At 63.0% G+C, this 56,848-nt stretch carries 52 protein-coding genes and 2 tRNA genes (2 of these 54 cut by a window edge); 16 read left to right on the forward strand and 38 right to left on the reverse strand.

The window, feature by feature from the left end; translation table 11 throughout:
* Positions 1–942 carry the 5' end (the start) of a hypothetical protein gene (locus Q8L25_RS23945; protein ID WP_308921789.1) on the reverse strand. The gene continues 1,359 nt to the left of window position 1, outside the view, so only the first 942 of its 2,301 coding nucleotides appear in the window; it begins with the start codon at positions 940–942; the stop codon falls past the left edge of the window.
* A gap of 320 nt (positions 943–1,262) precedes the next feature.
* On the opposite strand from Q8L25_RS23945, the gene Q8L25_RS23950 reads away from it, so the two are divergent.
* The 3 genes from Q8L25_RS23950 to Q8L25_RS23960 all read left to right on the forward strand — a co-directional run bounded on the left by Q8L25_RS23950 (position 1,263) and on the right by Q8L25_RS23960 (position 3,530).
* The gene (locus Q8L25_RS23950; protein ID WP_308921790.1) at positions 1,263–1,511 is read left to right on the forward strand and encodes a hypothetical protein; all 249 of its coding nucleotides are present in this window, start codon (positions 1,263–1,265) and stop codon (positions 1,509–1,511) included.
* Between the two features lie 173 nt (positions 1,512–1,684).
* On the forward strand, positions 1,685–2,386 hold the full coding sequence (locus Q8L25_RS23955) for a YXWGXW repeat-containing protein (protein ID WP_308921791.1): 702 nt from the start codon (positions 1,685–1,687) through the stop codon (positions 2,384–2,386).
* Between the two features lie 115 nt (positions 2,387–2,501).
* Positions 2,502–3,530 carry a transporter gene (locus Q8L25_RS23960; RefSeq protein WP_308921792.1) on the forward strand — a complete coding sequence of 343 codons (1,029 nt, stop codon included), beginning with the start codon at positions 2,502–2,504 and terminating at the stop codon, positions 3,528–3,530.
* Between the two features lie 165 nt (positions 3,531–3,695).
* On the opposite strand, the gene rnk is transcribed toward Q8L25_RS23960, so the two are convergent.
* Entirely contained in the window at positions 3,696–4,103 is a 408-nt protein-coding gene (gene rnk / locus Q8L25_RS23965; RefSeq protein WP_308921793.1) for a nucleoside diphosphate kinase regulator, read from the reverse strand.
* A 526-nt stretch (positions 4,104–4,629) separates the two neighbouring features.
* Here rnk and Q8L25_RS23970 point away from each other — a divergent pair.
* Positions 4,630–6,522 carry an EAL domain-containing protein gene (locus Q8L25_RS23970; protein WP_308921794.1) on the forward strand — a complete coding sequence of 631 codons (1,893 nt, stop codon included), beginning with the start codon at positions 4,630–4,632 and terminating at the stop codon, positions 6,520–6,522.
* 53 nt (positions 6,523–6,575) lie between these two features.
* Here Q8L25_RS23970 and Q8L25_RS23975 read toward each other — a convergent pair whose 3' ends face one another.
* Positions 6,576–8,264 (reverse strand): peptide chain release factor 3, encoded by a 1,689-nt coding sequence (locus Q8L25_RS23975; RefSeq protein WP_308925788.1) that lies wholly within the window; start codon positions 8,262–8,264, stop codon positions 6,576–6,578.
* A 397-nt stretch (positions 8,265–8,661) separates the two neighbouring features.
* Here Q8L25_RS23975 and Q8L25_RS23980 point away from each other — a divergent pair, with 397 nt between their 5' ends.
* Complete coding sequence (locus Q8L25_RS23980; RefSeq protein ID WP_308921795.1) at positions 8,662–9,471, forward strand: Crp/Fnr family transcriptional regulator; 810 nt, start codon at positions 8,662–8,664, stop codon at positions 9,469–9,471.
* Between the two features lie 83 nt (positions 9,472–9,554).
* Here Q8L25_RS23980 and Q8L25_RS23985 read toward each other — a convergent pair whose 3' ends face one another.
* The 12 genes from Q8L25_RS23985 to Q8L25_RS24040 all read right to left on the reverse strand — a co-directional run bounded on the left by Q8L25_RS23985 (position 9,555) and on the right by Q8L25_RS24040 (position 20,292).
* The gene (locus tag Q8L25_RS23985; RefSeq protein WP_308921796.1) at positions 9,555–10,958 is read right to left on the reverse strand and encodes a CHASE3 domain-containing protein; all 1,404 of its coding nucleotides are present in this window, start codon (positions 10,956–10,958) and stop codon (positions 9,555–9,557) included.
* Between the two features lie 145 nt (positions 10,959–11,103).
* Entirely contained in the window at positions 11,104–11,736 is a 633-nt protein-coding gene (locus Q8L25_RS23990) for a response regulator transcription factor (RefSeq protein ID WP_065309215.1), read from the reverse strand.
* Positions 11,737–11,923: 187 nt separating this feature from the next.
* A complete protein-coding gene (locus tag Q8L25_RS23995; protein WP_308921797.1) occupies positions 11,924–12,352 on the reverse strand; it encodes a MerR family transcriptional regulator in 429 nt (142 codons plus the stop codon).
* 10 nt (positions 12,353–12,362) lie between these two features.
* A complete protein-coding gene (locus Q8L25_RS24000) occupies positions 12,363–12,710 on the reverse strand; it encodes an integration host factor subunit alpha (RefSeq protein WP_010399205.1) in 348 nt (115 codons plus the stop codon).
* Between the two features lie 188 nt (positions 12,711–12,898).
* The gene (gene pheT / locus Q8L25_RS24005; protein ID WP_308921798.1) at positions 12,899–15,325 is read right to left on the reverse strand and encodes a phenylalanine--tRNA ligase subunit beta; all 2,427 of its coding nucleotides are present in this window, start codon (positions 15,323–15,325) and stop codon (positions 12,899–12,901) included.
* Between the two features lie 79 nt (positions 15,326–15,404).
* Positions 15,405–16,421, reverse strand: coding sequence for a phenylalanine--tRNA ligase subunit alpha (pheS, locus tag Q8L25_RS24010; protein ID WP_308921799.1), 1,017 nt, complete (start codon positions 16,419–16,421; stop codon positions 15,405–15,407).
* Between the two features lie 148 nt (positions 16,422–16,569).
* The gene (rplT, locus tag Q8L25_RS24015; RefSeq protein WP_010399214.1) at positions 16,570–16,929 is read right to left on the reverse strand and encodes a 50S ribosomal protein L20; all 360 of its coding nucleotides are present in this window, start codon (positions 16,927–16,929) and stop codon (positions 16,570–16,572) included.
* 26 nt (positions 16,930–16,955) lie between these two features.
* Entirely contained in the window at positions 16,956–17,153 is a 198-nt protein-coding gene (rpmI, locus tag Q8L25_RS24020) for a 50S ribosomal protein L35 (RefSeq protein WP_038493025.1), read from the reverse strand.
* A gap of 227 nt (positions 17,154–17,380) precedes the next feature.
* On the reverse strand, positions 17,381–17,851 hold the full coding sequence (infC, locus tag Q8L25_RS24025; RefSeq protein WP_065309219.1) for a translation initiation factor IF-3: 471 nt from the start codon (positions 17,849–17,851) through the stop codon (positions 17,381–17,383).
* 102 nt (positions 17,852–17,953) lie between these two features.
* On the reverse strand, positions 17,954–19,861 hold the full coding sequence (thrS, locus tag Q8L25_RS24030) for a threonine--tRNA ligase (RefSeq protein WP_308921800.1): 1,908 nt from the start codon (positions 19,859–19,861) through the stop codon (positions 17,954–17,956).
* Positions 19,862–20,073: 212 nt separating this feature from the next.
* A tRNA-Val gene (locus Q8L25_RS24035) sits at positions 20,074–20,150 on the reverse strand.
* Between the two features lie 65 nt (positions 20,151–20,215).
* A tRNA-Val gene (locus Q8L25_RS24040) sits at positions 20,216–20,292 on the reverse strand.
* 134 nt (positions 20,293–20,426) lie between these two features.
* Here Q8L25_RS24040 and Q8L25_RS24045 point away from each other — a divergent pair.
* Positions 20,427–20,909, forward strand: a complete 483-nt coding sequence (locus Q8L25_RS24045) for a hypothetical protein (protein WP_308921801.1) — start codon at positions 20,427–20,429, stop codon at positions 20,907–20,909.
* On the opposite strand, the gene Q8L25_RS24050 is transcribed toward Q8L25_RS24045, so the two are convergent.
* Positions 20,906–22,015, reverse strand: coding sequence for an acyltransferase (locus Q8L25_RS24050; protein WP_308921802.1), 1,110 nt, complete (start codon positions 22,013–22,015; stop codon positions 20,906–20,908). The genes Q8L25_RS24045 and Q8L25_RS24050 overlap by 4 nt on opposite strands.
* A 127-nt stretch (positions 22,016–22,142) precedes the next feature.
* Here Q8L25_RS24050 and Q8L25_RS24055 point away from each other — a divergent pair, with 127 nt between their 5' ends.
* Entirely contained in the window at positions 22,143–23,102 is a 960-nt protein-coding gene (locus Q8L25_RS24055) for a succinylglutamate desuccinylase/aspartoacylase family protein (RefSeq protein ID WP_308921803.1), read from the forward strand.
* Here Q8L25_RS24055 and Q8L25_RS24060 read toward each other — a convergent pair whose 3' ends face one another.
* Positions 23,103–23,444, reverse strand: a complete 342-nt coding sequence (locus tag Q8L25_RS24060) for an SMR family transporter (RefSeq protein WP_308921804.1) — start codon at positions 23,442–23,444, stop codon at positions 23,103–23,105.
* Between the two features lie 30 nt (positions 23,445–23,474).
* The gene (sugE, locus tag Q8L25_RS24065) at positions 23,475–23,795 is read right to left on the reverse strand and encodes a quaternary ammonium compound efflux SMR transporter SugE (RefSeq protein ID WP_308921805.1); all 321 of its coding nucleotides are present in this window, start codon (positions 23,793–23,795) and stop codon (positions 23,475–23,477) included.
* A gap of 180 nt (positions 23,796–23,975) precedes the next feature.
* Between sugE and Q8L25_RS24070 the strand changes: the two genes are divergently transcribed.
* From Q8L25_RS24070 to Q8L25_RS24080, 3 genes are all read left to right on the forward strand, one after another.
* Entirely contained in the window at positions 23,976–24,335 is a 360-nt protein-coding gene (locus tag Q8L25_RS24070) for a DUF1304 domain-containing protein (RefSeq protein WP_308921806.1), read from the forward strand.
* A gap of 85 nt (positions 24,336–24,420) precedes the next feature.
* Positions 24,421–24,717, forward strand: coding sequence for a helix-turn-helix transcriptional regulator (locus Q8L25_RS24075; RefSeq protein ID WP_308921807.1), 297 nt, complete (start codon positions 24,421–24,423; stop codon positions 24,715–24,717).
* Between the two features lie 50 nt (positions 24,718–24,767).
* Positions 24,768–25,823 carry an alkene reductase gene (locus Q8L25_RS24080; protein WP_308921808.1) on the forward strand — a complete coding sequence of 352 codons (1,056 nt, stop codon included), beginning with the start codon at positions 24,768–24,770 and terminating at the stop codon, positions 25,821–25,823.
* Positions 25,824–25,841: 18 nt separating this feature from the next.
* On the opposite strand, the gene Q8L25_RS24085 is transcribed toward Q8L25_RS24080, so the two are convergent.
* The 7 genes from Q8L25_RS24085 to Q8L25_RS24115 form a co-directional block, all read right to left on the reverse strand.
* Positions 25,842–26,075, reverse strand: a complete 234-nt coding sequence (locus Q8L25_RS24085; protein ID WP_308921809.1) for a hypothetical protein — start codon at positions 26,073–26,075, stop codon at positions 25,842–25,844.
* An 11-nt stretch (positions 26,076–26,086) separates the two neighbouring features.
* A complete protein-coding gene (locus tag Q8L25_RS24090) occupies positions 26,087–27,475 on the reverse strand; it encodes an acetate kinase (protein WP_308921810.1) in 1,389 nt (462 codons plus the stop codon).
* 50 nt (positions 27,476–27,525) lie between these two features.
* Entirely contained in the window at positions 27,526–28,029 is a 504-nt protein-coding gene (locus tag Q8L25_RS24095) for a hypothetical protein (protein ID WP_308921811.1), read from the reverse strand.
* A gap of 39 nt (positions 28,030–28,068) precedes the next feature.
* Positions 28,069–28,806, reverse strand: a complete 738-nt coding sequence (locus tag Q8L25_RS24100; RefSeq protein ID WP_308921812.1) for a C39 family peptidase — start codon at positions 28,804–28,806, stop codon at positions 28,069–28,071.
* A 2-nt stretch (positions 28,807–28,808) separates the two neighbouring features.
* Positions 28,809–29,237 carry a hypothetical protein gene (locus Q8L25_RS24105; RefSeq protein ID WP_308921813.1) on the reverse strand — a complete coding sequence of 143 codons (429 nt, stop codon included), beginning with the start codon at positions 29,235–29,237 and terminating at the stop codon, positions 28,809–28,811.
* 69 nt (positions 29,238–29,306) lie between these two features.
* The gene (locus Q8L25_RS24110) at positions 29,307–30,884 is read right to left on the reverse strand and encodes a hypothetical protein (protein ID WP_308921814.1); all 1,578 of its coding nucleotides are present in this window, start codon (positions 30,882–30,884) and stop codon (positions 29,307–29,309) included.
* Between the two features lie 376 nt (positions 30,885–31,260).
* A complete protein-coding gene (locus Q8L25_RS24115; RefSeq protein ID WP_308921815.1) occupies positions 31,261–32,610 on the reverse strand; it encodes a sigma-54 dependent transcriptional regulator in 1,350 nt (449 codons plus the stop codon).
* A gap of 262 nt (positions 32,611–32,872) precedes the next feature.
* Here Q8L25_RS24115 and Q8L25_RS24120 point away from each other — a divergent pair, with 262 nt between their 5' ends.
* The gene (locus tag Q8L25_RS24120; RefSeq protein WP_308921816.1) at positions 32,873–33,481 is read left to right on the forward strand and encodes a 1-acyl-sn-glycerol-3-phosphate acyltransferase; all 609 of its coding nucleotides are present in this window, start codon (positions 32,873–32,875) and stop codon (positions 33,479–33,481) included.
* A gap of 129 nt (positions 33,482–33,610) precedes the next feature.
* Here the strand turns inward: Q8L25_RS24120 and Q8L25_RS24125 are convergent, their stop codons facing one another.
* The 9 genes from Q8L25_RS24125 to Q8L25_RS24165 form a co-directional block, all read right to left on the reverse strand.
* The gene (locus tag Q8L25_RS24125; protein ID WP_308921817.1) at positions 33,611–34,171 is read right to left on the reverse strand and encodes a HupE/UreJ family protein; all 561 of its coding nucleotides are present in this window, start codon (positions 34,169–34,171) and stop codon (positions 33,611–33,613) included.
* Positions 34,168–34,806, reverse strand: coding sequence for an urease accessory protein UreG (ureG, locus tag Q8L25_RS24130; RefSeq protein WP_308921818.1), 639 nt, complete (start codon positions 34,804–34,806; stop codon positions 34,168–34,170). Before ureG ends, Q8L25_RS24125 begins: the two co-directional genes overlap by 4 nt.
* 22 nt (positions 34,807–34,828) lie before the next feature.
* Positions 34,829–35,509: an urease accessory protein UreF gene (locus Q8L25_RS24135; RefSeq protein WP_308921819.1), complete on the reverse strand. Its 681-nt coding sequence runs from the start codon at positions 35,507–35,509 to the stop codon at positions 34,829–34,831.
* Positions 35,509–36,021, reverse strand: a complete 513-nt coding sequence (gene ureE, locus Q8L25_RS24140) for an urease accessory protein UreE (RefSeq protein WP_308921820.1) — start codon at positions 36,019–36,021, stop codon at positions 35,509–35,511. Before ureE ends, Q8L25_RS24135 begins: the two co-directional genes overlap by 1 nt.
* 18 nt (positions 36,022–36,039) lie before the next feature.
* Positions 36,040–37,740, reverse strand: coding sequence for an urease subunit alpha (gene ureC, locus Q8L25_RS24145; RefSeq protein WP_308921821.1), 1,701 nt, complete (start codon positions 37,738–37,740; stop codon positions 36,040–36,042).
* A gap of 1 nt (position 37,741) precedes the next feature.
* Entirely contained in the window at positions 37,742–38,071 is a 330-nt protein-coding gene (locus tag Q8L25_RS24150) for an urease subunit beta (RefSeq protein WP_308921822.1), read from the reverse strand.
* Between the two features lie 29 nt (positions 38,072–38,100).
* On the reverse strand, positions 38,101–38,403 hold the full coding sequence (locus Q8L25_RS24155) for an urease subunit gamma (protein ID WP_308921823.1): 303 nt from the start codon (positions 38,401–38,403) through the stop codon (positions 38,101–38,103).
* Between the two features lie 17 nt (positions 38,404–38,420).
* Positions 38,421–39,290 (reverse strand): urease accessory protein UreD, encoded by an 870-nt coding sequence (locus Q8L25_RS24160; RefSeq protein WP_308921824.1) that lies wholly within the window; start codon positions 39,288–39,290, stop codon positions 38,421–38,423.
* 665 nt (positions 39,291–39,955) lie between these two features.
* A complete protein-coding gene (locus tag Q8L25_RS24165; protein WP_308921825.1) occupies positions 39,956–41,161 on the reverse strand; it encodes a hypothetical protein in 1,206 nt (401 codons plus the stop codon).
* Between the two features lie 351 nt (positions 41,162–41,512).
* Here Q8L25_RS24165 and Q8L25_RS24170 point away from each other — a divergent pair, with 351 nt between their 5' ends.
* Positions 41,513–42,223: a hypothetical protein gene (locus Q8L25_RS24170; protein WP_308921826.1), complete on the forward strand. Its 711-nt coding sequence runs from the start codon at positions 41,513–41,515 to the stop codon at positions 42,221–42,223.
* Positions 42,224–42,338: 115 nt separating this feature from the next.
* On the opposite strand, the gene Q8L25_RS24175 is transcribed toward Q8L25_RS24170, so the two are convergent.
* From Q8L25_RS24175 to tssK, 4 genes are all read right to left on the reverse strand, one after another.
* A complete protein-coding gene (locus Q8L25_RS24175) occupies positions 42,339–44,543 on the reverse strand; it encodes an EAL domain-containing protein (RefSeq protein WP_308921827.1) in 2,205 nt (734 codons plus the stop codon).
* A 171-nt stretch (positions 44,544–44,714) separates the two neighbouring features.
* Positions 44,715–46,898 carry an ATP-binding protein gene (locus tag Q8L25_RS24180; protein WP_308921828.1) on the reverse strand — a complete coding sequence of 728 codons (2,184 nt, stop codon included), beginning with the start codon at positions 46,896–46,898 and terminating at the stop codon, positions 44,715–44,717.
* The gene (locus tag Q8L25_RS24185; protein WP_308921829.1) at positions 46,895–50,005 is read right to left on the reverse strand and encodes an ATP-binding protein; all 3,111 of its coding nucleotides are present in this window, start codon (positions 50,003–50,005) and stop codon (positions 46,895–46,897) included. The genes Q8L25_RS24180 and Q8L25_RS24185 overlap by 4 nt, the downstream gene beginning before the upstream one ends.
* 123 nt (positions 50,006–50,128) lie before the next feature.
* Complete coding sequence (gene tssK / locus Q8L25_RS24190) at positions 50,129–51,472, reverse strand: type VI secretion system baseplate subunit TssK (RefSeq protein WP_308921830.1); 1,344 nt, start codon at positions 51,470–51,472, stop codon at positions 50,129–50,131.
* Positions 51,473–51,658: 186 nt separating this feature from the next.
* Here tssK and tssF point away from each other — a divergent pair, with 186 nt between their 5' ends.
* The 4 genes in view from tssF to Q8L25_RS24210 are tightly spaced (at most 11 nt apart) and all read left to right on the forward strand, a layout consistent with a single transcriptional unit that may run on beyond the window.
* Positions 51,659–53,464, forward strand: coding sequence for a type VI secretion system baseplate subunit TssF (gene tssF, locus Q8L25_RS24195; protein ID WP_308921831.1), 1,806 nt, complete (start codon positions 51,659–51,661; stop codon positions 53,462–53,464).
* Entirely contained in the window at positions 53,428–54,456 is a 1,029-nt protein-coding gene (tssG, locus tag Q8L25_RS24200; protein WP_308921832.1) for a type VI secretion system baseplate subunit TssG, read from the forward strand. Before tssF ends, tssG begins: the two co-directional genes overlap by 37 nt.
* On the forward strand, positions 54,453–54,707 hold the full coding sequence (locus Q8L25_RS24205) for a PAAR domain-containing protein (protein ID WP_308921833.1): 255 nt from the start codon (positions 54,453–54,455) through the stop codon (positions 54,705–54,707). The genes tssG and Q8L25_RS24205 overlap by 4 nt, the downstream gene beginning before the upstream one ends.
* Before the next feature lie 11 nt (positions 54,708–54,718).
* A protein-coding gene (locus Q8L25_RS24210; protein WP_308921834.1) for a type VI secretion system Vgr family protein crosses the window boundary here: on the forward strand, positions 54,719–56,848 show its 5' portion. Its footprint extends 465 nt past the window's final position; the window shows 2,130 of its 2,595 coding nt (coding positions 1–2,130); the start codon lies at positions 54,719–54,721; its stop codon lies off the right edge, out of view.

Here is a 56,848-nt window from a genome sequence, read left to right on the forward strand (position 1 = left end):
TTCCTGGTGCGCCAGTTCGGCCTGCCCCACCTTGGCGTCCTGCTGCAGTTCCAGGCGCCGCTGCGCGTGGCGCAGTGTCAATGCTTCGCGCGCGATGCGCTGCAGTTCTTCGTCATCGTAGAGCTGGTCAAGCTGGCGGCTGCGTTCCAACGCCTCTTCGCCGTCTGGCGCCTGCAGGCCGCCCAGCCACAAGGTGCCGATGCAGGTCTCGTCGATGGCCAGCTTGTCGTGACGCAGCGCCAGCGTCTCCACGCCCGCCACCGCCAGGCCCGAGGGGGCCAGGCGCTGGCTCAGGGACGATTGCAGGCGCTCGTTGAACTGCGGCCGCAGGTCGGCGTTGGCGTCCATCTCGCGCAGCGCGCGGCTGCCGGTAAATTCCAGCGCGATCTGGCGCACCGAGGGCAGCAGCAAGGCATGCAAATGGGCCAGGGTGACGGCGCCCGGCGCGCGCATGAACTGGCGCGCAAAGGCGTCGGGCTGGCCCAGCGCGAGTTCGACCTGGAAGGTGGCGGCGATCTGCAGCTGCTCGGTGCTGGCCAGCGCCGGCAGCTCGAAGGTCAGCGAGAGCGGCGCGGCGCGCGCGATCAGCACTTCGGCCGGACGCGCCGGCAGCAGCTGCGGCAGGCGCGCAAAGAAGGCGGCGCTGTCATAGTCGCCCGCCGGCATCAAGGTGAAAGCGTCCGATTGCACGATCCAGGCGCGCGCCTGCTCGGGCACCTGCAGGCGCTTGCCGGCGCCGCCAAACAGCGACGACAGCTCACGCACGCCAAAGAACAGGGCCAGCTGATCGTCGGCGAGGCGCCACTGGTTGGCATGCAGCACGGCGTCGTTGCCCGGTGTGCCGAGCGACAGGCCGCATTGCGCGCAATAGCCTGCGGCCGCGGCATTCTTGTGTTCGCAACGGGGGCACCGGGCGCCGCCAAAACCAAACAATTGGAACATGTGTGACTCCTGATGATGATGTGATCCGCGCAAGCTGCGACGTCGATTCTAGCAGCAGCGCCGCCAGCGAAGCGCGGCGCACCAAACGCGCGCGCACTTCTGCCCAGTTGTAAATGATGCCACATGGCAATTAGCTTCATAGGGCAGGATACAGGCCTGTTTCCCCCTCAATTCGAGCGGTGGCCCCGGCCACGCATTTCAGCGCCCGTTTTTTGCCGTTGATGCCGCAAAAATCGCGGCTGGTCGCAAGCGCGTGGCGACCTGCGGGGCGCATGGCTACAGTACATCCATACCCCACCCGCCAGCCGAAAGGACGCATCATGAAAACCCTGAAAAACCTCGAAGCCATCTTCACCGTCGCCGTCGCCATCGCCTGCTCGGCCAGCTATGTCAGCTTCCTGCAGGCGCCTGCCGCAAAAGCCGACGCGGCCCAGTCCACCACCGCCATGCAGGTGGTGACCGTCACCGCCAAGCGCCTGACGCCACAGGAAAAGCAGCTGTCGCTGCTGGAGGAGCGTCAAAGTCGGGCAGAGAGCCAGCAAGGCAGCAGCACCGCCAGCCTCCTGTGAGCGGCGCATGACAATCACAAGACCTGGCGCCTGCGGCACGCGCCAGGCCATATGCGCTTTGATACAAAGTCCGCACAGCATTGTGTCAGTTGTAATAAGTTAATTCAAAGCCGCAAACACCGCCGGCAAGTCGCTATAGTCCATTTCACGCAATCACCGAAATGGAGACGCACATGAAACCCATCACCTTCTACGCAGCAGCCATGCTCGCCATCAGCAGCGCGGCCTTCTTGCCAGCGCAAGCCATGGCGCAAAACCAGGTCGGCGTCAGCATTGTCGTCGGCAACGCCCCGCCCCCACCGAGGTTCGAAAGCGTGCCGCAAGCGCGACGCGGCTATGTCTGGGCGCCGGGCTACTGGAACTGGGACGGCCGGCGCCACGTCTGGAACAACGGCGAATGGCTGCGCGAACGCAGCGGCAACCAGTACCGCCGCGCCGAGTGGATACAGGAAAACAACCGCTGGCGCCTGAACCGCGGCGGCTGGGTCACCGTGGCGCAGCCGGTGCGCTATGAAGAGATCCGCATCGCGCCGCCGCCACCACGCCGCGAAGCCATACCGCGCGCACGCCACGGCTATGTATGGGCCCCCGGCCACTGGGAATGGCGCGCCCAGCGCTACGACTGGACCCCCGGCGTGTGGATTGCCGAACGTCCAGGCTACGTCTACACGGCGCCAGCCTGGAACCAGCGTGATGGACGCTGGCGCATGGAAGAGGCCCGCTGGGCACAGCGTGGCCCGAACGGCGACCGTGACCACGACGGCATCCCGAACCGCCATGACAACAACGACGGCCGGGACCGGGGCAGGGATAACGACAGGGACGGCGTGCCGAACCGCGATGATCACCGCCCGAATGATCCGCGCCGCTATTGATCGTTGAGTTGCAACCGGCAAGGCCACCGCATGCGGTGGCCTTTGTCATTTTCCTGCCATATAAATGTAATACAATCGCGCGACGATCAATCAACCTGCGCGGGACATACACACGATGGCGATGGAAACTGCCGGTTTTACCTATGGCTCGGACACCTCGGGCCTGGTCTGGGGCTTCCTGTTTGGCCGCCAATCACAGCCGCTGGCGCTGGACTCGGACGCCGCGCTGGCCTGGCTGGCGCCCGGCACGGTACGCCAGCCGAACGAATTCGTCTGGCTGCATTTCAATCTGTCGCACGCGGCCAGCGAAAAATGGCTGCATGCGCACACCCGCCTGGCCGACGAATTCTATGAAACCCTGCACCAGGGTTCGCGCTCGACGCGCATCGAGCAGGCGGAAAATACCCTGATCGCGGTGGTCAACGACGTGGTGCACAATTTCAGCTTCGAAGCATCCGATATTTCCACCATGTGGGCCAGCGTGGCGCAGGACCTGGTGATCACGGCGCGCCGCGCGCCGCTGCAGTCGATCGAGCGGCTGCGCCAGGCCGTGATCAAGAATCACGAGCCGATACGCTCGTCGGTGGAATTGCTGGTGCATCTGCTGCGCGACCAGGCCGACGTGCTGGTCAATATCGTGCGCGACGCCGTGGCCAGGGTCGACGATATCGAAGACCATCTGCTGGCCGGGCGGCTGGTGCCCAAGCGCGAAGACCTGGGCGCGATGCGGCGCGTGCTGGTGCGGCTGCAGCGCCTGCTGGCGCCCGAGCCGGCCGCCCTGTTCCGGCTGCTGCAGCGGCCGCCGTCATGGGTGCAGGAACTCGACAGCCTGGAACTGCGCCAGTCGACCGAGGAATTTTCGGTGGTGCTGAGCGACATGTCCTCGCTGCAGGAGCGCATCAAGCTGCTGCAGGAGGAAATTGCCGCGCGCGTCAATGAAGAGAATGGCCGCAGCCTGTATGTGCTGACCATCGTCACGGTGCTGGCCCTGCCGATCAATATCATCGCCGGCATGCTGGGCATGAACGTGGGCGGCATCCCGCTGGCGCAGCACCCGCACGGCTTTGCCATCATCGTCGCCATTATCCTGACCTTTACGGTGGTGGCGGGATGGCTGGTGGTGCGGATGCAGAAGAACAGCTAAGAGCCTATCCCAGTAGTGAGCGTCTTCTGCTTGCAGCTCATCAGGAGCGCGGACAAGGCGCGAGGAGGCCGCATGACGAGCCATGCAACGACGAGCAACGCAGTCCCCGCTTCTGAGGGGCGCCAGCAGGGGGCGTATTCATCTACTGGGATAGGCTCTAAGGGATCAACGGTGGAATTCGCCGGCCCGTTCCGGCTGGTACAGCAATTCCTCGATGGTGACCTTGACCACGCCGCCCGGCATCGGCCAGGCCATGCTGTCGCCGACCGACAGTCCCAGCAGCGCGCTGCCGACCGGCGCCAGCACCGAGATGCGGTCAGGCTGGCCATCGACGTCTTTCGGATAGACCAGCGTCAGGCGAAATTCCTCCTTGTTCTCGACCGTGAAGCGCACGGTCGAATTCATGGTCACCACGGTGGGCGGAATTTCCTGCGGTTCAAGCACGTCGGCGCGGCCCAGCTCTTCGAGCAAGGCGGCCTTGTCGGGTGACAGATTATTTCCCAATGCGTATAACAATGTTTCCAGTCGTTCCAGGTCCTGTGACGACAAAATGATTTTTGGTTTTTTTTCCAAGATATCCTCGCTGATGAATATAAAGGTGGCGGCCGGCTTGAAGCGGCAACAAAGGCCTCGATTATCAGCCCGATTATGGACGAACTTGACAGCCGAGGCCAGAGCGTTTGGGGGTTTTTCTTTAAAATTTATTAAAATCAAGGAGTTACCGATAAATAACAGTAAAAACCGGGGAAGCCGACCCGAATATAACGTTGCCACGAAGAATTTTATGTTGCCATGCGCCTCGATCAAGCTTTTTGAAAAGCAGCCTCGGCAACAAAAAAAACAGGCGGACCCAGGATAAGATTAAAATTTGACATTCTTTATTAATATAAAGATACTCCACATATTTTTGTCGCGGCGACAAAATAGTACGGCCCGCGCTGTACTTTCCTGGCGCGAAATGACAAGATGCCGGCCTTCATGATACGTTGAGCGTTCCGGCGCACAGCGGTTTTTACCAGACTGGAACCTAAAGTATGGCAGGGCAAGGCAGGATCACACGGGGCCACGCGGCATGAGGCCGTCCGGGGTGGGTGACAACATGATGGCAAGCCCTTCGCTGCCATCGGCAAAAATGCGCGGCGACCGCGTGGCCAGGTTCAATCTGCTGGCCGCCGCCGCGCTGATGATGGTGACCGGCGCGATGCTGGTGCTGTTCCAGTTCCATGCGCTGCAGGGCGCGCTCTTGCGCAGCCTGCAAGTCCATGCGGCCATGCTGGCCACGCCGGTGGCCGACGCACTGCGCCGGCAAGACCGCCTGGCGGCCGAACAGTTGCTGGCGCCGCTGGCGGAGGTGCCCGCCATCGAGCAGGCGCTGGTCTACACGCCCTACGGCCTGCCCTTTGCCCGCTTTGCCCGCAGCGGCAGCGCTATCGCACCGGCGGTGCCCGTGCACGGCATGCACTTTGCCTGGAGTGACGGCAATGCCACCCTGCTGGCCAGGCTGCCCGGCGGCGGCGCCCTGCTGCTGCGTTCCAGCCTGGCACCGCTGTACCGCAGCCTGATGCAGTCGGCCACCTTCACGGTACTGGTCAGCCTGTTTGCCTTCTGCGTCGCGGTGCTGATGGTGCGCCGCACCCGCCGCGCCGCGCAGCAGGCGGAAAATCACCTGCATTACCTGGCCCACGTCGATTCCGTCACCGAACTGCCGAACCGGCATGAATTCAACGAGGCGATGGCCTATGCGCTGGCGCGCGCGGACCGCCAGGACAGCAGCGTGGGCCTGCTGCTGCTGGACCTGGACAACTTCAAGATCGTCAACGACACCCTGGGCCACCATTGCGGCGACCACCTGCTCAAGCTGGTCGCCCGGCGCCTGGTGGCGGTGCTGCGCATTACCGATGTCATCTGCCGTATCGGCGGCGATGAATTCGTCGTCATCGTCGAGCCGGCAGACGACGCCTCCGAAATGGCCAGCGTGGCGCGCAAGATCCTGGCCATGCTGGCCGAGCCGTTCGCGCTTGACGGCCACCAGCTGCATGTCAGCGCCAGCATCGGCGTCAGCCTGTATCCGTTCGACGCGCGCGACGTGGCGACCCTGACCCGCAACGCCGACACCGCCATGTACCACGCCAAGCACCAGGGCAAGAACCGCTACGCCGTGTTCAAGGCGGACATGGAGCTGCGCGCCCAGCGCCGCCTGCGCGTGGAGGCAAACCTGCGCCGCGCGCTGCAGGACCAGGAACTGTATCTGCACTACCAGCCGCAGATCGACCTGCGCAGCGGCCGCATCGTCGGCGTCGAAGCGCTGCTGCGCTGGAACTGCCGCGAGATGGGCCCCATGAATCCCGCCGAATTCATCGCCGTGGCCGAGGAAAGCGGCGTGATCGTCGAACTGGGCCGCTGGGTGCTGCACACCGCCTGCCGCCAGGCGGCCACCTGGTGCCAGGCCGGCCTGCTCGATTCACTGGAACATGTGGCCGTCAACCTGTCGGCCAGCCAGGTGCGCGAACCTGGCCTGATGGACGATATTCGCGCCATCCTGCACGAAACGCAGCTGCCGCGCGGCTTGCTGGAACTGGAAATCACGGAAGGCGTGATGATGGACGATGTGCCGGCCAACGTGGAACTGATGCGGCGGCTGCAGGAAACGGGGATACACCTGTCGATCGATGATTTCGGCACCGGCTACTCGTCGATGTCCTATTTGAAGCGCTTGCCGATCGACCAGTTGAAGATCGACCGCAGCTTCGTGCACGACCTGCCCGGCGAAGGCGAAGCGATCGTCACGGCCATTATCGCGATGGCGCACAGCCTGAAGCTGAAAGTGGTGGCCGAAGGCGTGGAAACGCCGCAGCAGGTGGAATTCCTGCGCCGCGCCGGCTGCGACAACGTGCAGGGATTCTATTTTGCCCGCCCGATGACGGCGGCGCAGCTGACGGCGCTGCTGCTCGAGCGCAGGGACTGGAGCAGCAGGACGGTGATGACGGTTTGATGGTGGAGCCAACAATGGTGTCGGATTAGGCCGAAGGCCGTAATCCGACAACATCACGCCAATTTGGCCGAATGCTCGCGCGTGGCGTGGAATTTCAGTTTCGGCCAGCGCTCTTCCGTCAGACGCAGATTCACGCCCGACGTCGCCAGGTAGGCCATGTTGCCGGCCGCGTCGTAGGCCACGTTGTGACCGAGCGCATTCTCGAAATCCTGCAGGATGCGCTTGTCGTCGCAGCTGACCCAGCGCGCGCTGCTGATGCTGGTGCCTTCGAACACGGCGTCGACACCGTATTCGTTCAGCAAACGGCTGGCCACCACTTCGAACTGCAGCACGCCGACCGCGCCCAGCACCAGTTCACCGCCCTGCACCGGCTTGAAGACCTGCACCGCGCCCTCTTCGCCCAGCTGTTGCAAGCCCTTGTGCAGCTGCTTGATCTTCAGCGGATTACGGATGCGCACCGAGCGGAAGAAGTCCGGCGCAAAGTACGGGATGCCGGTAAAGGTCAGCAGCTCGCCTTCCGAAAAACTGTCGCCGATCTGCATGTTGCCGTGGTTCGGCAGGCCGATGATGTCGCCCGCGTACGCCTCTTCCACCTGTTCGCGCGAGGAGGCCATGAAGGTCACCACGTTCGACACCTTGATCTCGCGGCCCAGGCGCAAGTGCTTGACCTTCATGCCGCGCTCGAAACGCCCCGAGCACACGCGCAGGAAGGCGATGCGGTCGCGGTGGGCCGGGTCCATATTGGCCTGGATCTTGAACACGAAGCCCGTAAACGGCTGCTCGGCCGGCGCCACCGAACGCACGGTGGCGTCACGCTCGCGCGGTGCCGGCGCCCAGTCGACCAGCGCCGACAGAATCTCGCGCACGCCGAAGTTGTTGATGGCCGAACCGAAGAACACCGGCGTCTGCACGCCGGACAAAAATTCTTCCAGGTTGAACGGATTCGAAGCGCCATGCACCAGTTCCACTTCCATGCGCAGCTGGTCCATCTCGAGCGGGAACATCTCCTGCAGGCGCGGGTTGTCGATGCCCTTGATGATCTCGAAGGCGCCGTCGGCCTTTTCCTCGCCGGCCTTGAACAGCATGATCTCGTCGTTCAGCAGGTGATACACGCCGCGGAAGTTCTTGCCCATGCCGATCGGCCAGGTGACGGGCGCGCACTGGATCTTCAGCACCGATTCGAGTTCGTCGAGCAGGTCCAGCGGATCGCGCGTCTCGCGGTCCATCTTGTTCATGAAGGTGACGATCGGCGTATTGCGCATGCGGCACACGGCCAGCAGCTTGATCGTCTGCGCTTCCACGCCCTTGGCCGCATCGATCACCATCAGCGCCGAGTCGACCGCCGTCAGCACGCGGTAGGTGTCTTCCGAGAAGTCCTGGTGGCCGGGGGTGTCGAGCAGGTTCACCACGTGGTCGCGGAATTCGAACTGCATCACGGACGAGGCCACGGAAATGCCGCGCTGCTTCTCGATCTCCATCCAGTCGGACGTTGCATGGCGGCCCGATTTGCGGGCTTTCACGGTACCGGCCATCTGGATCGCGCCCGAGAACAGCAGCAGTTTTTCGGTCAGCGTGGTCTTGCCGGCATCGGGGTGGGAAATGATGCCGAAGGTGCGGCGGCGCTGCACTTCGCGCGCGATCACGGCCGGCGCCTTGCTGCTCGCCGCGGCGGCTGCGGACGGCTCCGCGCCGGCCTCGATGTCGGTGGAATCGGGGGTGTTGATGTCGTTCTCGTTGGCCATATTGGTGACCATGATATGGCCCTCGCAAAAAACCCTCGATTTTACAGAAGGAACGCCCTTCCGTGTGAACTGTTCCACTCTGGCGGACGGCAAATACCGGCGCCGCGTCAAGTGAGGCCAGCCGGACGCCATATTGCATGGCATTAATTAAAGCCAGCGCTATCACAAAATGTCACACAATGTCGCAAGCATGACGGTCAACAGAACGGTCGTAGGACTGGGACTACAAAGCAACCTCAATTGAGACTACAAAGTGGCGACTGCTAATCTTATGTTCGCCAATTACATACGCCCTTAAAGTAGCTACATCGCGATCTGCACTGTGCGGTGGGAAAAAATACCCTCCTCCACGACGTAGCCGACGCACTCCGATGTAAAAAAGCCTGCGAGGAAGAATATGAACCACACTCAACTGAACGCCCCGGTCCAAAAGAACCAGATGCTGCCACACGCCATGTCTGTGGCCGGACGCGAGATCAAGCTTGGGTCGCGGATCAGCCTGAGCAGCGCGCAACAGAATGAACTGCTGGGCGCCCTGCCACGCGCCGCGCTCGAATCGCTGTTCGAGCACTTGGAACTGGTGGAACTGCCTTTCGGCAAAGAATTGTACGCCTACGGCAACTGCCTGGAATATACGTATTTCCCGACCACCGCCATCGTCTCGCTGCTGTACGTGATGGAAGACGGCGCCACCACCGAGATCGCCGTGGTCGGTCATGAAGGCGTGGTCGGCGTGTCGCTGGTGGCCGGTGAACGCGCCATGTGCACGGCAGTCGTGCAAAGCGCCGGCTACGGCTACCGCCTGAAGACGCAAAGCCTGCGGGAAGCCTTCAACCAGGGCGGCGCCCTGCCCCAGCTGCTGATGCGCTACACCAATGCCCTGTTCGCCCAGATGGCGCAGAACGCCGTTGGCGGCCGTCACAGCTCGATCGAACAGAAGCTGTGCCGCTGGTTGCTGGACCGCCTGGACCGCTCCCCATCGAACGAATTGAAGGTGACCCAGGAACTGATCTCGATCATGCTGGGTGTGCGCCGCGAAAGCATTACGGCCGCCGCCGGCAAGCTGCAGGATGAAGGCCTGATCCACTATCGCCGCGGCAATATCACGGTGCTGGACCGCGCTGGCCTGGAAGACTACGCCGGCGAATGCTACAAGGTCGCCAAGACCGAATACGACCGCCTGCTGCGCGACGTCGCCCGCTGCTGATCACGGCAGTTCCACCAGTTACAAAAATGGCCGGACATGCTTGCATGCCCGGCCATTTTCTTTTGCAGTATCTGGTTCGATGCTTACGCTTCGATCTCGTCCGGCTCCGGCGTCAAGGGCAGCGGTATCAGGGCTTCCACGCAGGTGCCCTTGCCTTGCGGGCCGGGCTTGACGGTCAGGCTGCCACCGAGCAGCAAGGCCCGTTCGCGCATGCCCAGCAAGCCGTGCGACATCGGTTTCTGCAGCGCATCTTCGGTAATGCCGATGCCATCGTCGAGCACGCGCAGCACCAGCCCCGTTTCATTGCGTTTCAGGCTGACGCTGACCGTGCCGGCCTTGGCGTATTTCAGGATATTCGTCAGCGACTCCTGCACGATGCGGAACAGCGCGATGGTCAGGGTGGCCTCGCGGTTGTCGATATGGATGGCGACGTCGGTATCGCAGCGCACCGAGCTCATGCGCGCGAAATCCTCGCAATAGCTCTCGATGGCGGCGCACAGGCCCAGATTGTCGAGCAGGCTGGGTCGCAGGTCTTCGACGATGCGGCGTTTCAGCTCCACCGTTTCAAGCAGGGTGGCCTTGGCGTGGCGCAGCTGCGCGGCCAGTTCGGGGTGGGACTGCGCCAGTTGCTGCGTGACGGCGCCCAGGTCCATGCTGATCGAGGTCAGGTTGGCGCCTAGCTCATCGTGCAACTCGCGCGCCAGCCGCGCCTTTTCCACTTCGTTAACACTGATCAAATGACGCGACAGCACGGATAGCTGCTCGGTGCGCCTGGCCACCGTCGACTCCAGCGTGTCATTGGCGTTTTTCAGCGCGAACTCAACCGCCGCGCGGTTCTGGAAGCTGCGTCGCACCAGCTGATAAAACATGATCAGCACCAGGATCGCCAAGCCGTTGATGCCAATCCCCAGCAACACGGCTTTCTGGTATTCACGGTAAAAGGCGGCGCTGCCGGCCGCCAGCGCTTCGTTCTGCTCGCGCACCATGATCACCACCTGCAGGCGGATTTCGTCCATGGTGGCACGCTCGTCGCTGACCCTGGCGATATTGACGATATCTGCCAGGCCGCCCTGCTTGTAGACATTGATGGTCTCGTCGAGGGTCATCATCTTGCGGCGTATCAAGGTCTTGAGCTGGGCCAGGTTTTTCAGCTGGCTGGGGCTGCCCTGCAGCAGGATTGCCAGGCCCTTCAACTCATTGTCGATTTCGGCGGTGGCGGTGCGGGACGGCCCCAGGTAGGAGTCGGCATCGGAAATGAAATAGCCGCGCAAGCTGCTTTCGGCATCGAGCACCAGCACGTTCAGGTATTGCAGGCGGTCAGCCACCTTGGCGCTCTGGGCCAGCAAGGCATTCGTGCTCTTCAGGGTTTCGAGGTTGTGGGACAGGCTGAAACCATTGAGCACCAGCAACAAGGCGCAGGTGACACAAAGGATGGTCTTGTACAGAGGCAGGCGATGATACGGCGCCGGTTCGACGGTGAAATACATCCTGGTGTGCATCCTTGGCAAGGTTCAGCGCGGCAGAGAACGCCAGCGCCGGCCAATTATACCCCCGCTACAACGTGCCGCCCCGCACGCTATCTGGCCTGCCGGCAAGCAGAAGGAACTCCGGGGCGTGATCGTCCCACCTGCATCAATCGAGCAGATTGTTCTTCATGGCGTAATAAGTAAGGTCGCTATTCGATTGCAAACCCATCTTTTCCATGATGCGGGTGCGGTAGGTACTCACCGTCTTGATGCTCAACGACAGCGCCACGCCGATATCGGACACGGTGGCGCCGCGCGCCAGGCGCAGGAAGACCTGGAACTCGCGGTCCGACAACTCCGTGTGCAGGGCCGCGTTGGTGTCGCGGTCGAACGACTGCGCCAGCAGCTCGCCCACGGTCGAACTGACATAGCGCCGTCCCTGGTAGACGGTACGTACGGCCGTCATCAGTTCGTCGGCTTCGCATTCCTTGTTCAGATAGCCATTGGCACCCATCTTGAACAGGTTCAGCGCGTATTGCTGGGCCGGATAGCCGCTCAGTATCAGCACCGGCAATTCCGGCTGGCCCTGGCGGATCGTGCGCAGGGTATCGATGCCGCTCTGGTCGGGCATGGCGATATCGAGCAGCAATACATCACATATTTCGCGGCGGGCGATATCGAGCGCTTCACGCCCGGTACCGGCTTCCGCCACCACATTAAAATCGTCAGACGATGAAAAAATCTGCTTGAATCCGGCTCGTACTATTTGGTGATCATCACAAATGGCAACGCGTATCATTGTTTCCCCTTAAATTTTCCTGGCTTGGGAAAGACTACCGGCGCCTCATGGCGCCAGTTCAGCGTCACTAACAAAAACGCAACTAGAGCATTATATGTAAAATGCGCACGGCGCACCTTACAAGGCGTGCGTAACACCATTTTAGTCAAAAAAACAGCGTTATCAAACAACCCCACCCATATTGGTCCTACTCCTGTTTTAGCAAGGCGAGTATCGCAAATAATTCGCCGCGTATCCAGTCGCGGTCCAGCGGCGCTTCCTGGGGCGGCGGCGGCGCGGCGTCCGGCACAGCACCCACGCCGGTTTCGATCTCGATGCCGGGCGCCGCATGCAGGCCGCCACGGCTGTCGAGCTTGTTTCGCGCACCGCTGATGGTAAAGCCCTGTTCGTACAGCAGCTCGCGGATACGCCGTATCAGCAGCACTTCGTGGTGCTGGTAATAGCGGCGGTTGCCGCGCCGTTTCACGGGCTTGAGCTGGGAGAACTCCTGTTCCCAGTAACGCAGCACATGGGGCTTGACGCCGCACAGCTCGCTCACCTCGCCGATCGTGAAATAGCGCTTGGCCGGTATCGGCGGCAAGGCGATCAACTCGGTCTTACTGATGCGCTCGTTCATCGGCATTCACTCAGGCGGCACGGGCCAGCGGACTGGTCTCTTCGACCATGCTTTTCAGCTTCTGGCTGGCATGGAAGGTCACCACGCGGCGCGCCGTGATGGGAATTTCTTCGCCGGTCTTCGGGTTGCGGCCCGGGCGCTGCGGCTTGTCGCGCAGCTGGAAATTGCCGAAGCCGGACAGCTTGACGGCTTCGCCGCGCTCGAGCGCATTGCGGATCTCGTCAAAGAAGGTCTCGACCATGTCTTTCGCTTCGCGCTTGTTCAGGCCGACCTGTTCGAACAGCAGTTCGGCCAGTTCCGCCTTGGTCAAGGTGGGTAGATCTTTTTCCGCTTCCTGGCGCACTTTGGCAACCAGCATGGCCCGGTGCAAATCGGCGGCCAATGCGGACTGCAGTACGGCGGAATCAACGTCGCTGTTATTAATTTTCCTGCCCTGCCTTTTCTGTGCGCCCGCGTGCCAGATGACACGCATGGGACAATCTCGTTGGACGACAAAGAGGCCAGCGCATGGCGCCGGCCCGAATTTGCCGCTATTTTTTACTGCTCTTACGAACGCAGTTTCGCGTCGTGGCCCTGCTTTGCCGCCTCGATCAGCACGGTCATCAGGCCGTCGACCACATCGTCTTGCAGGGTGTTTTGAGTATCTTGCAAGCTAATCCGGAAAGCAAGGCTTTTTTCATCCGCTTCCAGCCCTTTTCCACGATATTCATCAAATAAAACAATGGCTTGCACGATACGCGCCGCAGGGCTGGCCTTCGCCGCCGCGTAGAAGGTGTCGAGCAGATCCTGCGCCGCCACCGTCTGCTTGACGAGTACCGCCAGGTCGCGGCTGGCGCCAGGAAACTTGGAAATTTCCGCGTATACCGGCACCACGCGCTGCGTCAGGGCCTCGGCATCGACTTCGAACAGCACCGGCGCTTGCGGCAGATCGTATTTCTGCATCCAGCGCGGATGGATTTCGCCGATAAAGCCGATCACCTTGCCGTCGAGTTCCACGTTGGCCGAACGGCCCGGATGCAGCGCCGGATGTTCCGCCTTGGTGAAACGCAGCACCTGTGGCGCGAACAACGCTTCCAGGTCGGCTTTCACGTCGAAGAAGTCGACCGTGCGCGCCGGCTGGCCCCATTGCTCGTCGGCCACCGGGCCGTAGGCCATGGCGGCCACGCGTTTTGGCTGGGCGTAGCCGGCCACCGACAGGGCGCCGTTCTGCACCGCGTCATCGCGCTGGTAGATGGCGCCCACTTCGAAGATGCGCACACGGCCCGTCTTGCGGTTCAGGTTGTAGCGCACATTGGCGATCAGGCTGCCGATCAGGGAGGAGCGCATCACGCTCATCTGGCTGGCGATCGGGTTCTGCAATGTGATCGGCTTGGTATTGCCCGAGAAATCGCGCTCCCATGCGCTGTCGACAAAGCTCATGTTGACCACTTCCTGGAAGCCCAGGTCGGCCAGTTCATGGCGTACGGCAAACAGCGAACGCGTGTTTTCCGGCGCGATCTGCATCACGTTGGCGGCCACCGGCGGCAGGGTCGGTATGTTTTCAAAACCGTACACGCGCGCCACTTCCTCGATCAGGTCTTCCTCGATCTCGATGTCGAAGCGGTAGCTGGGCGACATGACGGAAAACACGCCGTCCGCCAGCGTGAACGGCAGCGCCAGGCGCGTGAAGATATCGGCGACCAGCTCGTCGGTAAGCGGCACGCCGATCACCTTTTGCGCGCGCGCCGTACGCATCGATACCGGCGTGCGTTGCGGCAGGTTCACCACATGGTCATCGACCGGGCCGACGGTGGTGGCTGGCGTGCCGCAGATTTCCACGATCAGGGCCGTGATGCGTTCGATATGCTCGACGGTGGTGGCGAAATCGACGCCGCGCTCGAAGCGGTGGGCCGCATCGGTCGAGAAATTCAAACGGCGCGCACGGCCCTGGATGGCGTTCGGCCACCAGAAGGCCGCTTCCAGATAGATGCTGTCGGTATCGTCCGAGACCGAGCTGGCGTCGCCGCCCATGATGCCGGCCAGCGATTCGATTTCCTGCTCGTCGGCAATGACGCCGATCCACTCGTCGACGGCCACCGTGTTGCCGTTCAACAGTTTCACCGATTCACCGGCCTTGCCCCAGCGAATATCCAGGCTGCCATGGATCTTGGCCAGGTCAAACACGTGGCTGGGACGGCCCAGTTCCAGCATGACATAGTTCGAGATATCGACCAGGGCCGACAGCGGACGCTGGCCGCTGCGCTCGAGGCGCTGCTTCATCCAGTCCGGCGTGGCGGCCCTGGCGTTCAGGCCGCGGATCACCCGGCCCGTGAAACGGCCGCACAAGTCCGGCGCGCTGACTTTGACAGGCAATACTTCGTCGCTCGACACGGGAACGGCGCTGAACTGGGGTACATTCAATGGCACGCCGGTCAGGGCCGACACTTCGCGCGCCACGCCCAGCACCGACAGGCAGTCGGCCTTGTTCGGCGTCAGCTTGATGGTGAATTTCAGGTCGTTGAGGGCGTAGTAATCGCGGAAGTTCTGGCCGATCGGCGCATCGTCCGGCAGCTCCATCAGGCCGGCGTTTTCTTCCGACAATTTCAATTCGCGCGCCGAGCACAGCATGCCTTGCGACTCGACGCCGCGCAGCTGGCCGACCTTGATCTCGAACGGCTTGCCGTCGCTGCCGGGCGGCAGCACGGCGCCGGCCTGGGCACACACCACGCGCAGGCCCGGGCGCACATTCGGCGCGCCGCAGACGATGGTCAGCATGGTGCCGGTGCCGACATCGACCTTGCACACGTTCAGGCGGTCGGCGTTCGGATGTTTCTCCATCTCCAGGACCAGGCCCACCACCACGTTCGAGAACGGAGGCGCGACGGGATCGACGTCCTCGACTTCCAGACCGGACATGGTCAACAGATGGGCCAGTTCGTCCGAAGTCATCTTCGGATCGACCATGGTACGGAGCCAGTTTTCGGAAAATTGCATAATCAAGCCTTCAAAGGGTCTAAGCTCGCCGCGCGAGCACTACAGCGCTCAAGCGCGGCACATCGTTCGGAACAATGCGTTAATTAAATTGCTTCAGGAAACGCAGGTCGCCTTCGTAAAACAGGCGCAGGTCGTTGATGCCGTAACGCAGCATCGTCAAACGTTCCAGGCCGGAGCCGAAAGCAAAGCCGATGAATTTCTCGGGGTCCAGGCCGAAGTTTTTCACCACGGTCGGATGCACCTGGCCGGCGCCCGACACTTCCAGCCAGCGGCCTTTCAGCGGACCGGAGCCAAAGGCGATATCGATCTCGGCCGACGGTTCCGTAAACGGGAAGTACGAGGGACGGAAGCGCACTTGCAGGTCGTCGGTCTCGAAGAAGGCTTTCACGAAATTCAGGTACACGCCCTTCAGGTCGGCAAAGCTGATGTCTTCGGCGATCCACAGGCCTTCGACCTGGTGGAACATCGGCGAATGGGTCGCATCGCTGTCGACGCGGTAGGTGCGGCCCGGCGCGATGACCTTGATCGGCGGCGTATGCGTGCGCGCATAGCGCACCTGCATCGGGCTGGTGTGCGTGCGCAGCAGCAGCGGCTTGCCGTCGGTATCGTTGCCGTCGATATAGAACGTGTCTTGCATGGAACGGGCCGGGTGGTTTTCCGGGCTGTTGAGCGCCGTGAAATTGGTCCAGTCATTTTCGATTTCGGGGCCGTCGGCCACGTCGAAACCGATCGAGCGGAAGATTTCCTCGACCCGCTCCCAGCTGCGCATCACGGGATGGATGCCGCCCGGCATGCGGCCACGGCCTGGCATGGTGACGTCGATCGCTTCGGCGTTCAAGCGGCCTTGCATCTGTGCATCGGCCAGTGCATCACGGCGCGCCGTCAGCGCGTCTTCGATCTGCACCTTGACGGCGTTGATCAGGGCGCCTTGCGCCTTGCGCGCGTCCGGGTCGAGCTTGCCCAGGCCCTTCATCATTTCGGTAATCTGGCCGGTCTTGCCCAAATAGCGGGCCTTGGCGTTTTCAAGTGCGGCAGCGTCTGCGGCGGCGATAAAGTCAGCCTGGGCCGAGACGACGAGTTCTTCTAGGGAGTTCATGCGGCTTTTCCTGTTTTGGAAATCAATCCTGGATTGGTAGTTCAGAACCCAACAATCAAAAACGGAAACGGGGCACAAGGTGGTTGTACACCCCTGCCCCGCTCTTTATGACGTCACCCTACGGATGACGCTTTGCAATCGTCGATGCTTACGCAGCGATTTTTGCTTTGACCGCGTTGACAATCGCAGCGAATGCTGGCTTGTCCATCACAGCCATATCGGCCAGGACTTTACGGTCCAGTTCGATATTTGCTTTTTTCAGACCGTTCATGAATACGCTGTACGTCACGCCATGCTCACGGGAAGCGGCGTTGATACGGGCGATCCACAGGCGGCGGAAAACGCGTTTCTTGTTGCGGCGATCGCGGTAAGCGTATTGGCCAGCGCGCATGACTGCTTGCTTGGCAACACGGTATACACGGCTGCGGCGACCACGGTAGCCTTTAGCTTGAACAAGAATCTTCTTATGACGGGCACGAGCTGTAACCCCACGTTTTACTCTAGGCATAGTAACTCCTTAAATTGAGTGTGAGATTAAGCAGTCGGCATCATGCGCATGACGGACGTGACATCCGATGCGTTGATGTTACGGGTACCGCGCAACTGACGTTTGTTTTTGGTGGTTTTCTTGGTCAGGATGTGGCGTTTGAACGCGTGACCCGACTTGACTGTTCCACCTGGACGCACGCGAAAACGTTTTTTCGCGGAGCTTTTGGTCTTCATTTTAGGCATAGCAATCTGTCCTCTTACGGACAGCTCCATTTATAACAGGATTGCAGGTGGCAACACGACGCTGCGCTTAGATGCCTGCTTTCACATGTTGTGCAGCGGATGCGAGTCCACTACAGTTTGAGCGGCCCGGACATCGCTGGCCGGGCCGCTCAAAATTCTGCCTGGAATCGAATCTTGCACCAAGCCTGGCGCATTGACATCGATCCACAGTAAAACGCTATTGTAACTTACTTTTTCTTCTTCGGCGAAAGGACCATGATCATCTGGCGCCCTTCCATCTTCGGAAACTGCTCGACCTGGCCAAACGGCTCCAGATCGGCCTTCAGACGCTCCAGCATGCGGAAGCCAATATCCTGGTGCGCCATCTCGCGACCGCGGAAACGCAAGGTGATCTTGGTTTTATCGCCGTCTTCGAGGAACTTGATGAGATTACGCAACTTGATATTGTAGTCACCATCATCAGTCCCCGGACGGAATTTGACTTCCTTCACGAGGATGATCTTTTGCTTCAATTTCGCTTCGTGAGCCTTCTTCTGCTCCGAATACTTAAATTTGCCGTAGTCCATCAAACGGCACACCGGTGGCTGCGCGGTAGGCGCAATTTCCACCAGGTCGACGTTTGCCTCTTCCGCCAGGCGGAAGGCTTCAGCCAAACTTACGATACCGAGTGGCTCGTTATCGACCCCGCTTAAACGCATTTCAGGGGCAGTGATTTCGCCATTGATGCGATGTGACTTGTCAGTAGCTATTGTAATTTCCTTTAAAAATCTGATAAGACGGTCGTGCAGCGAGTTTCCTCGTCAGGCCTTGGTGTCGACTTCATGTTTGAGTCGCTCTATCAGGGCATCGACGGACATGACGCCCAGATCGACATTGCCCCGCGCCCGCACGGCCACTGTATTGGCATCCCGCTCTTTGTCGCCAATTACTAAGATGTAAGGCAATTTTTGTACGGAATGTTCACGTATTTTATAGGTAATCTTCTCGTTACGCAAATCAGCCTGTACGCGGATGCCCGCTTTGCGTAGTTTTGTGGCCACTTCCTGCACATAATCGGCTTGCGCATCGGAAATATTCAACACCGACACCTGCATCGGCGCCAGCCACAGCGGCATCGCGCCCGCATAGTGTTCGATCAGGATGCCGATGAAACGTTCCAGCGAACCGACGATCGCGCGGTGCAGCATGATGGGGACCTGGCGCGTGTTGTCGATCGCCACATATTCGGCACCCAGGCGGCCCGGCATCGACGGATCGATCTGCACCGTGCCGACCTGCCATGCGCGGCCCAGGCTATCCTTCAGATGGTACTCGATCTTCGGACCGTAAAACGCGCCCTCGCCCGGCAGCTCGGTCCATTCCACGCCACAGGCGCGCAGGGCCGAACGCAGCGACTCTTCCGCCTTGTCCCACGATTCTTCGGTGCCGATGCGGCTGTCTGGACGCAGGGCCAACTTGACGTCGATATTGGTAAAGCCGAACGCCGTGTAGACATCCATCGCCTGCTGGTGGAAGGCCGTCACTTCGCCGGCGATCTGCTCTTCGGTACAGAAAATATGGCCGTCATCCTGCGTAAAGCCGCGCACGCGCATCATGCCGTGCAAAGCGCCCGACGGCTCGTTGCGGTGGCACTGGCCAAACTCGCCGTAGCGGAGCGGCAGGTCGCGGTAGCTGCGCATGCTGTTGTTGTAGATCTGCACGTGACCGGGGCAGTTCATCGGCTTCAGCGCATACGAGCGGTTTTCCGACTCGGTAATGAACATGTTTTCGCGATAGTTGTCCCAGTGGCCGGTTTTTTCCCACAGGCCACGGTCGAGAATCTGCGGCGCCTTCACTTCCTGGTAGCCGTTCACCTGGTAGACATTGCGCATGTATTGCTCGACCTGCTGCCAGATCGACCAGCCTTTCGGGTGCCAGAAGATCAGGCCCGGCGCTTCTTCCTGGAAATGGAAGAAATCGAGCTGCTTGCCCAGTTTGCGGTGATCGCGTTTTTCCGCCTCTTCCAGGTTATGCAGGTACAGCTCCTGGTCTTCCTTCTTGGCCCAGGCGGTGCCGTACACGCGCTGCAGCATCTCGTTTTTCGAGTCGCCGCGCCAGTAGGCGCCAGCCAGCTTCATCAGCTTGAAGACTTTCAGCTTGCCCGTTGACGGCACGTGCGGGCCGCGGCACAGGTCGGTGAACGCGCCTTCCGAATACAGCGACACTTCCTGGTCGGCCGGAATCGCGGCGATCAGCTCGGCTTTATAGGCTTCGCCGATGCTGGCGAAATATTCGATCGCTTCGTCGCGCGCGACGACCTTGCGCGTGACACGCTCGTCCTTCTTGGCCAGCTCCGTCATTTTCTTTTCGATCGCCACCAGGTCTTCCGGCGTGAACGGGCGCTTGTAGGCGAAGTCATAATAGAAGCCGTTGTCGATCACCGGGCCGATGGTGACCTGTGCATCAGGGAACAATTCCTTGACGGCATGCGCCAGCAAGTGGGCCGTCGAGTGGCGGATCACGTCCAGGCCGTCGGCATCCTTGTCGGTGATGATGGCCAGTTCGGCGTCCTGCTCAATCAGGTACGACGTATCGACCAGCTTGCCGTCGACCTTGCCAGCCAGCGCGGCCTTGGCCAGACCCGTACCAATATTGGCCGCAACCTGGGCCACGGTGACCGGGCCGTCAAATTGACGGGCGGAACCATCGGGAAGTCGGATTGTAAGCATATTGATCTCCATGTCGGCGCTGGCGCCAGGTAAAACTGCAATGTGTGTGTGAATGAAATACTGAAAGGAAAACGCAGACGCAAAAAAACGCGGACTAGCCGCGTTTTTCACTTTTTCAGGACAAAGGAAACCCGTTCGACTAGCGTCACTCCCAAAGCTTGGTAGTAGTTCGCGGTGTCATAACCGGTGACCCTTTCTTGATTACTGCATTCTGGTGGGCGGTGAGGAATTCGAATCCCCGACCCCTTGGATGTCGACCAAGTATTCTAACCAGCTGAACTAACCGCCCGTAAAACTTTTTTATCGATCACCAACTGCGTGATCACCTGCCTGAAACTGCTTGCAACTGAATTCTGGTGGGCGGTGAGGAATTCGAATCCCCGACCCCTTGGATGTCGACCAAGTATTCTAACCAGCTGAACTAACCGCCCCGAAGACCAGCATTATAGAGAGGCTTTCCCGGAATGACAAGGGCTGTTTTACAGGAAACTTTAACATTTCCCGGGCGTCAGCCGTTTTGGCCTGCGCCATGCCGATGAAACACTAATGCCGGTAAAATCGCCACATGAACTCCTCCTTATCATCGACCTTATTAACATGGCTCAAAACCCTGAGCCGCATCTGCGGTTTTGAAACGGCTGATTCGTTTCCGCCCGGCCACCCGTATGCGCGCACGCACTGGGATGCGGCGTATTTCGATATCGCCTCCGACGTCAAACCGGACGAGATCGAACGGCGCTTGTGCGCGGCCATCGGCAACACCCCCAGTGTGTTTGCCTATATCACCAATCCCACGCCACGCATGCAGCGCGCCCTGCTCAACATGATCCACGACCGCCTGCGCCGCCAGCCCGGCGCTGGCGCCACCGACCTGGTGCTGCTGCTGATCCACGCCTATGACAGCCCGCATATCGTGGAAGCGGTGCCGGGCCTGCGCGCGCTGATCCGCGACACCGAACACGAAGCGACCAATCCGAGGGTGCACGCGATACTGGAGTTGCTGATCGGCACGCCGCGCGGCATCGATGTGATCGACATGCCGGCCTAACGGTGATTGGTGGGAAAGTAGCGTGTACGCAAGCGCATGAACGGTGTCTCCACCAGTACATACAGCAGCCAGCCGGTGACGATGCTGACGGCGATCATGATCAGCACCGCCGGCAAGCCGTCCGGCGCGTAACCCTGGCCCTGCAAGACGGGACTGAGCAAGATGCACAGCTGCTTGTGCAGCAGATAAATCGCATACGACCACAGGGCCAGGCTGGCCGCACCCGGCACGCGCCATTGATATAGCGCACTACCCGGACTCATTGCTGCCACCAGCAGCAAGCTGAAGCTGATGGCCAGCGCCGGATAGCCCAGCACCGTGACCCAGTAATCGAAGTGATGATGGAAGAACAGCGTCAGCATCAGCGCCGCGCCCGCCAGGCCGGCCAGCAGGGTGCGGTTGCCGTATGCGGTGATGCGCGACCAGGCGGCCGGATGATGGTTCTTCAATAGCGCCAGCGCCACGCCCGCCACCAGTTCGTCGAAGCGGCACCAGGATGCGTAATAGATATATTTGTAGTAGCCCATGCCGCCGCGCGGCACTTGCACATATTCATCCCATAGATAAGCACGCACCAGCATGCCGGCCGCGAAGCTGGCGGCCACCGCGATCCAGGCCCACAACAGGGATTTGCGGCAGGCGGCGATCGCCAGCGCCACGGCCGGCAGCAGCACATAGAACTGCTCCTCCACGCATAGCGACCAGGCATGCGAAAAGGCCGTGCCCGGCGTCAGGTTGATATTCTGTGTAAAGGTCAAAAACTTCCAGACTGGAAGCAGCGCGTAGTCGCCCCGAAACGCTGGCCACAGATAATACAGCGCCAGCACAAAGTAAAAATTGGGCAAGGTGCGCAGGAAACGGCGCGCATAGAAATGCGGCAGCGAAAAGCCCTGCTTGCTCCGCAGCGCCGCAAAGATCTGGTTGCCGATCAGATAGCCGCTGAGGGCAAAAAACAGGTCGACGCCGGTCCAGCCTATCTGGCCCCAGAAACCGAACACCCCAGGCGCGACAAACAATTCGTAATGATTGGTAAACACCAGCACGATGGCCAGCGCGCGCAGGGTGTCGAGGCCGTACAGGCGGGGAGTCAGGGAGGAACTGGTCATGGGCAACGGCGGTGAAAGCAGGCAATGGCGCCGATCATGCCACGTGGAAGCGCCGCCTGCCCACATTTTTCAACGGCGACTGCCGCGATTACCGCTAAAATATGGCGACCCGTTTTTTCACCACAGGATGACCATGAGCAGCGCACTTCACTTCAAATCCATCAACTATACGGGCCAGGGCAGCGGCCCGCGCCTGATCGTCACCGGCGCCGTGCACGGCAATGAAACCTGCGGCACCAAGGGCATACAGCGCGTGATGGCGGAAATCGACAGCGGAGCGCTGGCCATCGTGGCCGGCAGCGTGACCTTCGTGCCGATCACCAACCCGCTGGCCTACGCCAAAGGCGTGCGCAGCGGCGACCGCAATCTGAACCGCAACCTGTTCCCCAACGACCATCCCCAGGATTTCGAAGACCGCATCGCCAATTGGCTGTGCCCGCTGCTGGGCCAGCACGACGTGCTGCTGGACCTGCACTCGTTCAACGCCGACAGCCAGCCCTTCGTGATGGTCGGCCCGCGCAATAACGACGGTCCGCTGCAACCGTTTCAACACGAAGACAAGGAACGGGCGCTGGCGCGCCGCCTGGGCGTGCGCCGCTTTGTCGACGGCTGGCTGCAAACCTATGGCGCCGGCGTGCAGCGCCGCCTGGCCGGCAGCGACCAGGTCGGCCTGGTCTTGCGCTATGGCGTGGGCACGACAGAATACATGCGCTCGACGGGCGGCTATGCGCTGACCCTGGAATGCGGCCAGCATGCCGACCCGGCCGCGCCCGATGTCGCTTACCGCGCCATCATGAATACGCTGGCATTCCTGGGTTGTATCGATGCGCCACAGCCGGCACCGATTCTTGACGCCGACATGGAAGCGCTGAACATGGTGGTGGTGCACGACAAGCTGGACGCCGGCGACCGCTTTATCAAGACCTGGTCCAGCTTTGACACCGTCAAGCAAGGTGAACAGATCGGCTTGCGCGTGGACGGCACGCCGGTGACGGCCGAATTCGACGCCTATATCCTGTTCCCGGACGTCAATGCGGCGGCGAATGCCGAGTGGTACTACCTGGCCAGAGTCAGCCCGTCGTTCTGATCAGTGCCCTACTGATTTCGAGAACAAGTTAATCACTAGCACGCCGGCAATGATCAGCCCCAGGCCGATCAGCGCCGGCGTATCGAGGCTTTGCTTGAACCAGAACCAGCCGACGGCGGAGATCAGCACGATGCCCACGCCCGACCAGATCGCATACACGATGCCGGTCGGTATCACCTTCAAGGTCAGCGACAGACACCAGAAGGCGATGCCATAACCGATCACGGTGATCACGCTGGGCCACAGGCGGCTGAAGCCGTCTGAGGCTTTCAGGGCGCTGGTGGCGATCACTTCGGCAACGATGGCGATCGCAAGATAGAAATACGTCGTGGCCAGGCTCATGGGATCCCTGAAGAGTAAATATCGTGGCGCTTATTGCGGGCTGAGCAGTTTCAGGCCGAGGATGCCGCAGACGATCAGCGCGATGCAGGCGATGCGCGCGGCGCCGGCCGGCTCGCCCAGCACCATCATGCCGAAGATGGCCGTGCCAACCGTGCCGATACCGGTCCAGATCGCGTAAGCCGTACCCAGCGGCAAAGTGCGCAAGGCCAGGCCCAGCATCACGATGCTGCCCAGCATGGCTGCCAGGGTCAGGGCGGACGGCAACCAGCGGGTAAAGCCGGCGCTGTATTTCAGGCCGATGGCCCATGCCACTTCCAGCAAGCCAGCCAATACCAAGATAATCCAAGCCATCCATTTCTCCCGAGGCGGCGGGGTCGTCCCCGCCATGCAGCCCCATCATCGAGCGGGGTCGTCCCCACAGGAGCAAAGCGGCAGTATACCATTCGCTAGAATGTTTGCTCCAGGCAAAAAAATCCCGCTTTTCACCGGCTTGCCCGATAATCAATTTTTTATCTTGTCTCCGGAGTCACCATGTTACTTTTGGCCCAGATCGTTACTGCCCTGATCCTGCTGCTGCACGTGTATATCGTGCTGCTTGAAACCGTGCTGTTTGATAGCCTCGGGCGCAAGGCGTTTGCGCTCAGCAAGGAAAAAGCCGAGATCGTGCGCCCCGCCATGTCCAACCAGGGCTGCTACAACGGCTTCCTGGTGGCCGCGCTGGCCGTGGGCTTCCTGCATCCCGACGCGACAATAGCGCATGCCTTCACCATCTACGGCCTGGCCTGCATCGCCGTGGCCGGCATCTGGGGCGCGGCCACCGTCAAGAAAAGCATCTTGTACCTGCAAACCGTGCCGGCCGTGATCGCCCTGCTGCTGCATCATTTCGCCTGATCCTTGCTTTGGCCGCGCGCGGCCAGCAGGCTTTCCATTTATATCGTAATATGACGATATTGAAATCCGAAAGGCCCGATACAACATGGACATCGACGCCATCCACAAGGCGCTGGCCAATCCCGTGCGGCGGCAGATCCTGCAATGGCTGAAAGATCCGGAGCAGCATTTTGCCGAACAGGAACTGCCGCTCGACATGGGCGTCTGCGCCGGCCTGATCGACCGCCGGCTGGGACTGTCGCAATCGACGGTGTCGGCCCACCTGGCCACCTTGCAGAAGGCGGGACTGGTATCGACCAAAAAGGTCGGGCAATGGAGTTTTTTCAAGCGTGACGAAGCGGCCATCCAGGCGTTTCTCGAACAACTGCAGCAAGGTTTGTGATCCACAGCAGCGACAACATTCTCACTCTGGCAACCCACAAGGACAACACCATGACCACCCTTTTCGACCCGATTACCATCGGCAGCCTGCAATTGAAGAACCGCATCATCATGGCGCCGCTGACGCGTTCGCGCGCCAATAATCCGGGCCGCGTGCCCAACGCGCTGATGGCCGAATATTATGTGCAGCGCGCCTCGGCCGGCCTGATCATTTCGGAAGCGACGGCCGTCACGCCGCAGGGCGTGGGTTATGCCGATACGCCGGGCATCTGGTCCGATGAACAGGTGGAAGGCTGGAAACTGATCACCGACGCCGTGCATGCGGCCGGCGGCAAGATCGTGCTGCAACTGTGGCATGTGGGCCGCATCTCGTCGCCGCTGTTCCTGGACGGCGACCTGCCCGTGGCGCCGAGCGCCATCAAGCCGGCCGGCCATGTCAGCCTGGTGCGCCCGATACAGGAATACGTGACGCCGCGCGCGCTCGATACCGAAGAACTCCCCGGCATCGTGGCCGCCTACCGCAAGGGCGCGGAAAATGCAAAAAAGGCCGGCTTTGACGGCGTGGAAGTGCACGGCGCAAATGGTTATCTGCTGGACCAGTTCCTGCAAGACAGCACCAACCACCGCAGCGACAACTATGGCGGCTCGATCGAGAACCGCGCGCGCCTGATGCTGGAAGTGACCGACGCCTGCATCGACGTATGGGGCGCCGACAAGGTCGGCATGCACCTGGCGCCGCGCCGCGATTCGCACGACGTGGGTGACTCCACGCCACGCGAGACCTTCGGCTACGTGGCGCGCGAACTGGGCAAGCGCGGCATCGCCTTTATCTGCGCGCGCGAAGCGCTGGGCGACGACCGCCTGGGTCCGTACCTGAAGGAACAGTTCGGCGGCGTGTATATCGCCAATGAAAAAATGGACAAGGCCGCCGCCCAGGCGCTGCTGGACAAGGGCGAGGCCGATGCGGTGGCCTTCGGCCTGTGGTTCATCGCCAACCCGGACCTGCCGGTGCGCCTGCGCAGCGATGCACCGCTGAACGCGCTGGATGCCGCCACCCTCTACGCGCCGGCCGCCGCCGGCTATACCGACTATCCGGCGCTGGCCTGAGCTGTATCGCGACGGACGTCAACAGCGTGACGGCGTGCGCGACGGCGGCGATTGCCGCCGCGCCGCCGAACTGCTGAGGATGCGGTATATGACTTCCGTCGGCACATGGTGCTCTTTCAGGTAGGCGGTGGCCACCGTCCTGCCCAGCACCTTGTGAAATTCCACGCCCTGCTCCACCAGTTGCGCCGTCGCGGTATCGTTGCGGCTGTTACCGTCGCCGATCTCATCCTTGCTTGATGTGCTGTGCATCATGCCCTCCATGCTCAAAATGTCATCGGCAAGCGGACCGACAGCGATACGTCCGGCGTATCGCGCGTCAGGCCGGCGCCGACTGAAATATTCAAGGTCCGGTCCTTGGCGAGCCGGTACGAATAGCCCATCAGCAAAGTGCCGAGCTGCGTGCGCACGGCGCCGGGCACGACCGTGCCGTTCTGGCGCGTGCGGCCGATGGTGCTGTGGTCATAGCCCAGGCTCAATGAGCCTTTTTCATTGAGCGCCAGGCCGATGCCGAAGTTCACGCCAAAAATCTTGCCCGGTTCGACAGTGCCCAGCGGTTCGCGCAGGCCGTCGCGCAGCAGCCGGCTGACATCGTGCCGCTTGAAGCTGTGCAAATAACTGATGCTGCCAAAAAAGACCGCCGGATCGGATGGAAACAGCCAGGTCAGGCTCGGCTGCAAAGAGTAAAAACCCGAGCCGGTGGGCAGGTCCAGCGGCAAACCGGTGCCCGTGGCGTTCTCGCCCACGCAGCGGCGCACGCAATCGGTGACGACGCTGAACGGATCGCGCCCCGTGCGCGACTTGAAGCGCAGGCCCGCCACGTAATACGATTTGTCGGCGCCGCCATCGTTCAGCTGGTAGCGCGCCGCCAGTTCCACGTCGCCCAGCTTCTTGCCGCTGGTATCGAACACGCGCTCGACGGCCGTGCCCGTGAACAATTCGCGGCTGACGGTGGAGTCGGAACGGTACACATACGGGATGCGCGCCTCGATTTCAAAGCGGTTGGTGATGCCGGTGCGGCCGGTCAGCGCCGCCGTAAAGGTATTGCGCTTGACTTCACGCACATCGATCAGCCCAATCAGCAGCGCGGGAATAATGGTGTAGCCCACCAGCGCGACACGGTTGCTGGAGGAATAACCGAACTGCGCGGATGGCTCCAGCACGAATTTACCCCTGGGCGTGAGCACGCCGGGCTGTTCGAAGATCGGCGCCACTTCCGGCGGCCGGCTGTCGCGTCCCGGTGGACGGCCCACGGCCACCGGCGCCGGTGTCGAGGGCGGTGAAACCGGCGCCGTCGCCGGCGCTGGCGCGGTCACTGGCGCGGGACTACCGGGCAGCCCCTCCTGCCCCCATACTTCCTGCACACCCAGGCCACGCTGCGCCCCCAGCAGTTCGCTGGCGACCGGCGTACCGCCTTGCAGGCTGTCGATGCGGCGCTGCTGTGCCTGCAGCGTGCCGCGCAGCATGTCGAGCAAGCGGCGCTGCTCGGCCAGTTGCGCTTTCATGTCTTCCAGGCGTGCCGCCAGCGCCTCCTGGCTGGCGGCCGGAACCTGGGCCGGGACCGGGGCCGTGGCGTCCTGACCGTGTGCCGCGGCGCTCAGCAGCAAGGCCGACGCACCGGCCGCGCCCAAACGCAATAAATGAAGATACCGCATCGTTTCTCCTGAAGGTAGGCCGGACGGCATGCCCGGCGTGGGTGGCTGGCCTAGCGCGTCCCCGCCACGGTGTCGAGGGCGTTTTGCAAGGTGTCGTGAAAATTGGCGATCTTCAACAGTTCAAGACTGTTGACGCTGGTATTGACGATGGTCTGGCTGCGCAAGACCTGGTCGTTCAAGCTGTTCTGGATCACGGTGCCGGCCATGGCCTGCTCCAGCGCCCCCGCTGCAAACAGATTGCCGGTGCCGTTTTGCACCACGTTCATTGCCGTCAGGGCCGCGCGCGCCTGGCTGGCCTCCGCCGCGCTCAAACGCGCCACGTCGGCGATCGTGAACGAGGTACTGGCCACCACCTCGCCATTGATGCTGACCAGGCGTTCGATGCCCAGCGACAGGTTCAGGCCGCCAGGCATGTCAAAGCCGCCGCGCGCCTGCTCCAGCGTCGCGTCGTCGACCGCTTGCCAACCGTCATCGGGCAAGTCCGATGCCATGGCCGGGCTGATGGCCAGGCAACACGCCAATGCCATGCCGGCCTTCCGATAGCGCTTCTGCATACATCCTCCTTTGCAACGCCGGCAACCAGGGCCGCGCCGCTAGAAATTTCCCGCTTCATGCTTGGGCATGGTGAGTACATCGAGGCCGCCACGGCTGATCGCCTGTTCAAGCGGCGCCGCCGGTGCCACGCGCCAGTCGTCGGCATCGTTGAAACGGGCTGGTCGCAAGGCCGCCCCGGCCGCCAGCACCTGGCCGGGACGGGCGACCCTGCCATGGATGACAAACAACAGCCGGCCTTGCCATATCGCCTCGAAACTGGCGCGCGGCATGGCGCGCGTGCCGCCGGCCGGATCGCCGATCAGGACCCGGCTGGGGGTGAGGCCTTTCACCACCACGAAATGCCGGTAACCTTTGTCGGCGACCAGCACGATGGCGGGAAAACGTGCTTCAGCCAGCTTGTCCAACGGTAGTTGAAATCCATCGGCCAGGAAGCCGCGCGCCGCAAGAAAGCGTTTGATGTCGAGCAAGGAGAAGCCTTCACGGCGGATCTTTTGTTGATCGCCTTGCCGATACATTTGCTCGAAAACAAAACGTTCCGTGACGCGGTCATCGTAATGGTGGGTCAGCAAGGTCGCCACCGCGGCCGAGCCGCAACTGAAATCATATTGCTGGTGCAAGGTGCGCTGGAAGCGGGCTTCGCGGATGCTGGCCACGGGCACGTCGAAGCGCGCCCCGCCCAGCGCCGCGATGTCGGCGCCGGCCGCCGTGGCGCAGGCGAGCGCGCCGGCGACGGCCAGCCACCTTGCGCAACGCCGGCGAAATGAGCAAATGGCCATGGCTAGCGCATCTGCAAGTTGATGATGGTGGCGTTCTGTATCAGCACATTGGCCCCCGAGTTCTGGATCACGATCGGTATGCCGGATGCATTGGCGAACGCGCCGCCATCGATGCTGTTGGCACCCGTATTGACATAGGTGGCCGAATTGCCCGTGACATAGCCATTCAGACGGGCCTCGTTGCTGACGTCAGCGGCGCCGCCGCGCGCCTGCTCCAGCGCCGCCTCGTCCGTGCCTGCGCCCAGGCCGCTGGCGTCGCCCAGTTCCACCGCCAGCGTCGGCAGCAGCGCCAGCGACGCGGCCGGCGCGGCGGCGGCAACCGCATCAGGCTCGGCGAACTCCGCCATGGCCGTGAGGCCGGGCGCCGCCAGTGCGCCGGCCGACAGGCTGGCCAGGCCGGCGCACACCATCGAATTCAAGAAAAGTCGCATGCTGTTCCCCTGATATTGTTATGCGCAGGACTCCGCCGCGGCCAGGCCACGACGGAGCTTGCTGGTGGCTTATTGCCCCACGGCCAGATTGGCCTGTACCGTCACGCTTTGCTGGATCAGCGAGGAAATGCCGCTGTTCTGGCTGATGACCAGCAGCCCGGCCGCCGACTGCGCGGTGCCGCTCATGGTGTTGGACATGTCGAAGGTGCCTGCATCGACATTGGCCGTGCCGCCAGCGCCACCGGTACCCCCTTCGCCGGCGCCACCGGTGCCGGTGCCCGCCGTGTTGGTACCGCCATCGCCGCCCGCACCGGCCGTGTTGCTGCCGCCAGCACCGCCGGCGCCGCCATCACCCGCCGTGGCGCTGCCATTGGTGGCCGCGCCATTGGTGGCGGCGCCGCCCGTCGCCGTACCGCCAGCCGCACCCGCGCCGGCCGTGTTTGCCGCCGACCCCGTGGCGCCGCCCGCACCACCGGCTTCGCCGGCCGCGCCATTACCGCCGGTACTGGTGCCGGCCGCGCCCGCACCACCCCCACCGGCCGTGCCACCGGTCGCGGCCGCACCCGCGCCGCCCGAGCTGGTCAGTGCGGCACCGGCGCCGGCCGCGCCCGAAGTGCCCGCGCCGCCAGCCGCGCCGGCGCCGGCGGTATCCGTGCCACCCGCGCCGGCCGTGCCTGTACCGCCCGCGCCGGCCGTGGCAGTGCCGCCGTTCGAACCGGCGCCGCCGGACGAGGTACCGCCGCCACCGCCCGCATTGGCATTGCCGCCATTGACGTCGCCGTTGCTGGCGCCACCACCCGCGCCACCGGTGCCGCCGCCACCGCCCGCGGCGCCGGAACTGGCGCCGCCGTTACCGCCGCTGGAGCCATAGCCAGCACCGCTGTTGCCGCCATTGCCGCCGGAGGCATAGCCGCTGTCGCCGCCGCGACCGCCATTGGCATCGCCCACCGAGCCGCCCAGGCCACCGGCGCCGCCACCGACCGTGCCACCGGCCGCGCCAGCGCCACCGGCACCACCAGCGCCACCGGCGCCAGCCGGGCCACTGTTCGCATCTTGCGCATAGCCGCCGGCGCCACCGGCGCCACCCGTGCTGGCACCGCCTGCGGCGTCGCCCACGCTGGCGCTGCCATTGGTGGCCGTGCCGCCAATGGCGCCAGCGGCCCCGGCGGCGCCGCTGGCCGCACCGCCCGTGCCGCCGATGCCGTAAGCCGTGCCGCCCTGCCCTGCGCCACCGGTGCCGCCATTGCCGGTACCGCCATTGACCGAACCGTAATTGGTGGCATAGTTACCGATCGAGGTGACGGTGTTGCCCGACACGGAACCATCGAGCGTGCTGGAAGCGGTGGCGGTCGAGGTATTGAAAGCGTTCGTGAAGCTGGCGCTGCTGGTCGCGCCGTTATTGGCCGCCGACGAACCCATGGCGTTGGCCGCCGCCTCGCCGGTGCTGTTGTTCTGGGCCGAATTGTCTTGCGTGGCCGACGAGTTGTCTTGCGCCGATGGCCCCAGGCCCGACTGGGTCGAGTTGGTGCTGGCCGTCTGCGTGTTGTCGCCAAAGACATCGTTGGCAACGGTCGTGCCCTTTTCTTGCGCATGGGCGCTGAAGCCGAAGGCCAGCGCTATCGCTGCCGCGAGGAGAGTTTTTTTCATTGCAGTTCCCTGTCTAAAAGTTGATCAGAATGCCGGCACCGGACTTGCGGTCAGGCTCAGGGGCTAATGCAAGCTTGGTGCCAAGATAATGGTTTAATGACAAGCCCTTGATTTACAATGATTTTTTGCGCCATCAACGCGGCACATCACCGCCAGTCCGCCCCGGCAAGCCAGCACGGCGAAGGCAGTTGTCACACCGCCGTGACACCTCTCATCGGCGGCTACCGGCGCCAACAAACAAAATCTCTTTTTAATTCAAACATTTGCAAACATGATGGCCTGGCCTACGGTCGGCTCAGGAATGTGACGTTGGCGCCCGGATGTGACAGCGCCGCCGCGCGCAGGACGCCACGCGTGGCAACACCATCGCCACACCTCAGCACTTGATATTGAGTTTCTTGATCAGCCGGTACAAGGTCATGCGCGACACGCCCAGCTCGCGCGCGGCCTGGCTGATATTGCGGCCGGACCTGGCCAGGCTGGCCTGCACGGCGTCGCGGTCGGCGCGCTGCCGCATGCCGCCCAGCGCCGCGTTGCCGCCGCCGGCGCCGCCGATGGCGGCCAGGCCCAGGTCCTGCGGCACGATCAACCGGCCCTCGGCCATCACCATGGCGCGCCGCACGCGGTTGATCAGTTCGCGCACGTTGCCGGGCCAGTCATGTTCCAGCATGGCTTGCGCGGCGGCGCTGCTGAAACCCTTGACCAGCGGCGAACGTTCCGTCAGGTAGGTGGAAAAAAAGTGATTTGCCAGCAGTATCAGGTCTTCCCTGCGCTCGCGCAGCGGCGGCACGTCCAGCGCCAGCACATTGAGGCGGTAATACAGGTCCTCGCGAAAATTTCCTTGCTGCACAGCATGCAACAGATTCACATGCGAGGCGGCGATCACGCGCGCGTCGACCGCGATGCTGTGCGCGGCGCCCACGCGGTGGATGGTTTTTTCTTGCAGGAAGCGCAGCAGATTGGTCTGCAGCGCCAGTGGCAAGTCGCCTATCTCGTCGAGAAACACCGTGCCGCCGGCGGCCGACTCGATCAGCCCGCGCTTGTCGCGCGCGGCACCGGTAAACGCGCCGCGCTCATGGCCGAACAGTTCCGATTGCGCCAGGCCGGCGGGAATCGCCCCGCAATTGATCGGCACGAAGGGACCGGCCGCGCGCGGCGAATGCGCATGGATCGCCTGCGCCGTCAGTTCCTTGCCGCTGCCGGACTCGCCCCAGATCAGCACGGGCGCGCTGGCGCCGGCCACCTTGCGGATCTGGCGCCGCAGGCGCTCGACCGCCAGGCCATGCCCCTTCAGGCCCATCTCGGACACCAACGCCCCGGGCGCCCCCGGCTCTCCCAAGTCGAGCAGCGAGGCCCAGCCGTGGGCATGGCCCAGGGTATGCTGCAGGCGCACCGTATCGACCGGCAAGGTGTGATAGTCGTAGCAATGGTCGCGCACCAGGCGGCGGCAGGCCGGCGTTTGCAATATGCGTGGTGGAAACACGCCTATCCAGTGCGTGGCCCAGTGCTGCTGCAGAAAACTGTCGATCTCGTCCAGGCCGTCGAGCGAGGACATCAGCACGCCGACGGTAAATGCCTGGCTGCGCAAGGCGCGCGCGGCGGCCGCCAGGGTCTTGACGGGATGCACCTGCCAGCCATGCCAGGCCGCACCCAACTCGCGCCCCCCCGCTTCGCGCAAAAAACCATTGCCTCCCAGATCAATGCACAACAACTGTTTTGTCAACATTCGGCCTCCGTTTTACCTGTCAATTTGGTAAGACAGCGGCCAGCGCATTTGGTGCGGCGGCGCATGCAGGAAAGCACAAAAAAACAACAGCCGTGGGGCAAGCGATGGCAGCGGCGCCATGCCGGGTCAAATGCCGGGGCCGCTTTGCTTGTCGGGGCCGGCTGGTGCGGATAGAATGCCTGCGCGGTTTTTTTGCTGTGTAGAAACTGTCCGCGCGTAGTCTCCAGGCCATCACACAGACAAACACCAGACAAGGACAGCAATGGAAGACCACTATGTACAGCCGGGCGATTTGCCCACCTGGCGCCGCCGCAGCGCCTTGCGCGTGCTGCGCCTGTTCGGCTGGCGCCTGCGCTTTCGTCCCCTGCCCGGCCCGCGCGGCATTGTGGTGGTCTACCCGCATACCTCGAACTGGGATTTCCCGATTGGCCTGTTCGGCAAATGGGCGCTGGACCTGCCCTTCCGCTGGCTGGCGAAAGACTCGCTGTTCCGTGGCCCGGTCGGCAAATTCATGCGCTATCTGGGCGGCGAGCCGGTCGACCGCAGCACCACCAGCGGCACCATCGAACGGCAGGCAGAGCGCATGCTGGCGGCCGACTGGTACTGGCTGGCAATCACGCCGGAAGCGACGCGCAGCTACCGCCCGAACTGGCGCAGCGGCTTTTATCACCTGGCGCTGGCGGCCAAGGTGCCGCTGGTACTGGTGTATATCGATTACCCCAGCAAGGTGCTGGGCGTGGTCGACCATCTATATCTGACGGGCGACAAGGAAGCCGACATGGCCGCGATTGCCGCCGTGTATGCGGGGCACCAGGGCTTGCATCCTGAAAATGCGGCACCGATCGTCCTTTCAGAAAAACGCCCCGGTTAAGAACGCCTATCAAAACCTACTGCGCGTCGGTCCTTGCGGCCTGCGATGCTCACTGTACATTCGTACAGCTGCGCTTCTCAGCCACAACTACCTTCCGCTCGCTACGGTTTTGCCAGGCGTTGTAAACCTCTAGTTCATTCCCATCATGACCAGGCCGGCCGCCGTGATGGCCGCGCCGGCGACCCGCAAGACCCGCTCGGCCATCACCTGGCCGGCAAACCGGCCTGCCATCAGCAGGATGGCGGACGCCAGCATGAAGCCAAAGGCGGCCGAGGCAGCCGGCAATTCATGGCCATGCGCATTGCCGTGCGCGACAGCGAATATCCCCACCAGGCTCATGCCCAGCCAGTTCGGCAGCGACAGCGCCAGGGCAATGGCCATGCCCGTCAGCGCGACGGTGGCCGCAATGCCCATTTCCAGGCCGGAAGTACCTAGCCCCGCCATGCCGGCCAGGGCGCCGAGCAGCATCATGCCCAGGAAAGTGGCCGGCTGCGTCAGACCGCGCCGCTGCTGGCCGCCCCAGATGCCCACGCCCAGCATGGCCAGCAGATGGTCGACGCCCGTAAACGGATGGGCGAGGCCGGCCAGGAAACCGGCTGTTTCGGCATGGCCGGGATGGGCCATGGCCGGCAGCGCCAGCAGGGAAAACGTGGCCAGCACGGCAGTGTGTTTCAGGGAACGGACAGTCATTGCATCTCCTTGCCTTGTTGATCGAGCAAACCCTGCTCGCGTATAAAATCGATCACGGCCTGCACGCCGTCGCCGCTGCGCAGGTTGGTAAATACAAACGGCCGGCTGCCGCGCTGCTGTTTGGCGTCGCGCGCCATCACGTCCAGGTCCGCGCCGACGTGCGGCGCCAGGTCGGTCTTGTTAATGATGAGCAAGTCCGAACGCGTGATGCCCGGGCCGCCCTTGCGCGGAATCTTTTCGCCGCCGGCCACGTCGATCACATAGATCGTCAGGTCCGACAGTTCGGGGCTGAAGGTGGCCGCCAGGTTGTCGCCGCCCGACTCGACCAGGATCAGGTCGAGGTTGGGGAAATCGGCCTGCATGCGGGCGATCGCCTCCAGGTTGATCGAGGCGTCCTCGCGGATCGCCGTGTGCGGGCAGCCGCCCGTCTCCACGCCCATCAGCCGCTCGGCCGGCAAGGCGCCGGCGCGCAGCAGGATCTCCATGTCCTCCTTGGTATAGATATCATTCGTGATGACGGCCATGTCGTAGCGTTCGCGCATGCCCTTGCACAGCATTTCGCACAGGGCCGTCTTGCCGGAACCGACCGGCCCGCCGATGCCGACGCGCAGCGGATTGGAGGTAATTGAAGTCATATCGAGTCTCTCGTTGTAGTGTTCAGGAGCGGTACAGCCGGCTGTACTGCACTTCGTGCCGCATCGACAGCAGCGACAGGCCCGGCGTCCAGTTGCCCATCTCGTCGTCTTGCAAAGTCTGCGCGGTGGCGGCCGCCGCTTCCAGTTCGGGGCGCAGCGACAGCAACAAACGCTGCCCGGCCACCTGCCCCAGCGGCACCGATTTGACGCACACCAGCACCTGGTTTTCGGCCCAGGCAAACAGCATCGCCAGCAAGGCCTCTTCGCGCGGTATGCCGAGCGCCGCCACCGCGCAGGCATAGGCCGTGGGCAGCGCCACTTCCGGCTGCTCTTGCAGCATCGCGATCAGCGGCCCATCGGCAACCCCCAGTTCGCCCAGCAGCTTGGTCAGCGAATAGCCCATCTGGATGGTCTCGGCGCGAAATTCCGCCGTATCGCGCGAGGCGATAAAGCGTTCGCTCCACAGCCGTACGCTGTCGAAATCCTGCTGCTCGAAGGCCTGCATCAGGCGCCAGCACAACGGCGCCTCCCAGCGCGCCACCACGCCAGCCAGATGCTCGGCGATCCAGTGGCGCGCGCTGGCCGCATCGCGCACCAGACCGTTCTCCAGCGCCGCTTCCAGCCCCTGCGAATAGCTGTAGGCGCCGATCGGCAGGGCCGGGCTGGCAAACTGCAGCAGGTGCAGCAGGGATGCCGCCTGCATCAGGCGGCGTCGCCGGGACGGTGGATCTTCTGGCGCAGCGGCACGGGCGCGAGCAGATGCTGGCCGTGCTCGTGGTGGCCATGGCCGCCGCCGTAGGCGCCCGCCTCCGGCTCGAACGGCGCGCTTTCTTCCGTCACGGTGGCGTGCAGGCCTTCCAGCATTTCCTTCAACACCGGGTCCTTGCGGATGCGCAGGAAGCCGTCGCCCACCTGCGCCTGGGTGTGGCGGTTGCCCAGGTGGAAAGCGCAGCGCAGCAAGGTATGCGCGTCCGCGCAGCGCACCAGGTAAGTCGGTTCGCGCGCGGCGACGACCTGCACCACGCGGCCGTCCGGTCCCGTCATCAGTTCGCCGTCGCGCAGCACCGTGCCGCGCACCGTGAATACGGCCGCCTCTTCGCCGGTGGACAAGGTGGCGCGCAGCCGGCATTTTTCGCGCTGGTCGTACGGCAGCACCAGTTGTGCAATCACGGCGTGGCTGTCGTCCGCCGTCAGTTTGGTATGCAAAGTGAGCATGGTGATTCCCGATGAGTCCTAGAACAAGAAATAGCGCTGCGCCATCGGCAGCACGCTGGCCGCTTCGCACACCAGCAGCTGGCCGTCGGCGCGCACGGCGTAGGTTTCCGGGTCGACTTCCATCTGCGGCGTGGCGCTGTTGTGGATCATGTCGCGTTTGCGCAGGCCGCGCATGTTTTTCACGGCGATCAGCGATTTGTTCAGTTTCAGCTGATGGCCGATATCGAGGTCGTACGCCGCCTGCGACACAAACGTGAACGACTTTTTCAGGCCGCCGCCAAAGGCGCCGAACATCATGCGGTAATGCACCGGCTGCGGCGTCGGAATCGAGGCATTCGGGTCGCCCATCTGCGCCGCCGCGATCATGCCGCCCTTTAAAATCATCGACGGCTTGACGCCGAAGAAGGCCGGCTTCCACAACACGATGTCGGCGATCTTGCCCGGTTCGAGCGAGCCCACCACATGCGAGATGCCGTGCGTGATGGCCGGGTTGATGGTGTACTTGGCGATATAGCGCTTGACGCGGAAATTGTCGTTGCGCGCGCCGTCAGGCGACAGCGAACCGCGCTGCACCTTCATCTTGTGCGCCGTCTGCCAGGTGCGCATGATCACTTCGCCGACGCGGCCCATGGCCTGCGAGTCGGACGACATCATCGAAATGGCGCCCAGGTCGTGCAGGATATCTTCGGCGGCGATCGTTTCGCGGCGGATGCGCGACTCGGCAAAGGCCACGTCTTCGGCAATCGCCGGGTCCAGGTGATGGCATACCATCAGCATGTCGAGGTGCTCGTCGAGCGTGTTGACAGTGAACGGTCGGGTCGGATTGGTCGACGACGGCAGCACGTTGGATTGGCCGACGGCGGCGATAATGTCCGGCGCGTGGCCGCCGCCCGCCCCTTCCGTGTGGAAGGTATGGATGGTGCGGTCCTTGAAGGCCGCCAGGGTGTGTTCCAGAAAGCCGCCTTCGTTGAGGGTGTCGCTGTGCAGCGCCACCTGGATATCCATGCGGTCGGCCACCGACAGACAATTGTCGATGGCGGCCGGGGTGCTGCCCCAGTCCTCGTGCAGTTTCAGGCCGATGGCGCCGGCGCGCACCTGTTCTTCCAGTGGGGTCGGCAGGCTGACGTTACCTTTTCCCATGAAGCCCAGGTTCATCGGGAACGCGTCGGCCGCCGCAAGCATCGAGTGCAAATGCCACGGCCCCGGCGTGCAGGTGGTGGCGGCCGTGCCGACGGCCGGCCCGGTGCCGCCACCGAGCATGGTGGTCACGCCGCTCATCAGCGCTTCCTCGATCTGCTGCGGGCAGATGAAGTGGATGTGGGTGTCGACCCCGCCGGCCGTGACGATCATGCCTTCGCCGGCGATGATCTCGGTGGCGCCGCCGATCGCCAGGGTCACGCCCGGCTGGATGTCGGGATTGCCGGCCTTGCCGATGCCGAAGATCAGGCCGTTTTTCAGGCCGATGTCGGCCTTCACGATGCCCCAGTGATCGACGATGACGGCGTTGGTGATGACGGTATCCATCACCTCGGCCGCATTGCGCTGCGACTGGCCCATGCCGTCGCGGATCACCTTGCCGCCGCCGAATTTCACTTCCTCGCCATAGATGGCGTAATCGTGTTCGACTTCGATGAACAATTCCGTGTCGGCCAGGCGGATGCGGTCACCCTTGGTCGGGCCGAACATTTCGGCATAGGCGCTGCGGGGAATACTGGCCATCTCATTCCTTTCCGGGTGGAGTATCTTTCAATTCGCCCATGACTTCGCCATTGAAGCCGAAGACCTTGCGCTCGCCAGCCAGCGCCACCAGTTCCACGGTGCGCTGCTGGCCCGGCTCGAAGCGCACGGCGGTGCCGGCGGCGATGTTCAGGCGCATGCCATAGGCGCGCCAGCGCTCGAAGGACAGCGCCGGGTTGACTTCAAAAAAATGAAAATGCGAGCCGACCTGTATCGGCCGGTCGCCGCGATTGGCCACCACCACGGTAGCCGTGGTACGGCCCGCGTTGATGCTGATTTCGCCTTCTTCCAATCTGTATTCGCCTGGGATCATGTCCGGCTCCTGTAAAAATGCTGGGGTAACTACGGTATCGGGTTGTGCACGGTAACGAGCTTGCTGCCATCGGGAAAGGTCGCCTCGACCTGGATGTCGGGGATCATTTCGGCGATGCCGTCCATGACGTCGTCGCGCGTGAGGATCTGCGCGCCGTCCGACATCAATTGGGCCACCGACTTGCCGTCGCGCGCGCCCTCCATGATGGCCGCGCTGATCAGCGCCACCGCTTCCGGATAATTGAGTTTCAGGCCGCGCGCCAGGCGCCGCTCGGCCAGCAGCGAGGCCGTAAAAATGAGCAGCTTGTCTTTTTCGCGTGGTGTCAGATCCATGGTTGTCCTTTGTAGGTTCAGGTATTCCAGATGCGGGGCACCGCCGCCGCGCGCCCCAGCAGGGCCGGGCGCAGCAGCTGCCACGCGGCCAGCATCACGCGGCGCGCCGCCTCGCTGTCGTTGCACAGCAAACGTACCACCAGCACCGATTTCATTTGCGTCGCGCCAAACTGCGCGCCTTCGGGCACGGCCAGGTCGCGCAGCGCCGCCAGCACTGGTGCCGGCAACGGCGCGCCGACCGCCAGCAGGGTGGCGCACACGCTGTGGCCGGCCATGCCGAGCGCGCCTTGCATCAATGGGCCGCCGGCGGCCAGCACGCCCTGCTCCCACCACAGCAGCTTGCCGCCGCGGCGGATCTGCGTATGCTGGCTGATGCTGCCCGTATTGAACGATTCGCCCGAGGCGCTGCGGCCCAGGCAGACGATATCGAGGCCGAGGTAACTGGCGTCTTGCGCCAGTTCGACTTCATGGCGCAGGCGCACGCAGGCCTGGTCGAAGAAAATGCTCTCTTGCGGCAGCCATTCGATGGCCGCCCCGGCGCCCGCGCGCAGCACGATGTGCTGGCCCGAGACATGGCCGTTGGCGCGGTACCACTTGGCCGCGCCCGGAGACGTGAGCAAGGCATGCGCGCCGTCGCCCACCGTGGCGTCGACCGCCAGCTGGTCGCCACCGACCACCCCGCCCGGCGGGTGCACGATAATGGCGTGGCAGACCGCGCCGCCTTCCGGATACAGCGGCTTTTGCACGCGCAGCGGGCCGCTGTGGCGGCGCTCGACCAGGCGGCTGACATCGCCATGCAGGGCAAAGCCCAGCGTCAGCTGCGCCTGCCACGCCCCATGGGAAGGCTCGGCAACGGTCGAAGAGATGGCGGTAGTGCAGTCGGGCATGGCAGGCGCTTGTGCAAGCAAATAAGCACTACCAAAGCACGATGCATGCCAATGCCGGGGCCGGCATCAGGAAGGGGAAAGTGAGAATCGCGCACCGCCGTGCAGCAGGTGCACCATGATGGTGCGCCTGCGATACATTGCTGCACGCTTATACACGCAAGCTGGTGCTACTGGTGCGAACGTGATCGTCGTTTCCGCAGGTTAATCACTGCACGATGCAGGTTGCCAGCTCATCTGGTGTACCCATCGGAAACACCTTCTCAGACCAGCCACTCATATGATCGACCAACCAACACAGAGCAGGCGTAGAAATCAGCGCGCTTGTGCGCGAGCCGGCCAAGGCGCATTTCCCGGTCGAGGTCAGCGTCATCGAAGGCGATCTGAGGGATTTTCACATTAGCGTTGTCAACGCTTAATGGCCGACATAATGCGTATTATGACCAAGAGCTTCTCCAGCGATGGTGATATCCCGGTTGTTCACGACGTGGACCGCCTCACGGTAATACTAGGGCGGCCGGATTACGTCGCGTCGATTACCAAGCGAACTACACCTTTAATTTAACGAAGAAATACCATCATGATCGATTGGACTGCCACCGTATAAAGTACTTCTACAAGACGAGATCCCCCCTTACGTCAAGACAGCACCTCCAATCTTGATCACGTTAGGGTAGCCAGACGTCGCCTCGGTTCTTAGGTGTTAAGAATGTCGGCTGGACACTCCAGCCGGCAAGTTCATGCTTTTCTATGTCTTTCCAATTCGGATGGTGATAGCGGTTCGGCAATCCGAACGACACTGCAGCTACCGCATTATTTGCCATTGGCGCCGGGGGATTTCCAGCGCCACTGCCCCCGTGATGCGTGACGCTAAGTGCAACCAAATTTGTCTTCGCTCCAGCCGGAATAAAATCGTAATCGGTGTCGCCAGTCAGGAGCGTTCCACCTGCGCCGTTCTGCACATTAAGTACATAGCCACTATTATTCCTGTCATCAGAAGCGCCGCCTCCCTTCCACATCTGAAGACCATTCAAAATTTGATAAGTTGGGGTGTGCACGAAATTTAGCTTAGACCCAAGCAAAGATTGAAGGCGAGCGGCATTGGGACCTACCAGTTGTTCAGGCGCATACCAGGTAAGCTTCTGCAGTCCCTTCATCTTCGTGACCGCTAGCGAATAATGGTCAAAATCCCAATGGGATAATGCGACAAAGCCATTTCGCGGTATCAGGCCTTGATCTTTAAATGCTTTAGGAAACGTATGATGATGAAAATATATCGGCCCACCGACGTCAAAATATCCAATGATTTTTGATCGGTGGCTAGGCGCTATATGAATAGCGGAAAAACTTGCATGACCGACATCTACAATACGCACATGTAGATTGGTGGCACCTGTCACTGCCGCTTTCCCATCTGCAGGACGGCCTTCAATTTTGCACCACTCACGCAAGGCTCTCAACTTGCCGTCGGGTTTTACCGTTCCGCCAAGCCCGCCGCCGACACGTGAGAGCCCTGTCAAGTTAAGAGCAATAACCGACTCACTGTAGTCATTTCTTGCTTCGAGCAACCATGCACGCGGCATTCCTGAATGCATCCCAAGCCGAATATGAAACCAATCACCCTCTTTGATCGATGAACTTATTTCGAACAAGTCTTCCAGACGCTTTTGCGTGGTCATAATTCTGACCATCGAAAGGTGTATTGGGGATCGGTCTTCGGCCACACCTGAATTGAACGCTTCGGCATCCACGACATCAAACACAATATTAATTCGCGCATAAGATGAGCCATCGTACGGTTTTGAAAATGATTCGACAAACCCGTAGCCACTACGTAACTCTTCCATTTCCTCGATTTCTGAAGCAAAAATCATGATGATGCCCTGCCCTCATTTATACGACAATTATTGTTAAATACCAGTGCCAGACACATTTCCCGGGAGGCTCAAGCGCTACTATCCAACTGGGTCGCAGGCACATTAGCCAGAGTGTTGTTTACATAAGCCTACTGCTATACTACATTTTTTTGAATAAGATGTAACCTGCCTATTTGCATAGATTTTTATGGCGACACGTCGACACTATAATTTTTCATATACTATACCTTGGCGATTTTCATGTCTGGGCTATGTTGATATTGACTAAGAGGATGATCTTGAGTATGAGTGACCCCAGTCAAAAACGATTGACACTCGTCTTTTAATGAACGCATTAAGGAAAGACTGATGGAGCAGCAGCCAGCTAAAGCATACTTGATAGACGTAGTTGAAGTCGATAAATCAAAAAGAATTCGGTGTCAGGCAGAGAGTTGCGGCCACGCCGTATATGCACGAATTCATGTCGTACTGGATAGTGGTAAATTTGTAGTGCTGGGTGGTAGTTGTTTTCAGCGCCTGTATGGTATGGCCCTTCAAAATGCAGAATCGCACTACGGCGGATCTGCAAGCTATCCGACTCAGTTAACCGAAGAAATGAGGGCGTTACTTACTTCGAACACAGTTGAGTTCGTTGAGTTACTGGAGCAACGACGCCAACAGCTTGAGGCGGAAGCTGCGAAACGCGAGGAATGGTTGACACTACAGGCTAGCCAGAGAAAGGCTGAAGTCGAGGCTCAATCACATGGAAATAACTGGGTGAGTGAGCGTTTGGCAGTACTCGCTAATGATTCCGATGACACGTTTGATCAATATCGGTATATGTGGAGTTCCAGCTGGTGGGCGTCTCCAGAAAAGTTATTTGCTGATGTAAGAGACGTCATGGTTAACCCTATACATGCTGCGGCGTTGCATAAAGCCATCGTAGCTTTGGTGAGGCAACCATCCATCAGTCCCGTAAGCTTCGCTGTACAACTTGAAAATGACGGTGTTCCGTGTAGTGTGACACTGCGGTGCCTGCGTGCGATTCGACTTGTGGTGCGAGCAAAAGCGGTAGTGTAATGCAAAGAAATTGCACTGATGTGATGCTCTTCATCGAAGACGCGGCGTCCGCCTTCGATGAGGTGCCAGTACTCATTTAGCCCTCCCTTGGAGAGCCTGGCCTTATTGGGGAGGTTCAGGTGGAGCAGAGCGGGCGCTGCTCGCGCAGCAGCGCCGTGAAGGCCTCGACCGCCAGCGGCCGGCTGAAATAGTAGCCCTGCATTTCATCGCAGCCGTGCTGCGTCAGGAAGTCGACCTGCTCGCGCGTTTCCACGCCTTCGGCGATCACCCGCATGTGCAGGTTGTGCGCCAGCGAGATCACCGACAGCGCGATCGCCGCGTCGCTGCTGCTGGTGGTGACGTCGTCGACAAACGATTTGTCGATCTTCAGCACGTCGATCGGAAAACGCTTCAGGTAGCCCAGGCTGGAATAACCGGTGCCGAAGTCGTCGAGCGAGATGCTCACGCCGATGTCCTTCAGGCAGCTCAAGGCGGCGACCGCCTTGTCCGGGTCGCCCATCACCGTGCTTTCGGTGATCTCGATGCCCAGGCAGCCTGGTTCCAGCCCGTATTTGCGCAAGGTCGCTTCGACGAAAGGCACGGTGCGGTCCTGTGCGAACTGCTTGCCCGACAGGTTGACGGCCACCTTGATGCTGCCCAGGCCCGCCCCCTGCCAGGCACGGATCTGCGCGCAGACGCTGTCGAGCACCCACTCGCCGATCGCCGTGATCAGGCCGTATTCCTCGGCCAGCGCGATGAACAGGTTGGGCGGCACCTTGCCCAGCACCGGATTATCCCAGCGCAGCAGCGCCTCGGCGCCCAGCATGGCGCCGGTGCGCAAGCACATCTGCGGCTGGTAATGGACTTCGAATTCGTTGCGCGCGATGGCGCCGCGCAGCTGCTGCTGCATCGCCAGGCGGGCGCGGATATCGTTGCCCATGCGCTCGGTGAAAAACGCATAGTGGTCGCGCCCCATTTCCTTGGCGCGCACCAGGGCCGTGTCGGCATGGCGCAGCAGGTCGTCGAGCGTGTCGCCGTCGGCGGGGCACATGGCGATGCCGATGCTGGTGGTCAGCGCCAGGCGGTCGCCGCCCACGCTCAGTTCCTCGCGCAGGCCGGCCAGGATGGTTTGCGCCAGCGCCATGGTGCGGCCCAGCAGTGCGTCGTCCTGCAGCAGGATCTGGAATTCGTCGCCGCCCTGGCGCGCCACCGTGTCGCCTTCGCGCACGCAGCCCGTCAGGAAGCGCGCCACCACCTGCAGCGCCTTGTCGCCGACGGCCTGGCCGTGCGAGTCGTTGATGTTCTTGAAGCGGTCCAGGTCCAGGCACATCAGCACCATCTGCTGGCCGTCGCGGATGGCGGCCAGGCGCTGCTGCTCGAAGCGCTCGCGCAGCAGCGCGCGGTTGGGCAGGCCCGTCAGCGCGTCGTGCCAGGACAGGAAATCGATCAGGTGCTGCTCGGCCTTGCGCTCGCTGATATCGAGGAACACGCCGATGTAATTGATGACGGCGCCGTCCGGGCCATGCACGGTGGTCGCGCTCAGGTGGCTGGGATAGGTGTCGCCGCTCTTGCGCCGCGTCTGCACCTCGCCCGACCAGCAACCGCTGCCGCGCAGGCCCTGGCGCAGCGCCGCGCAGGCCGCCTCGCCCACTTCGCCGGCGTGCAGACGCATGATGTCCATGCCGCGCACATCCTGCGCCGTATAGCCGGTGATGCGCGTAAACGCCGGGTTGGAGGTGACGATGATGCCGTGCGGATCGGTGATCAGGATGGCGTCCTGGGTCGCCTCGAACACCTGGCCGGACAAGCGCAGCAGGTCTTCGTTGGCGCGCCGTATCTGCACTTCGCGCGCCAGCGTGCTGGCCACCTGTTCGAGTTCGGCCGTGCGTTCGGTGACGCGCCGCTCCAGCGTGATCCGCTCCTGCGCCAGCTGCAGCTGCGCGCGGCGCAGGCGCACATGGGCGTCGGTGCGGGCCAGTATTTCTTCGGCCTGGAACGGCTTGGCGATGAAATCGACCGCGCCCAGCGCAAAGCCGCGCACCTTGTCGTCGGTGTCGTGCTGGGCGGAGAGGAAAATCACCGGCACCTGGCACAGTTCGGGCGAGGCCTTCAGGCGGCGGCAGACCTCGAAGCCGTCGAGGCCGGGCATGCGCACATCGAGCAGGATCAGGTCGGGCGGACGCGCCTGCGCCGTCCACAGGGCCAGTTCGCCATTCGGCGCCTGGCGCACGGCATAGCCGGCGCCGCCGAGCAGATCGCTCAACAGCTTGAGCGACGCCGGGGTATCCTCGACGATCAGTACTTCGCCCTTCGTATTGACTTCCGGAAAATCGCGATGCATGTAGCAGTTCTCTCAGCTCTGGATGAGGCGCAGCGATGGCCGCCGCGCTGGACAAGACTCGTTTTGCAGTGAACTACGTTCCATCATCATAATCTTCATTGCAAATTAGCACCACTCCACAGCTGGGTTTTTACGCATTTTTTTATCCGGACCGATGTTGTCAGTCCACAATCACGCCGGCAACTGCTCGGCACCCTGCTCCAGCAGCGCACACAGCTGGCGGTACTGGTGCTGCTCCAGCATCGCTTGCAGCGGCGCGACCAGCGCTTGCGCGGCCGGCGGCAAGGCTTGCAGCAGCAGCCCCACGCGCGTCAGGTTCAGTTCGCGCAGCGCCGCCAGCAACGCCGCGCGCTCGTCGGCGCTCAGCGCGGCCAGGTCCTGCGCGCGCAAGGTGCGCGCGGGCGCGGGCACCACTGGCGCCTCCACCGGCGCGACCGGCAAGGCCGACGCCAGCAGCGGCAGGCGCGCGCCGCGCGCCGGAATCGTGAAACGGAAGGTCGCGCCCTGCCCCGGTTTTGATTCCACCGTCAGCGCGCCTTGCATCAGGCCGACGAATTCGCGCGAAATGGCCAGGCCCAGGCCCGTGCCGTCCTTGGGGCCGTCGCTGTCGGCCTGCACGAAAGGCTCGAAAATGCGCTGCTGGTCCGCCAGGGCGATGCCGGCGCCGGTATCGCTGACGGCAAAGTCGAGTTTCCAGTCCTCGCCACCCAGGCAGACGCCGCGCGCGCGCAGGGTCACCGTGCCGCGGCCGGCAAACTTGACGGCGTTTGTCATCAGGTTCAGCAGCACCTGGCGCAGGCGCGTGCCATCGAGGTGCGCCGCCGGCGGCAGGCCGGCGCAATCGAGGCGCAGCGGCAAGCCATGCTGCTCGGCGCGCATCTCGAGCATGTCCATCACTTCCTGCAGCAGCGGCGCCAGCGCCACCACCTCGCACTGCGTCGACAGCTTGCCGGCCTCGCCCTTCGACAATTCGAGGATCTCGTTGATCAGGTTGAGCAAATGCTTGCCCGAGCGGTGGATGATGGCCAGGTTGCGCTTTTCATCGGCCTGCATATGGGCCGAATCGGCCATCAGGCGCGAAAAACCGATCACCGAATTCAGCGGCGTGCGCAGTTCATGGCTCATGTTGGCCAGGAATACGCTCTTGGCCCGGTTGGCCGCCTGCGCCTGGTTGACGGCCACCGACAGCGCGCCGGTGCGCTCGGCCACCAGCTCCTCCAGGTGATGGCGGTGGCGCAGCAGTTCCAGCTCGGCCTCGCGGTGCGCCGTGATATCATAGTTCGAGCCGACCAGGCGCATCGGCCTGCCGTCGCCGTCTCGAAACAGCACCGCATCGACCTTGATATAGCGGATCGACTGGTCCGGCCACACGATGCGGTATTCATGCGTGAAGGCGTGGCCTTCCTTGAGCGCCGCGCGCAACGCCTGCTTGGTCGGTGCTATATCCTGCGGCAGCAGCGAGGCGCGCCAGATCATGGATGGCGGCAGGCCCGCCGCGGGATCGGCCTTGAACTGCGCATACATCTGGTCGTCCCATTCCAGCTCGCCGCCGGCCACGTTCCAGTCCCAGATGCCGATGCTGGCCGCGCCGGTGGCCATCTGCACCCGCTCCTCGCTGCGCTGCAAGGCCCGGTAGCGGCTGTCGAGCAGCGCCACCATGTCGCGGATCGAGCGGTACAAGGTGCGCAGCTCGCCCAGGAACCAGGTCTTGGGCGGCATGCCGGCCGCCACCGGCTGGCCGGCGCGCACCGCCGCCGCATACTGGCCGATGGCCTTCAAGGGCCGCAGCATCAGCCACCACAGCAGCAGCCAGATGCTGGCCACCAGGATCACGTCGAGCGCGACGATGATGGCGCCGATGGCCAGCGCGCGCTGGCGCAGCTGCGCATGCAGCACCGACGGTTCGGCGTACACGGCGACCGCGCCGATGATCTGGCCGCCCAGGGTCACCATGCGCCGCTCGGCCAGCAGCGACGGATCTTCCGGTTCGAGTTCCAGGCTGTCGATGGCGCCACCCAGGCCGCGGCGCAGGATGATGGTGTCCTTGCCGATCGCCGGCGTGAGCGCGATGGCGTGCAGTTCGCGGTTGCCGAGCATGCTGCGCATGATGGCCTGCATCTGCTTTTCATCGAGATTCCACAGCGGCAGTTCGACCGCCACCGCCAGCTGGTCGGCGCTGACCGACACGGTGCGGTGCAGCTGCTGCCAGCGCTGCGCGCGCTCGGACTGGTAGAACAGCACGGCGAACACCAGCAGCAGCAGGGTGACGACAAAGGTCAGCGCCACGCTGACGGCCAGCACGATGGAGACGCCGCCGAGGCGCCCCGGCTTGCCCTTGACCTGTTCGTCGCTCATGCCTGCCCTTCATCGACATCCTGCGCCAGCCACAGGCACAATTGCCGGTACTGGTGGTGCTCCAGCATGGCGGCCATGCGCGCGGCCAGCTGCGGCAGGCGCGTGGCCAGGCTGGCCAGCACGATGGCGCTGCGCCGCAGGTCGAGCGCGCTGACCGCCTCGAACAGCGCCTGGCGCTCGCCTGGCGCCAGCAGCATCAGTTCGCCATGCGTCAGCGCCGGCAGCTCGCCGGCGCGCGGCGCCACGGCGGGCGCGGCGCACGCCTCCTCGCGCAGGAAACGCAGCCCCAGCTGCTGTTCGAGCATGGCAAACAGATGCTCCTGCTCGATCGGTTTGCGCAAAAAGGCGTCGGCGCCGGCCGCCAGCGCTTCCTGTTTTTCCTCTTCAAAAGCCGATGCCGTCATGATCGCGAGGCGCGGCTGCGCCAGGTTCGCCTGGGCGCGCAGCCACCGCGTCAGCACCAGGCCGTCCATGTCGGGCATGCGCCAGTCACTGAGCACCAGGTCAAAGCGCTGCGCGGCAAGCATCGCCTGCGCCTGCGCGCCGCCGCACGCTTCCTGCAGCACAAAGCCGAGCGGCGCCAGTAGGCCGGAGAGCAGCTTGCGGCAATTGCCATCGTCGTCGACCACCAGCACCGCACGGCCACGCTGTGCCGGCGGCAAGCAGCACACGCGCCCCGGCAGCATCGGCAAGACAGACGTCGCCACCACGATCGGCGCGCTCAGCGAAAAGCTGAATACCGAACCCTCACCCAGGCGCGACTCGACCTGCAACTGGCCCTGCATCAGCCGCACGAATTCGCGTGAAATACTCAGGCCCAGGCCGGTGCCGGCCTGGGCCGCGGCGCTGTCGGCCTGCACAAAGGGTTCGAAAATGCGCTCCAGGTCGGCCTCGGCGATGCCGCTGCCCGTATCGCGCACGGCAAACGCCAGCAGCACCTGGCCCTCGCCGGCAGGCTGGCAATCGAGCGACAAGGTAACGCTGCCCCGTTCGATGAATTTCAGCGCGTTCGACAACAGGTTGAGCAGCACCTGGCGCAGCTTGGCGCCGTCGAGCCGCACCAGCGGCGGCACGTTGCCGCGTTCCACGCACAGGGCGATGCCCTGCTCGCGCGCGCGCATGCGCACCATTTCCAGCACCTCGTCGAGCAGGCCGTTCAAATCCACCGGCCCGGTCTGCAGCTGCATGCGGCCCGCTTCGATCTTCGACAATTCCAGGATATCGTTGATCAGGGTGAGCAAATGGTGGCCGGCGCGGTTGATGATGGCCAGGTTCTGTTTTTCTTCCTCGAACATGCTGCTTGAGTCGGCCATCATCTGCGAAAAGCCGATCACCGAATTCAAGGGCGTGCGCAATTCATGGCTCATGTTGGCCAGGAAAACGCTTTTCGCGCGGTTGGCCGATTGCGCCTCGGTGACGGCCACCGACAGCGCGGCCGTGCGCTGCTGCACCAGGTCTTCCAGCTGGTCGCGGTAGCCCAGCAGCTCCTGCTCGGCGCGCTTGCGTGCGCTGATGTCGACGATGCCGCCACGCACCAGGCGCCGCCCGTCCATCGGCAGCCGCACCATCCTGACTTCGGCAGGAAACACGCTGCCGTCGGCACGGCGGATATTGCGCTCCACATGGATCGTCTCGCCCAGCATCACCAGGCGCAAATGTTCTTCCACCATCAGCGCCAGCGGCAGCTTGTCGGGCTGCTCGCTGCTGTACAGGTCGAACGGACCGCAGGCCAGCAAGGTCTCGCGCGACATGCCCAGCATCTGCTGCGCGCTGCCGTTCGAATCGACAAAGCGGTCCAGGTCGACGTCGTACACCAGGATCGCCTCGGGCGCATGCTCGACCAGGATGCGGAAACGCTGCTCGCTTTCACGCGCCTCGCTTTCCGCGCGCCGCAAGCGGCGCTGCTGCAGCAGCAAGGCGCTCAGCAAACACGCCATCATCAGGAACACGCCGCCGACCACCATCACGGCCGCACGGTGCTCCTGCCACACGTTGGGCGGGCGGTTCAGGAACACGGCCTGCGGCGGCAAACGGCCGATATCGGCGTCCCAGCGCTGCAACTGCTGCCAGTCGTACATCGGCACCGGGCGCGCGGCCGGCAGCAAGGCGCCCGGCGCACCCGGCGCCTTGCCGGCCAGCAGATCGAGCGACAGGCGCGCCACCTGCCGCGCCGCATGTTCAATATCGAGTATCGAGCCGCCCAGGATGCCCTGTCCCAGATTGGCGTTATACAGGCCAAAGGCCGGCACACTGGCCAGCCGCGCCAGTTGCCCGGCAAACTGCACCGGCGTGGCGATGCTGCCGGCCACGTCGCGGTTGACGTTGCCCGTCACCAGCAGCGCGTCGGGCGGCAGCCGCGCCACCTCGATGCGCATCTGCGCCAGGGTCAGGTCATCGAGATAGCGCAGCGCCACCTTGCCCTGCCAGGCCCGGGCCGCCTGCTGCATGCGGCGCTTGAGGGTCTGGTCGGCCTCGCTGGCACCGACCGCCATCACGATCTGCCGGGTGTTCGGGAACAGCGCCATCGCCTGCGCCAGGGTGCCGGCGAAATCGACATTGGCCTGCTGCTGCCAGATGGTGGGAGGGGTACCGGCCGGCAGCGCCTTGCCCGAGGTATTGATGGCCAGCACCGGCGTCGTTTGCGCCAGCGGCGCCAGCTCGGCCAGCAGATAGTCGAACGCCGGCTGCTGCATGGCGACGATCAGGTCGGCCTGGTGTCCCGATCCCGCGCTGTATCGCGATAGCAACAATTCGCGCATCTTGGTGCGCAGCACCGGTTCGCTCAAGGTGTTCAGGTTGAGAAATTCCACCACCACGTCTTCGCTGGCCAGGCCACCGTCCATCATGGCGTTCATATAGGTGCGCGTGTACGATTCGACGCCGGCCCGGCCATAGTCATACGAGCTGAGAAACAGCACGCGCTTGCCGTTCAGGCTGGCGTGGGGGGCGGAAGAGACGGCGGCAGCGGCAGGGACCGTACACAGGAGCAACAGCAGCAATGCGCGGCAGCGGCGCCGCAACGCCGTCCACCGTTCTTCACCGCCAGGCATCAGCCCACGCGGCGCATTGCCCGCAACGCCCATGTCCATGCCTATCCCGTCCGTCATCACGTGCCGCCTTGCCTGATCGACACTTACAAAAACATGATAACGTCAACAACGCGGGCAAGTCCATTGCTTGAAGAAACATATTTGTATCAAACAGGTAACTTGCTTCCGCCGCGCGGTCTGTCACTGGGTGGCGGCACTGATGCCGAACAATTCCATCTGCAACCCCCTGATGCCCGACGGCACATAGATGGTGATCGCCTGCGCCTTGAGCATCGCTTCATGGATAGGCCCCTTGTTTTCGATCGAGAAATAATAGGTATGCGGCCGTACCGGCACTTCGGCCGGTACCTGGGCCATATGGCGCAGCGCGGCGCCGGGCAAGGCGCGCGCCAGCAGCACGTCGATCTGCGCCGGTGAGGAAATCTTCAATTGCAGCGGTATCACGGCCACCAGCTCCAGCGCCGGCAACTCGGCATTCACGGCCAGGCACAAGGTGGTCTGCAGGTTGACCTGTGCCGCATCGAGCACGCCGTGATAGTGGGTGCTTTTTTCCGGGTCGATTTCCAGCGCGATCGGAAAATAGCGCGACAGCAGCACGGTGTCGACCAGATCGCGGATGATGAAGTCCAGCTTGCCGAAGCCGGGCGCGGGGTCGTCATGCAGGTAGCGCGGCAGGTCTTTCAACGCGTATTTCCGGGAAAACGTCATCAGGCCGCCGGCCAGCGCCGTCAGGTGCCCGAACAGCTGCTCCGGATGGTGGCGGCCGTGGTTGGCGCAATGGCTGAGGGTGGCGATCGCCGTGCTGAGGGTATTGAGCATCCAGAACGAGGACATGTCGCCGCCGTGAAACTCCACCGCATGGTGACCCGGCTGCCGGTGGCGGCTGTACAGCGAGGCGATTTTCGCGCCCAGGCGCTCGATCAGCGCGTCGAGCATCTTTTGCAAGGCCGCGTCCGCATTGATGGCCAGGCACGGCGGCAGCCAGGAGGCATCGATCTCGAAGCCGCCACGGCCACCGCGGCGCAGGCGCACCAGCGGTATCGCCAGATAGTCATGCAGCGGTTCGCCATGCCACAGCAGGCGGACGGTTTTTTTCAGGTAGGCCACCGGCATGCTGACGGCTTCGCTGTACAGGTCGGGCGTTTCGATATCGGCCTGCAGGTAGCGCGCGCCCGGCGCCAAGTTACCGCCATGCGCCTTGATGGCCGGCAGCGCCGCGTAGAACGTAAAGCTGTGCTGGTCGGACGGCAGCTGCGACAGGTCAACCGCGGCCGGCAAGGCGTCGCCGAGCGGCGCTTCATAGATCTCGCCGTCCTGGAACACCAGCGACAGGGTGTCGGCGCGCAAGCTGTTGTTGGTCAGCGCATCGGCATTCCAGCCGAGCGCATGCACGCCCCACAGGTGCGGGCTGATCAGGGACACCAGCCGCTGCAGACGGGCTTCATGATACCGGTCCAGCTGCTGGAACTGCTGCGGGCCGATGGCCAGGCCTTCCGACCATAATAATTTTGACGGCAATGTCACGCTGCTCTCCTTGGTGATGGTTGAAGGTCGCCCTCTGGCCTCCAGTCTGAAGTTGCCAGCATGAAAGTCATTGAGCTTGCGCAGCAATGGCCCTTGAATTTTGCGTAATCGCAAATTGCTTGTGGGAAAACACTTGGATACTGGCCCTTCCACACGACACCGGCGCCGCCCAGGCGCATCACAGGCATGGAAACCTTGCTGCCGTATTTCGAACGCGAACTGGTGCTGCTGCGGCGCCATTGCCGGGAATTTGCCGAGCGCTATCCACGCATCGCCGGCAAGCTGCACATGTCGGGCGAGGCTTGCGAAGATCCCCACGTCGAACATCTGATCGAATCGGTGGCCTTGCTGGCGGCGCGCATCTCGAAGCGTCTCGACGATGACTATCCACAATTCACGCACGCCCTGTTCGAGACCCTGTTTCCCCACTATTTGCGGCCATTCCCTTCCTGCGCGATCGTGCGCCTGGCGCCGCCCGCGCTCGACGGCACGGTGCTGCGCCTGCCGGCTGGCAGCCTGATGGATGCACCCCTGGTGCGCGGCGTGCGCTGCCGTTTCAGCGCCGTCTACGATATCGCGGCCGGTGACGTGGCGTTGACGGCCGCCACCTTCGACACCCGCCTCAAGGCCCCACCGGCCGTGCGTCTGCCGGCGGGCGCCAGCGCGGTGATCAGCATCGCCTTCGCACATGACGGCAAGCCGCCGCCGACGCTACGCCTGTTTATCGATGGCGAACCGTCGTTTGCCGCCGCGCTGCACGACGCGCTGTTACTGCATGCGGCCAGCGCCTGGGTCGAAGGCGCCGACGGGCAATGGCTGGCCTTGCCTGCGCCACCGCTGGCGCCGGTGGGCTTTGCCGAAGCGGACGCCTTGTTGCCGTTTGGCGCGCGTTCGCATGGCGCCTACCGCATCCTGGCCGAGTATTTTGCCTACCCGGAAAAATTCAATTTCGTCGATATCGACACCGCGGCCCTGCAAGCGCGCCTGCCGGCCGGCTGTCGCGGCTATACCCTGCACCTGGTATTGACGGGCCTGCCGGCCGATGGCGACAGCGCGCGCATGCTGGCCAGTTTGTCAAACGCCAACCTGCTGCCCGGTTGCAGTCCCGTGATCAACCTGTTCCCGCAAACCGGCGTGCCGGTCACCGTCACGCGGCAGAAAACCGAGTATGCCGTGCTGGCCCACGCCAACCACGCGCATGGCTACGAGGTACTGGGCATTGAATCGGTGCAGTTGCTGCGCCAGCGCGACGGCGACAGCAGCGTGAGCGAAGTACGGCCCCTGTACAGCCTGCGTCATGGCGAAGGCGCGGCGCAGCCCGGGCCGTACTGGATCATGCGCGACGACCCGGCAGTGGCGCTCAGGAGCGCCGGCCATGAAAAAACCATCAGCCTGGTCGATGGCGACTTCAATCCCCTGGTCCAGGAAAAAGCCACCCTGTCGTTGATGCTGAGCTGCAGCAACCGCGACCTGCCTTTGGTGCTCAAACACGGCCAGCCGCAAGGCGATTTGCAGCCTTGCGGCGGCGGCGCGCCAGTGCGGCTGCTGCGCCGGCCCAGCCCGCCGCGCCGCTATGCGCCGGGGCAAGGCTTGCACTGGCGCCTGGTGTCGCACCTGGCACTGAATCATCATGCGCTGACGCAAGAAGGGTTGCCGGCCCTGCGTGAAATGCTGGTGCTGTACGACCTGGCCCAGAGCGCCACCTCGCAACGCCAGATAGGCGGCATCGTGGCGCTGGAACAGCGCCCGGCCACCGCCTGGCTGCGCCACCCGCGCGGCGCCTCGCTGGTGCATGGCCTCGAAGTGCGCCTGACGTTCGACGAAGAGGCGTTTGTCGGCGCCAGCCTGCATCTGTTCGTGCGGGTCATCGACCAGTTCCTGGGCCTGTATGTGCAAATCAACAGCTTTGTCGAACTGGTGGTGCTGTCGCTGCAAAGCGGAGAGGAGCTGATCCGATGCAAACCAAGAAACGGCCTGCAATATCTGGTGTAATCGCGCACCTGATGGCCGAGCCCTGGCGCTACCAGTTCATGCAGGCGGTGGGCCTGCTGCTGCGCTGGCTGCGCCAGCAGGGCGTGCCGCCGGCACAGGCGCTGGACGACGTGCTGCGCTTTCGAAACAGCCTGTCGCTGGGCTTTCCTGCCAGCCAGCTCGAACGCCTGTCGCAGCAGGACGATGGCCGCATCGCCATTACGCCAGCCTTTATCGGTCTGCTCGGCAACAGCGGCGCCCTGCCCCTGCACTACACGCAAGGCATCGCCAACAGCCAGCTCGCCGCCGGCGACGATGGCGCTTCGGCCTTCCTCGATATTTTTTCACACCGCATGGTGACGCTGTTTTACCAGGCGTGCGGCAAATACCGGCTGGAACACCGGCTGGCGACCGAGGCCAGGGATGATCAATTGCCGATGCTGCTGGCGCTGGCCGGCGTCGCCTCGCCCGGCGGCAATGCCCGCGCCGGCAATGAGGCAGCCAATGCGGCGGCCTGGTATGCGGGGCTGCTGCGCAACCGCCCCGCTTCGGCGCATGCGATCGTCAAGGTGCTGGCCGACCATTGCCGCATTCCCATGGTGCTGGAGCAATTTGCCGGCGCCTGGGATTACTTGCCGCAGGACCGCTTGAGCCGGCTTGGCAGCGCCAATTTCGTGCTGGGCCACGGCGCCACCGTCGGCTTGCGCCTGTGGCGGCACGACCGGCGCGTGCGCCTGCAGGTGGGGCCGGTGGACGAGGCCGATTTGCAGCGCTTCCTGCCGCACGGCGACGGCGCGCAAGCACTGGCGCAGATGCTGGCGCTGTTTGGCGCGCCTAGCCTGCAAGTCGAAATACGGCTGGTATTGAGTGCCGCCTGCATCACGCCGATGGTACTGAATGGCAACCTGGCCAGGCAGCGCCGGCTGGGCTGGAGCACGTTCCTGCCGGACCGGCAAGGCCAGGTGCGCGGCGCCGAAGTGCGCTATCTCTTGAGGCAAGCGAGGACCATATGAAACACCAGGGACGCGGCGTGATACGCCTGGGCGACAAGACCGACCATGGCGGCAAGGTCAGCAGCGCATCATCTGGCACCAGCGTGATGGGGGTGGTGGCGGCGCTGGCCGGCGACATGACGGTCTGCCCCAAATGCAAGGGCAGCTTTCCAATTCAACCCGATGGCGCCGGCGCCAGACACCAGGGCCGCGCCTATGCCTATGACGGCGACAAGACGGCGTGCGGCGCCAGGCTGATCACCTCTTTATAGCGGAGCGCAGCATGAACGACAGCATCCTGGCGGCATTGTCCGCCTTCGGTCCGGCCTCGCAGGAGCGGCGTTTGCTGCGCCTGGACTTTCCGCATGGTGATGGTCCCGCCGATACCGTGCTGCTGGTCAATTCCCTGCAAGCGCAGGAAGCGCTGTCGCGCGACTTTCGCTTCGAGGTGGAATTGTTGTCCGACGACGCCCATGTCGCCTTGAGCGCCATGATGGGGCGCATGGTGACCATCGGCATGGTGCGCGACGATGGCAGTTTGCGCTATTTCAACGGCTATGTCGGCGAGTTCCGCCTGCTGCGCGCCGATGGCGGTTTTGCCTGGTACCGCATGCTGCTGCAACCGTGGCTGGCGTTTGCCAGGCTGCGCCAGGACAATGTCTCGTTCCACGGCATGAGCGTGATACAGCTGACCGAAACCACGTTTGCGCACTACCAGCAGCGCGACTGGAAGACCTGTTTGCAGGGCGACGATCCGCAATTGTCCTGCGCCAACCAGCACAATGAAACCGACTACAACCATCTGCACCGGCGCTGGGAGGCATTGGGCTGGCACTACTGGTATGAGCACCGTCCTGACGGCCATACACTGTGGCTGGCCGACGACAGCACCCTGGCCGAGCTGATCGATGGCGAATCAGGCGGCGCCATGCAGTTTCATGCCGGCGCCGGCTCGATGGAAGACGATGGCGTCCAGCAATGGCAAGCCGTGCGCCAGCTCGGTTCCGGCCTGCTGACCCTGGCCAGCTTCGACTATAAAGACCCGCGCCCGAAACGCGCCACCGGCCATTCACTGAACCGCCAGGGCGATGTGTTTGCGCACGAACTGTACCAAAACACCGGCTCTTATGGCTATCGGGATGGCGACCATGGCGAACGGCTGGCCCAGCGCCGCATGGAGGAAAGCGATCATCTGCGCCAGTATTTCGAAGCGGCCGGCAACCAGCGCCAGGCGCAAGCGGGCCGCTGTTTTACCCTGGCCGGCCATTTCAGCGGGCAGGAAAGGCGATACCGGCGCGGCGAGCCGCGCGGCGACGACGTCAAGGCGCGCGAATACCTGATCCTGTCGGTCGAACATGTCGCCAGCAACAATTATCAGGCCGGCAGCGACGCGCCCTCGCACTACGAAAACCGTTTTGTTTGCGTGCGCAAGGACCAGCGCTGGCGGCCCGGCCGCGGCTACAACAGCCAACCGTGCCTGGTGGCCGGCGTGCAGACGGCGCTGGTGGTCGGCCCGGCCGGCGAGGAAATCCATACCGATGCGCTGGGCCGCATCCGCCTGCAGTTCCACTGGGACCGCCTGGGCGAATTCGACGAGCGCAGTTCGCCATGGATACGGGTCATGATGCCGATGGCCGGCGCACAGATGGGGCAGATCGCGCTGCCGCGCGTGGGCCAGGAAGTGGTGGTGCAATTCCAGGACGGCAATATCGACCATCCCATCGTGACCGGCGTGGTGTACAACGGCGCCAACCCACCGCCCTGGCAATTGCCGCAGCAACGCGCCCTGTCCGGCCTGCGCAGCCGCGAACTGGGCGGCGCCAGCGCCAATCACCTGGTGCTCGACGATACGCAGCAGGCCATCCAGGCCCAGCTGCGCAGCAGCCACCAGGACAGCCGCCTGTCGCTCGGCAATATCGCCCGCATCGACGACCATGCCGGCCGCAAGGAAGCGCGCGGCAGTGGCTTCGAGCTGGCCACCAATGCCTGGGGCGCGCTGCGCGCCGGCAAAGGCATGTTGATCACCACCGAAACGCCAGGCGGAGCAGGCGCCGTAAAACAGCTCGACGACACCCTGGCCCGCCTGGCGCAGGCCAGGGAACTGCAGCATGGCCTGGCCGGCATGGCGGTCGACGCCGGCGCCCAGGACAGCGCCAGCGAGCAAGGCGCCGTGGCCGACGCCATCCAGCAGCAAAACGCCGCCATCAGGGGCAGCGGCGAACAGTTCCCGGAACTGTCCGAACCGCACCTGGTCCTGGCCAGCCCGGCCGGCATCGAATTATCCAGCGCGGCATCGAGCCACCTGGCTGCCAGCGAGCATGTGGCGCTGACCAGCGGCAAGGACATCGCCCTGGCCAGCGGCCACAGCCTGTTCGCCAGCGTGGCCCACAGCCTGCGCATCTTCGTCCACAAG

Source organism: Janthinobacterium sp. J1-1 (assembly GCF_030944405.1).
Classification (GTDB): Bacteria; Pseudomonadota; Gammaproteobacteria; order Burkholderiales; family Burkholderiaceae_D; genus Janthinobacterium.

Coding starts and splice junctions, on each gene's coding strand:
- Q8L25_RS23950 (WP_308921790.1), top strand. CDS start 1,263: ATGAAAACCCTGAAAAACCTCGAAGCCATCTTCACCGTCGCCGTCGCC.
- Q8L25_RS23955 (WP_308921791.1), top strand. CDS start 1,685: ATGAAACCCATCACCTTCTACGCAGCAGCCATGCTCGCCATCAGCAGC.
- Q8L25_RS23960 (WP_308921792.1), top strand. CDS start 2,502: ATGGCGATGGAAACTGCCGGTTTTACCTATGGCTCGGACACCTCGGGC.
- Q8L25_RS23970 (WP_308921794.1), top strand. CDS start 4,630: ATGATGGCAAGCCCTTCGCTGCCATCGGCAAAAATGCGCGGCGACCGC.
- Q8L25_RS23975 (WP_308925788.1), bottom strand. CDS start 8,264: ATGGCCAACGAGAACGACATCAACACCCCCGATTCCACCGACATCGAG.
- Q8L25_RS23980 (WP_308921795.1), top strand. CDS start 8,662: ATGAACCACACTCAACTGAACGCCCCGGTCCAAAAGAACCAGATGCTG.
- Q8L25_RS23985 (WP_308921796.1), bottom strand. CDS start 10,958: ATGTATTTCACCGTCGAACCGGCGCCGTATCATCGCCTGCCTCTGTAC.
- Q8L25_RS23990 (WP_065309215.1), bottom strand. CDS start 11,736: ATGATACGCGTTGCCATTTGTGATGATCACCAAATAGTACGAGCCGGA.
- Q8L25_RS23995 (WP_308921797.1), bottom strand. CDS start 12,352: ATGAACGAGCGCATCAGTAAGACCGAGTTGATCGCCTTGCCGCCGATA.
- Q8L25_RS24000 (WP_010399205.1), bottom strand. CDS start 12,710: ATGCTGGTTGCCAAAGTGCGCCAGGAAGCGGAAAAAGATCTACCCACC.
- pheT (WP_308921798.1), bottom strand. CDS start 15,325: ATGCAATTTTCCGAAAACTGGCTCCGTACCATGGTCGATCCGAAGATG.
- pheS (WP_308921799.1), bottom strand. CDS start 16,421: ATGAACTCCCTAGAAGAACTCGTCGTCTCGGCCCAGGCTGACTTTATC.
- rplT (WP_010399214.1), bottom strand. CDS start 16,929: ATGCCTAGAGTAAAACGTGGGGTTACAGCTCGTGCCCGTCATAAGAAG.
- rpmI (WP_038493025.1), bottom strand. CDS start 17,153: ATGCCTAAAATGAAGACCAAAAGCTCCGCGAAAAAACGTTTTCGCGTG.
- infC (WP_065309219.1), bottom strand. CDS start 17,851: ATGCGTTTAAGCGGGGTCGATAACGAGCCACTCGGTATCGTAAGTTTG.
- thrS (WP_308921800.1), bottom strand. CDS start 19,861: ATGCTTACAATCCGACTTCCCGATGGTTCCGCCCGTCAATTTGACGGC.
- Q8L25_RS24045 (WP_308921801.1), top strand. CDS start 20,427: ATGAACTCCTCCTTATCATCGACCTTATTAACATGGCTCAAAACCCTG.
- Q8L25_RS24050 (WP_308921802.1), bottom strand. CDS start 22,015: ATGACCAGTTCCTCCCTGACTCCCCGCCTGTACGGCCTCGACACCCTG.
- Q8L25_RS24055 (WP_308921803.1), top strand. CDS start 22,143: ATGACCATGAGCAGCGCACTTCACTTCAAATCCATCAACTATACGGGC.
- Q8L25_RS24060 (WP_308921804.1), bottom strand. CDS start 23,444: ATGAGCCTGGCCACGACGTATTTCTATCTTGCGATCGCCATCGTTGCC.
- sugE (WP_308921805.1), bottom strand. CDS start 23,795: ATGGCTTGGATTATCTTGGTATTGGCTGGCTTGCTGGAAGTGGCATGG.
- Q8L25_RS24070 (WP_308921806.1), top strand. CDS start 23,976: ATGTTACTTTTGGCCCAGATCGTTACTGCCCTGATCCTGCTGCTGCAC.
- Q8L25_RS24075 (WP_308921807.1), top strand. CDS start 24,421: ATGGACATCGACGCCATCCACAAGGCGCTGGCCAATCCCGTGCGGCGG.
- Q8L25_RS24080 (WP_308921808.1), top strand. CDS start 24,768: ATGACCACCCTTTTCGACCCGATTACCATCGGCAGCCTGCAATTGAAG.
- Q8L25_RS24085 (WP_308921809.1), bottom strand. CDS start 26,075: ATGATGCACAGCACATCAAGCAAGGATGAGATCGGCGACGGTAACAGC.
- Q8L25_RS24090 (WP_308921810.1), bottom strand. CDS start 27,475: ATGCGGTATCTTCATTTATTGCGTTTGGGCGCGGCCGGTGCGTCGGCC.
- Q8L25_RS24095 (WP_308921811.1), bottom strand. CDS start 28,029: ATGCAGAAGCGCTATCGGAAGGCCGGCATGGCATTGGCGTGTTGCCTG.
- Q8L25_RS24100 (WP_308921812.1), bottom strand. CDS start 28,806: ATGGCCATTTGCTCATTTCGCCGGCGTTGCGCAAGGTGGCTGGCCGTC.
- Q8L25_RS24105 (WP_308921813.1), bottom strand. CDS start 29,237: ATGCGACTTTTCTTGAATTCGATGGTGTGCGCCGGCCTGGCCAGCCTG.
- Q8L25_RS24110 (WP_308921814.1), bottom strand. CDS start 30,884: ATGAAAAAAACTCTCCTCGCGGCAGCGATAGCGCTGGCCTTCGGCTTC.
- Q8L25_RS24115 (WP_308921815.1), bottom strand. CDS start 32,610: ATGTTGACAAAACAGTTGTTGTGCATTGATCTGGGAGGCAATGGTTTT.
- Q8L25_RS24120 (WP_308921816.1), top strand. CDS start 32,873: ATGGAAGACCACTATGTACAGCCGGGCGATTTGCCCACCTGGCGCCGC.
- Q8L25_RS24125 (WP_308921817.1), bottom strand. CDS start 34,171: ATGACTGTCCGTTCCCTGAAACACACTGCCGTGCTGGCCACGTTTTCC.
- ureG (WP_308921818.1), bottom strand. CDS start 34,806: ATGACTTCAATTACCTCCAATCCGCTGCGCGTCGGCATCGGCGGGCCG.
- Q8L25_RS24135 (WP_308921819.1), bottom strand. CDS start 35,509: ATGCAGGCGGCATCCCTGCTGCACCTGCTGCAGTTTGCCAGCCCGGCC.
- ureE (WP_308921820.1), bottom strand. CDS start 36,021: ATGCTCACTTTGCATACCAAACTGACGGCGGACGACAGCCACGCCGTG.
- ureC (WP_308921821.1), bottom strand. CDS start 37,740: ATGGCCAGTATTCCCCGCAGCGCCTATGCCGAAATGTTCGGCCCGACC.
- Q8L25_RS24150 (WP_308921822.1), bottom strand. CDS start 38,071: ATGATCCCAGGCGAATACAGATTGGAAGAAGGCGAAATCAGCATCAAC.
- Q8L25_RS24155 (WP_308921823.1), bottom strand. CDS start 38,403: ATGGATCTGACACCACGCGAAAAAGACAAGCTGCTCATTTTTACGGCC.
- Q8L25_RS24160 (WP_308921824.1), bottom strand. CDS start 39,290: ATGCCCGACTGCACTACCGCCATCTCTTCGACCGTTGCCGAGCCTTCC.
- Q8L25_RS24165 (WP_308921825.1), bottom strand. CDS start 41,161: ATGATTTTTGCTTCAGAAATCGAGGAAATGGAAGAGTTACGTAGTGGC.
- Q8L25_RS24170 (WP_308921826.1), top strand. CDS start 41,513: ATGGAGCAGCAGCCAGCTAAAGCATACTTGATAGACGTAGTTGAAGTC.
- Q8L25_RS24175 (WP_308921827.1), bottom strand. CDS start 44,543: ATGCATCGCGATTTTCCGGAAGTCAATACGAAGGGCGAAGTACTGATC.
- Q8L25_RS24180 (WP_308921828.1), bottom strand. CDS start 46,898: ATGAGCGACGAACAGGTCAAGGGCAAGCCGGGGCGCCTCGGCGGCGTC.
- Q8L25_RS24185 (WP_308921829.1), bottom strand. CDS start 50,005: ATGACGGACGGGATAGGCATGGACATGGGCGTTGCGGGCAATGCGCCG.
- tssF (WP_308921831.1), top strand. CDS start 51,659: ATGGAAACCTTGCTGCCGTATTTCGAACGCGAACTGGTGCTGCTGCGG.
- tssG (WP_308921832.1), top strand. CDS start 53,428: ATGCAAACCAAGAAACGGCCTGCAATATCTGGTGTAATCGCGCACCTG.
- Q8L25_RS24205 (WP_308921833.1), top strand. CDS start 54,453: ATGAAACACCAGGGACGCGGCGTGATACGCCTGGGCGACAAGACCGAC.